This is a genomic window from Collinsella aerofaciens (assembly GCF_015552075.1).
In the GTDB taxonomy this organism is placed as follows: domain Bacteria; phylum Actinomycetota; class Coriobacteriia; order Coriobacteriales; family Coriobacteriaceae; genus Collinsella; species Collinsella aerofaciens_Y.
The window spans coordinates 1-57671 of record NZ_JADNDZ010000097.1; the positions used below are offsets into that span (position 1 = coordinate 1).

Here is a 57671-nt window from a genome sequence, read left to right on the forward strand (position 1 = left end):
TTCCCGCCACTCATCTTCGCAGGAGAAAAAACAACGAGAAGCTACTGTATCGGAATAAGCGGTTCAGCGCATTGCTGTCACCATTGTGGAGGTGTTCGTTCTTCTGATTACCGTCTGCGAAGCTTATTGCTACGTTCGCCGAAACCATTCTAGAAATATGGTGAACTAGACATCTTGGTTTGTTATACACAATATTGAGGTTTTTCTGCACTCAAAGGGAGGTAGTCGTGAAGCATATTCATCCGATTAATCCAGGAAGTGGCGACGAGGCAGGCGTGAAGCCGATGTCTTTTGACTGCCTCTTGGGCATTACTGACATCTGTACTGTTTATGATAAAGCAGATGGCTGTGGTGCATACGATTACTGCGACTATGACATGGATGGCGGCAGCATCTGCGTTGTAGATCACTGTGGCATTGATCAAACGTAGTCTCTAATTGGATTAAGGTGAGGAGCTGTTATGAAGCATATCCATCCTGTTGGTTCAAATGAACATCCTCCCGTTGAGCCTTGTTGTCTTGGAGTTGATATATGCAATTTTTACGACATCGCCGAGTGCCCTGTTGCGGATTGGTGCTATGTCGATAAAGAATCAAGCTGTGTTTTGCCAGCAGATTGGTGCGATCCAGTTGACGAGTAGTTTTGTGGCTAGGAACTATTTGGTCCAATTCAGAATAAGATGGGAACAAATACCAAAATCTCGTGTCTGGGAGGAGGAGTTATGCCATTATTGCAAGGTCTCGTTGGATTAGCCTTTATACTTGCGTTATATCTGGCACCTTTTTTAATTCTATTCTTCATTATCCGACTCTTTCTTCGGAGAAAATAGGAGTGTCACGCAAACATTAGCGTAGCTTTCTTCCAATATGAGCCGAGCATTGGCAAGTGGAATAAGAAGCCCGACCGTTCGCCACATGAAAGTGATCGGACGGGCTTCTCTATTTAACCCGGGCCGCCACCCATAGCGGCTTTCCAAGCGTATTCTCAGTGCAAAGCAATCGTCAGTTTAATCCTATGCGCTGATACCGCATTTCATTTGTTCGGCTCGAATTCTACGGCCTGGCAACCCTCGCACTCTCCGGCAAATGGATTGAACGCGAAGGCAGAGATGATGTGTGCGTGGACATCGAGGCTGCTGTAGGCAACATACTGGGACATGGACCCCCGCTGCGCGTGGTATGCGGCCCGGCATATTCATTGCCGTCCAACCCCGTGTAGTTGCAGCAAAGGGTGGAACCTCAATGCTCAGCTCATGTTGTCCGTGGGACACGAGAATCGTAAGTACACTTTGGTGCGATTCTCACGCTGATACTGAGCCACCTGGAATAAGATACGTCGCGACAACACTTCGCTTCACCTCTGTCTCGACAAGATGACGTAGACTAAAGTTTCCTTTAGTAAGAGAACGAGAACTATATCTGAAAGCGTTGCGATGGCGTGAAGGCACCGAGTCCGAACCGCCTGAATGCTACGTGCATCTGCATCGCCTTTTTGTTATCTCTGCCAGTTGGGTAGCACTACACTTGTCATCATTTACCCTGGTACATGCTGCCTAAATCCACTACCCCTTCTACCGCGCCGACCATCTCGTCATCGTGAGAGACAACGATGATCAGCTGGCTTTGCTTGTTGCGCTTAACATAGGCCGCAAGCTCGGCGCGGCTTACAGCGTCTAACCCAGTCGTGGGCTCGTCGAGTACCAAAACTGACGACTTGCGTGAAATCGCCGACCATAAGTACACTCGGCGCAGCTCACCGCCCGAAAGCGCGGAGCAACGTTTCCCGAGCAACTCCTTCACGCTGTTTTCCAGCGAAAGTAGGCCATCTACACCCCGGTGATAGGAAGAAAAGGGCGTGTCGAAATACTCTAACAGCTCTTTCACCGTTTCGTCCGGCGCGAAGCACGACTGTGGGCAGCACGATATCTCTCTCGCACGTATGTAATCCAAGTCGCATTCTTCGATTGGCACGCCGTTGTATTTTACTTTGCCTTTCGATGAGTATAGTCCGAGCATCAAGTAAAGAAGTGACGTCTTGCCTCTTCCGTTTTCCCCAACTATGCAATATGTACCAGGACCGGAAAACTTGAAAGAAAACCCGCCGAGGACCTCTCGGACAGATCCGTCTGGAAGGGCAACCGAGAATTCCAAATCAGATACCGAAATGTCATTTATTTCATCGAGTTTAGCTAAATCGGTCCGATTCCACCCCGATCTCTCCTTTTCTCTCGTCGCGATAGCCGTCCTATCCCATGATGCTTTGGCATCTTGATAGGATTTGAACAATGACATCATACTTTTCAAAGTCTTAAAGAGAACCGCGAAGTATGTACCGATGATAGTGTACTCGCCTATTGACATAGTTCCGTTAATGATTCGTACTCCGGAAACAACAAGTATCACCGCTTGAAACAACGCTGCGAAAAGACCATCGAGCGATGTCAGAGAATATGATAGCTTTCCGGAGCGCAAAACTTTGGGAAAATAGCTCTTAAACCCAGCGTCGAGCGCTTGTTCGCTCTTGCCGTACGAAGATGTCAGTTGAATGTTGAGAATCTGATTAAGCTGCGATGCAATTGCGGCGTAAAAGGCGCTGTCCGCCTCTTTCTTCTCATACGTGACCCTATACAAAAGTTTCCTCAACCCAGTAATTACACAGAAATACACGATGAGGAGAATGATGGAAAACACCGCGAGAGTTGAATCAATTGACCATATGATAAGCAATACGATGGGAATGGCTACAACGGACAGCGGCGCACTGATAAAATTCGCCAAAACGAAAGATGAGACCACGCTGGAGTCGGAAATAATCCGTTGCGTTGTATAGGCTGGATCGATGGTCCGACTCACCAAGTAATCGTCTCTTTCAAAACGCAAGACGGCCTCCCTGAGAAGATCAAAGGAAAGTCTCGTGGTTATGCGAATGGAAAGTGTTCCTGCAAAATAAGTAAAGAGGGTGGAGAAAACTCCTATTGACGCAACCAGGAGCGCGAAGAGTACGGCGTCTCTTTCGCTGCGGTTACCGAGAAGAAAATCTAAGAATTTCCCGTTCACGTATGGCATGGCATAGGAGAGAGCGGTTCCAATCACCGTGATAGCAATGAAGACGAAAGCCCCTTTTGCTCTGATGAACCTCGAGAGAACGCATCGAATCAAGGAAGGCCCCAATCTACCCGCCACAAAACATCAATCACTGATACCTTACACCTCAACACAACAGGAGCGAAGATTTGCCAATGAGACTGCTTTAAGATTGCCTTGGGCCAATACGATCTCAAGCTCTTCCTACAAGAGAGTCGGAATCGGACATCTCCTCCGACGAACCTGGCAATCGGGCGGTTGAAATATCTTTTTCAACCGCCCGATTGCCACAATAGATTTGAGCATCCGCCCACAAACGTCCGCGTTTTATACCCATCAAATCCTTTGCCTTTTGTCGTCTAGACTAGAAAAATCGCTCGAAATAACGCAACCGGCCTGCTCGCTTGAAGAAACCTAAGCCCGTAACGTAGATGTGCAAACTTCCGAAACGCCTTGCGCGGCATAGTGCGTATAAACTTCGTCAACCGCCTCAGAAATATCTGAGTATCGCGCCGGGTCAAAAGCATACGATGTCGCAGCTATACCCTGCACCCATTCGGAACGCGGATTAATTGAATAGCCACACAGCATCATCATACATGCATCTAGACCTGATTTCCCAAGTATCCGACGTATTGATGAGAGCATCGCGGGTCGCCCCTGCACCATCGTCGTCACCCCTATTAGCAGTATTTACCGTTTTTCTCTAAATGCGTATCGCCACCCTTAAGAATACGAAGTGTTTTATCCAGACCCGATTGTCCTCCATCTCAAACGAAGGGATAAGGAATCTCATCCGGAATCGGCAGTAACGGAGGATTCACAACGACAAGCGAAAAACATGAGTCATCTCTCAGAGGGGAGTAAAGGCTCCCCTCAAGCACCCTAGTTTCGTCATCCAAAGAGTTGATGGCAGTGTTTTTCTTACAAAGGTCGACAACAAAAGGGTTGATTTCTACAGATGTTACATCCATGCCACAGTTGGTAAGTATCAGGCCCTGTATTCTGGGGCCAGAACACAAATCGAGAGCCTTCCGTGCGCTCTGCGGTGTAAGGCGCCAATCTCAGCAAATCTGTCCCACAATACTGCGCTGAAGAACAAGACGGAACCCCTGAGCCAAACTCCCCTATACCTTATTAAGGCTAAGACAGGCAAGTTCACGCACCCGGCATATTCCAGAATAACATCCTATTGTTTTAGATGCTCTACAAGCATGAACAGCCGCGAATCGGAAAGATCTTCTAGTTTCGCCCCGACTGACCGCCAAGGGCCAAAATGGCCCCTCCATCCCCGGGCGACTGGCTCTGGCGCGCCAAGGAGTGTCCCCAAGTGCCGGCAGAAAAGGAACGTCCCTAACTGCCGGCTAGAGGGCACCGAAGAGGATGGCGTAGGTAGTGGATTCGCCGAGCTTGAGCTCGTCGCCGGGATTGAGTTGGGCGGAACGGCCGGGCTCGACCTGAATGCAGACGCGCGTGGCCCCGTTTACCACCACGGTTCCGTTGGTGGACGACAAGTCCTCGACGTGCCAGATATTTTGAGCATCGCACCAGATATGGGCATGGCGGGCCGAGACATCGTCGCCGACGTCGGTAATATCGCCCTCACCAGTGGCCAGCGCGCCGATCTCAACACCCTGCTCACTCGGCTGAATCCAGCGCGGGGCGCTCACGACAAAACTGTTTTGTACGCGCAGCAAGCCCAAGGGGTGCGCCGGGGCGGGTTCGCGTTCGCCCGCGGTCATCGACATGCCAAGCGAACGCGGCGTGGAGGTGCCTCCGCCACAGGTCGCGTGCGCGTAGTCGATGGCATAGTTCACCGAGGACCGCACATCCGCCGAACAACCGACGGCGACAAACAGCACCAGCACGGCCTCGGCGCGCTCGGCGGGCATGAGTTCCGCCGCCTGGGACAGGCGATCGAGCGCGTTGCGATAGAGATTCGTGTCCTGGTGGCACTCTTCGAGCGCGCGTACCATCGGTTCACCTGCAGGACCGCACACCATATTGATCACAGCCGTGGAGTCCATGGGATTGCGCTGGCGCAGGGCCAGTTGCGACATAATACGCGCAGCCGAGGTACCGTATTCGGCAAAGTAGCGCTGCTGAAGCGTGCCGACCGGCGCGCGAACGATAAAGCGGGAAACCCAAGAGCGATCGGCGGCTCGGCTCTGCGGGCTGCGGCCGTCGGCGAGCGGACGGGACGAAAGCACCAAGCCGCACAGCTCGATATGGCTCAGATGCACTGCGCGCTTAAAGATGTCAAACATGGCCCCGCATGGGGTGAGCTCAACTTGAGATGCCATGACCTAGGCCTCCTTGGTCGTAGAAATAGAATCGGACGATACTTCGACAGGTCCGCCAAAAGTACGGGCAGCTGCGGCTCCACCGGCAAGCGGAGTCGCCATCTGGGCTTTTGTGCGTCGCGGTGCCGAAACGGGAAGTTCAAAGGCAAAGCCCATCGCAAGCAAAAACCACGTAAGCGTATAGGTTGCAACCAGAGCGGCAACAAGGCCGCCCATCACGGCACGTTGGGAAAATACGCTACATGCAGCCACAACCAGCACCGGAACCTCGCAGGCAGAAAGCGCAAGCACACCCTGCAGGAAGCCCGAGCGCCGATCACGCGCAAGTGCCCCCGCGGCAACGCCGGCTATGCCGGGCAGCGCCAACGCCAGTGCGGCAATAATACCCGGTAGCGACCCAGACCACACGAGCGATCCCAAAGTCGCCGTCACGCGAGCGCCCGACGCCAGCAGCGCGGCCGAAACCACGACCACAGCCCAAACCACGCCACAGACGACCGTCGCGCCGACCATCAGCGCGCGACGAACCGCGCGGCCGGACGCATCCATGGGGCACGGCGTGAGCGGCTCGCCGCGGAGCGAACGACCGACATTTTGCGCATAGTGGTCACAAAACGCCGAGAGCGCCGCCTCGACCGCCGCCGGCTCGGGACGATCTTTTTGATGGCTGGACAGACAGGCTGTCACCACGTCGAACAGCTGGGCATCGACAAACGCCAGCGCATCGCGTAGCTCCTCGGAATCCGGCTCAAGCCCCAGCTGCTGGGCCTGCTCGGCCGCGGCGAGCGCCACATCGGGCTCACGACGAAGCAGCTGAGTCAAATCGCAACCGGGCGCATGGGCACCAATGGGATAGCCGGGCCGCGTGTCCATCTTGAGACGGTAGGGGCTCGCGATGTCGCGCGTCTTTTTGCGCGAACCCGAGGCACCCGAAGTGCTCGGCGCGGCTTCGTATGGCGCGACGCCGGCAATGAGCTCGTAAACCGTGCTTGCCGCGGCATAGACGTCAATCGCCGGCGACATACGCAAAGCGCGCAGGTCGGGAATATCGTCGGTGAGCATCTCGGGCGGAGCGTAGGCCACCGTCGCGCGACGCAGCGTGGCATAGCGCTCCGTAAACGACGCCTTGCCGCCGGTACCGGCCACGGCCGACGCAGGCTCAAGCGCCAGCGACGAGCCAAAGTCGATCAGGCACAGGTCAAAGGTGCCCTCGGCAAGCTGCCGGTCAAGCGGTAGACGCGCCGTACGCACCATAATATTAGCGGGCGAGATATCGCGATGGACAAAGCCCTCGCCCACCAGACTCATACGGCAGAGCAGATCGAACAGGTCGCGACCCAGACGCGCCGCCACAAGCGGCGACAGGCGTCCGGCATCGTCCACGGCAAGTCGCGAACGCAAGCGGGCAAGCGTCTCGCCCTCGACCCATTCCATGACAATTGCAGGCACACCGTCGACCTCGCCCCAGCCATAGAGGCGGGGAAAGCCCTTAAGGCCCGAAAGGGCACGATGACATTCGTATTCCTCGCGAAACGCTGCCTTGAACTTGGCGACCAGCGCCTCGTGAGCGGCATCGTCGTCGAACTCATCGCGCGCCGGCAAGATGAGCTGCTTGAGCGCCACGGCCTCGCCTTGGGCGTTGACGGCACGCGTCACGCGGCCGATACCGCCACGGCGCATGGTGGCATCGTCGGCAAACAGCATCGTAAAACGACGCAGATAGGCAGGCAGTTCGTCCTGACCGAGCGCAATGGCTGGCTCAAACCCGTCGACACGCGCCAGGCGCAGGCCGACCATGGGATCGCGACCGAGTGATTGTGGTGTGGTGGATACAAGATCGGTCATCATAGGACAAGCGCCGCCACGTTATTGTTGAAGTTACCGAGCGCGACGTCATCATCGCCGTAATGACCGACCCATTGACATAGGTTGGTGTAACAGCCCCACAGATTGGCATACTGCTGATACCACTTTGACCGGGGCGAGAATGTCTGACGACCGAACTCGGCTCGAATGACAAACATCTCCCCGACCAGGCTGTCGCACGGCCTGGGATCTCCCGTAGAGTTATAGGTCGAGACCACGTCATTGGCACGAGAAACGTAACTGTCGAGCATGTTGTACTTGGTCACAAGCCAACTGTGAATGCTCTCTTCCTCAGCAGCGGAAACGCCACCGGAGTTTGCATCGTTGTCAGTGTTGCCGCCCGTCGAGCCGCCGTTTCCAGACCCTCCGGTAGAGGAACCCGACCCAGAGCCGCCGCCCGAACTCGATGAATCCGAGCCAGAGCCAGAAGTATCCGAGCTACCGGGCTTTCCGGACTGCTGGGCGTCCTGCTCCTTCTGCTGCTCGACCTTATTCACCGTTGCCGCCACGCTATTGTTGGACAACCGATCGATGATCTTGGTGTTGGTGAGCACGATGGTTTTGCCATTGGCAAGCGTGACTTCGTTGTCCGGGGCCTCGGCGCCGTCCGCATCGTCGGTGCCAAACACAATATGCCCGACCACACTTGCCCAAGCATATCCAGTCGTGGTGCCCAGATCGCTTTTGACCTCATGCCCCACGCGCGGTTCGCGTGCGGCATGCGCCTGCATCATGGACGGCACGGTCATGCCATAGGCAGAAACGCCAGCTATGACCAGCACCAGCGAGCACGATAGCAGTGCGTACGCCCGCGGCGCCAAGCCCAGTCGGCGTCGTATGCGCACCGCGGCGCCGCGCTTTGTCTGAGTGCCACCGGGCCGCATGCGTTCTCCTCCAACAAAAACACGCCGCTCGGGAGCGGCGCATTCATTCGAATCCATATTTGAGTGTATCAGCGAACCAAAAAGGTTGCGCAACGAATGGACAAATTAAGGATGCGAGCGGAAGCATCCATGCGATAAGCGGATACGAAGCATCTTTGTTGCACAACAAACTCACAGTCGCACGGGGAAATTATGACTACCCCGTGCGTCGCGAGGAAAACATACGGCAGGAGCAGGCTCGCCACCTAAATCGCGCGGCGGGCCTCGATGGCGCGGCCAAGCGTAAGCTCGTCGGCATACTCCAAGTCGCCGCCCACGGGAAGGCCGCTTGCCAGACGCGACACCTCGACGCCCAACGGCTTGATGGTACGGGCCAGATAGCTCGCCGTGGTCTCGCCCTCAATATTGGGGTTGGTGGCGATGATGACCTCGTGGATGTCCTCGTGGCCCAAGCGTGCCAGCAGCTCTCGAATGTGCAGCTGCTCGGGGCCAATCTTGTCCATGGGACTGATCACGCCGCCCAATACGTGGTAGAGGCCGTGGTAGCTGCCCGTGCGCTCAATCGCCTGGACATCGCGCGGCTCGCCCACCACGCAAATGCGAGTGGTATCGCGCATCGGGTCCTGGCAGATGGAGCACTCGTCGGCCGTGGCGTAGTTAAAGCAGCGGCTGCAAAAGTGGATCTCCTGCTTGACCTCCAGGATGGCCTCGGCCAGGCGGCGCGCCTCCTCGGCATCGGCCTCGAGCAGGTAATAGGCGATACGCTGGGCCGACTTGGGACCAATGCCCGGCAGACGGCCCAGCTCATCGAGCAGTTTTTGCAGACTGTGATTCGCACTCATGTATATGCGTGTCTTAGAACGGCATGCCCGGGATGTTGAGGCCGCCGGTGATGGCGCCCATCTGCTTGTTGGCGAGCTCGTTGACGCCGCGGACGGCCTCGTTGACGGCAGCCATGATCATGTCCTGCAGCATGTCGACGTCCTCGGGATCGAGCGCATCGGGGTCAATAGTGAGGTTGACGAGCTCCATCTCGCCGTTAACGGTCACCTTGACCATGCCGCCGCCGGCAGAGGCGTCGACGGTCTGGGACTTGAGGTTCTCCTGCGCGGCGGCAAGCTGCTCCTGCATCTTGCGAGCCTGCTTCATCATCTGCTGCATGTTCATACCGGCCATGATGGCTCCTTTACGTGCGGCCGCGCGACAAGCTGCAAGGGCAGCCGAGACGCGGCGGGACTTTCAAACTCAAAAATCGTACCACGGCGCGGGGCAAGCAAGCGGGGCGGACGTGTTCCCTCAGTCGATATACATGTCCTGGAGTGCAAGCCGCGCCCAAAGATTATGCAAAGTTGAATAATTCGCATCTGCATGATATTGAAAGCTAAATCTTGTAGAGCCGGAATCCGGCATTTTCTGCATCCAGCTAGATAACAAAATGCCGAACCGCTGCTCGAGGCGGCGCTCATGATGGCAGGGTATAATTTGATTGTCACAGACAGCAATTTGGAGGTGCCCCATGAATGCCCCCGACGTGCTCCAAAACATCCGCTCAAAATACCCCGTTGCATATGTGGTTCTCTATCTCTTTGTCGGCTGGGCATTGCTGGTTGTCATCACCCATGCCATAGCCTTTGGAGCAGAACTGCTGATAGCCAGCTCGGACCAGCCCGTCGTCAAATGGGAGACGACCGATGAGTGCACCGACGGAACTCGAACCATTTACTACAACAGCCCGTCCCTCTACCAAGAGTTCAAGGTCAAGATAAAGGACTCCAAGATTGTCGATGCCGAACTAGGCGCTTTCTTGACAATCGGAGCAACCGTCAACGCCGAGCAAGTCGAGCACACAGACAGCCATGCGACGTATCGTATCGACCTCAGCATCCTAGGCCGACCGTCACGTACCTGTCTGCTCGAATGCGAGATACGCGGCACCGCGTTGCACATGTCCGAAATACAGATGCGCCCGGGCAAAGAGATCTCTTCTTGAGCAGTATACCCGCCTGCGCAGCTACTCCACCGGCTTGAAGATGGTGGCCTGGCCAAAGACGCTGCGGATGAGGGCCTTGGCCTCGTCCTCGGTCTGCGGGATGCTCGGGGCTGCGCCCTGATGGCCGAAGGGGCTGCCCGCACCGGGGTTGGACTCCCAGGGAGCTGCAGGAGCGCCCTCCTCTTTGGGGGCAGTTGCAGCGGACTTGGGCGCGGACGCCGCACCCGGCACGTCGAACGGAGGCAGATCGTCCCCGCTCGCATCGACAGCGAAGCCGCCGACCATAGCGTCGTCGTAGGGCACCTGCTCGGATTCCCACGGCGCGGACTGCGCGACAGGCTGAGCCTTGGGGGCAGCCGAGCGCTCGGGCGCACGAGGTGCGGGCTCGGTCGGGAGCTTACCCGTGGCAGGAGCGCCGGCGGGGTTGTCGGAGCGTAGCCAGGGGGCTTTGCCCAGGTCAGACGACTTGGGCGCGGGCGAGACGGGCTTGGGCGCGGGTGTCGGAGCAGCCGGTTTGGGCGCCGCGGGCTTAGGCGCCGACGGGGTCGATGCCGCTACCGGTGCCGTTTGCTGCTGCGACGCGCTGGCGCTCGAGGATGCAGGGGGCACCGAGGACACGGGTTGCGGGTCCGCAGATACCGCAGCCCGTGCAGATGGAGAATGCTCCTCATGTTGAGGAGCCGGCGTGCCACCCCCATCCAGGACATAGTCGACGGTGCGACGACCGAAAACCGCGCAGACCGTCGGCAGGACCACCGACTGCGTATCGGCGCGACCGAGCATCTTAATGGCAAAAGTCGAACCCGCGGGGAACGAGACCGTGAGCTTGGAGCCGTCGTCGGCCGTGGCGCGGGCGTTGAGCAAAAGCCCTGCGTAGGAAGCCTGACGCGCCTTGACGCGCTCGACAACCTCGGCCCATTTGCGCTGCAGCTCTCCGGCATCCTCGACCGCGGGCGTCTCGGCAGCACCGGCGGCGGCAACCTGGGCGGCATTGTTGGACTGGGGCTTAGGTGCCGGAGCGGTGGCAGGCGCGGGGGCCGCAACGGGCTGAGGCGCAGGCGCTGCAGGCTTGGAGGCTGACACGGACGCAGAACGGGGCGCAGGCTGGGCAGTCGGAACAGCAGCTCCGCGGTCCCAAGGCATGCCACCCTGGCGCGCGGACGTAGCAGCAGGGGCAGCGGATGCCGCCGGAGCGGCAGCACGGGCGCCCGAAATGAGCGTCGGCTGTTGGGCAGCAGCGGGTACGGATGCTGCAGGCGCGGCGGCCTGAGCAGCAGCCACGCTCGCCGGCACGGCGCCGTTGGCAACCATGGCCTCCAGACGTGCCACGCGCTCGGCCAATGCCTCAATCGTTAAATCAGCCTCGGGACGCGCCAGACGCGTGCAGGCAATCTCGAGCACCAGGCGCACGTCGCTCGCGCCCCTCATCTCCAGTGCGGCATCGTCGAGCACCGTCAGCACGCGGGCCAGGCGGTCGGCAGGATGCTCGCCAAAGGCAGCAGCCTCGGCAGCAAGCGCCTCGGCCTGCTCCGAGCCGCCCTCAAACAGCTCGGCACGGGCACCGGCAACGCAGGCAACGTACACGTCACGCACATGCGCCACCAGGTCGCGCGTCAGCTCAAGCAGGTCATTGCCCTCCTCGACCTGCACACGAATCAGTCCATAGAGCTCGGCAACATCGCGATCGGCAATGGCGCGGGAAAACTCGCCCAGGATCTGGTCCGAAACCTCGCCCAAAAGCGAGCGGGCGTCGTCCGCATGCACAGAACCGTTGCCAAAGACGCTCAGCTGCTCCAGCGTGGACAGCGCGTCGCGCATGCCGCCCTTGGCATGGCGCGCCACGATAGCCAGCGCCTCGTCGTCGTAATCGAAGCCCTCCTGCTCGCACACGTATGCCAAGCGATACTCGATATCCTCGTTGCCGATGCGATGGAAATCGAAACGCTGGCAGCGCGAGAGGATGGTCTCCAGAATCTTTTGCGGGTCGGTGGTGCACAGCACAAAGATCACGTGTGCCGGCGGCTCCTCAAGCGTCTTGAGCAGCGCGTTGAACGCCGCCGTCGTGAGCATGTGGACCTCGTCGATGATATAGATCTTGTACTTGCCGCGCACCGGGGCAAAGTTGACGGAGTTGATGATCTCCTCGCGCACGTTGTCCACGCCGGTACGGCTTGCGGCATCGAGCTCGTAGACATCCGGGTGGTTGCCCTCGGCGATGAGCTCGCACTCCTCGCAAGTACCGTCGGGCAAGCAGCCGCTTGCACCCTCGGCGCGCGCCGCCTCGGCATTGCGACACAGCAGCGCCTTGGCCAGAATGCGCGCCATGGTGGTCTTGCCCGTGCCGCGCGGTCCGCAGAATAGGTACGCGTGGGACAGGCGCCCCTCGGTGATGGCGTGCTCGAGCGTCGAGACGATATGCTGCTGGCCCACCACGGAGTCGAAGGTGAGCGGGCGATACTTTCGGTACAACGATTCCATGGGTGCTCCCCCGGGTATACTGAGTCTTGTTGCCGCGACGGCCATGCGGTCGCACGGCATACTGCATTCATAATAACCCGTACGGCGAGCCCGCCGCGATAGGAGTCCAAAGAGCATGGCAGACGCAGAGAGCAACCTCGTTCCCTCCGAAGCAGCCGACCAGGTCGAGGTCGCGCTCGAGGAGCAGGCCGCAGCCGACGACGGCATCCTGTACCTCAACGAGTACCAGTACGAAAACGACCTGGTCACCGACTTTGCGCGCCTGGTCGCCTCGCCCAGGCGCCGTGGCTCGCTGTATGTCGCCGCCGCGATTGCCGCGCTCATCGGCATCGGCATGCTGGTGGCCGGCGGCAACTGGATCAAGTTTGGCGTCGTGCTGATCGTATTCGGCGCCTTTTTGGCCTGGTGGAGCAAAAACCTGCACCACACCCTCGCCCGCGACTTTATCGACGCCGTCGAGGCCGACGAGTCCATGGGTGGCCGCTATCGCCGCGTCGCCGCCAACGAAGACGGCCTGATGGTTTGGGGCAAGAGCGGCAAGTCGCAGTTCTTCCCGTTTGACAAGCTCGACCACGTGCTCGACGGCGAGCGCATCTTTGTGGCCATGTTCGCCGACCAGGGCGTGACGATCCCCAAGGACACCTTCGTCCGTGGCGATGCCGAACAGTTCGGCCCCTTCCTTAAGGCGCGCATCAACAAAAAACTCCGCATCGAGACCAAGAAGAAGAAAATGAAGGCCGAGAAGGCCGCCGCCGAGGCCAAGCAGAGCGACAAGCCCCAGGAGGCCAAGGGCAGGCAGCGCAAGCAGAAGAAGAACAAGAAGAAGCGCTAGGCCGGACGCAGGGTCCAGATCCCAGACGGAGCTTAAATTGAATGTCGCCCGCCCGAGCGTGCTACACTAGCAGCATCTATGCCACCGCGAACGGCTCGGCCCCGCGCCCGCCGCTCGCAAACGAACTTTAAACGCACGAGGGTTGGCCATGCCGCTTTTCTCGCAACATACCGCCCGGTTCTCGCCGGACGTTCCTTTGGAGGGCACCAGCTCTCGCGAGCTGCTCAAGCGGTACCAGCCGCTCGAGACACTTGCGACCGGCGGTTTTGGCTCCATCGAGATCTGCCGCGACACGCACCTGCGCCGCCGCGTCGCCATTAAACGCATCCCCCTTATCAACGGTGCCGGCATGCCCGCCAGCGACATCATGGATGTCCTGCGCGAGGCGCACACTGCCGCCATGCTTCAACATCCCAACATCGTGCAGGTCATCGACTTTACGCACGACACAGCCTATGCCTACCTGGTCATGGAATATGTCGATGGCATGTCGCTGGCCGAGTTTTTGCATCGCGTAGACGGCCACTCCCTTACCTTTGACGAGGCCGCGGCCATTGCCGATGCCTTGGGCCAGGCGCTCACCTTCGCCCATAGTAATGGCGTACTCCACCTGGACATTAAGCCCGCCAACGTGCTCATCGACCACTCGGGCAATGTAAAGCTCACCGACTTTGGCATGGCGCGACTGTCGTCTGCCGGTGGCTTTGGCGGCTCACGCGGCGGCACCATCGGCTACATGCCGCCCGAGCAGCTCGATATCGAGACCGGCACGGTCGACGAGCGCGCCGATGTCTTTGCCCTCGCCTGTGTGATCTACGAGGGCCTGTGCGGCAGCGCTCCCTTTATGGCGGCCACGCCCGCCGACTCGCTCGGCCGCATCGTCGGCGGCGCCACCTATCCCAGCGAGCTGATACCACACTTTCCCCCGGGAGCCGAGGCCGCGCTCATGAGCGCGCTCTCCCCCATGCCGCAGGACCGCCCCAACAGCATCGAGGCATTTTGCGACCAGCTCCTTGCCGGTCTGGGCAGCGTGCGCGAGGGCCGTCGCAGCCTAGAGCAAATGGTTGGCGAACTTTCGGATGACGAGCAGGAGCTCGACGGTATCGAGCCGTCGCACTACGAGGACGACGCCATCGAGGTCGACCCCGCACTCGGCTGGGCGGGCACGCGCTGGAGCCATGCGCGCGACTACACCATGCACGCTATCTCGGCGCTAACGTGTGGCACCTTTAGCTTTTTGCTGATGCAAACGGCCGGAGTCGCGGCGCTTCCCGGCCTGGTCATTGCGGCTATCGCGATCGGAGCGGCGGCTGGCCTGGCCCCCCAGATTGGCTCGGCCATCTCGGCTGTGGGCTTTTTGGTGCTCATGGCCAACGCCACCATGCAGGCACAGGGCATCCTGTCGATGTTGCCCGTCGCGGTGATCTTTGCCGCCGCCATGTCCGGTTGGTGGATCGCCTGGGGTCGCACCGAGGCTGCCGCGAGCGCCGCGCTCACCTGTGCACTCGCGCTTGGCTGTCTGACCGGCAATACCTTCCTGGCAGCTGGGGTCACCGCCGGCGTCGCGTCATTTTGGCTCGGCCCGGCAAGCGCCGCAGCGGCAACGGGCATGGGCGCGCTTTTTGCCCGTCTGGCCACGGTCGCGCTTTCAGCCGGAGGCGTACTGGGGCTCGGTAACGTTGCCGCAGCGCTGGGAGACCCACTCCTTTGGGCTGCCTTTGTGCTGGTCGCGGCAACTGCCGCAGCGTCATCTGCGCTGCTCAATGCCCATGCCAAGCGTGCCGATCAGGGCTCAAACCTTGCCGCAATCGCCGCCATCGCTGTCACCGGCATCGGCTGCGCAGCGGCGTCCTGTCTTGCACACCATATGGAAATTGCCGGCCTTGCAGCCGCGGTCGTCGCCAAGGCGGCGGTTGCGGGAACCCTATCCTCTATAATCGTTGGGATATGCCTATATTTGCTCGGATACCAAAGAACCTATACGGAGAGTGATCTTTCGTGAACTTCCTGAACATCTTCGAGGACCACGTGGCCGGCATCTTCGGTGCCACCCGTGCCCCGTTCTCCTTTAAGAAGCTTGCCAAGCAGGCCGCTCGCGACATGGAGGATCAGACTCTGGTGATCAACGGCGTCAACACGGCGCCGGCACTCTATACCATCCTTATCGCCGCCGACGACGATCCCATGCTCGCCCCGTTCTACCCCGAGCTTTCGCGCGAGGTCCGCGAGTTTGTGAAGGCGCAGGCCGAAAAGCGCCGCTATGTCTTTGTCGGCGAGCCCCTCGTGCGCTTTATGATCGATCCGCAGCTGCGCGCCGGCAAGTTCTCGGTCTTTGCCGAGAACGTCGATGCCCCCACGCTCGGCCGCCTGTACGAAGAAGAGCGCGCCTATCAAAACGGCCTGGGCCAGAACAACTCCGCGGCAAGCCGTGCCGCCAGCGCCCCGCGCGCCGGCCAGCAGCAGTTTGCTGCCCCGCAGCAGCAGCGCCCCGCCGCCATGCCCCAGCAGCAGCCGACGCCTCGCGCCGCCGCTCCCGACCCGCTTGCCGTGGCAGACCCCTTCGCGCCTAGCGTCCCCGACCCCGCCGCCGCACCCATCCCGGTGCCTCAGACCGTCTCGCGCGACGCGCTTGCCGGCATGGGCGGAGCCGCCGCGACCGGTGCCGCCGTGGGCCTAGGCGCCGCAGCCGGCATCGCCTCCAACATGGCGAGCACTCGCGCCCCGCAGCGCCCGCTCGCCCAGCTCGTCGACGTCGTGAGCGGCGAGAGCCATAGCATCACCTCCGCACAGGTGACCATCGGTCGCGAGCGCTCAGTTTCCGACATTGCCCTGCGCGACCCCAACGTGTCGCGCCGCCACGCCCAGCTCACCTTTACGGGCTCGGATTGGTCGATCGAGGACCTCAATTCCACCAACGGCACGCTCGTCAACAACCGCCGCATTACGCGCTGCCCGCTGCGCAACGGCGATCTGCTGACGTTTGGCCTGAGTACCTTTGAATTTAGGGGATAGTCGCTTATGAACATCGATATCGTCCTTTTTGCAGGCCGCATCGTCCTGGTCGCCCTGCTCTATATCTTCCTGTTCGCCGTCATGAAGACCGGCGTGGGACTGGTGCGCGGGCAGCGCCGCGACTCGGCTATCTGGACGATTGATGTGGACAAGGGTCCGCGCGGTATCCGCGGCATCCACGTAGACATGCTCGGCCCCGTCATCGTCGGTCGCTCGCCATCTTCGGACATCTGCATCAACGAACCGTTCGTCTCGGCCTCGCATGCGCGCTTTTCGCTGCAGGGCCCGGCACTCATCATCGAGGACCTCAACTCGCTTAACGGCACGCTCGTCAACGGCCGCCAGCTCGTGGAGCCCGCGACGCTGCGCGAGGGCGACGAAGTCCAGATTGGCGACGTGGTCATGAAGGTGAACCGTCGATGATCGACGAGGAGAACAAGTCCGCAACTATGACCGAGGCGCCGGCTGCCGCCGCAGCTGCGCCGGCCCACGCCGCTCCGGCGGACTCCACACCCGTGGAGCCCGAGGACACCGTGTTCTCCCTGCCTCTTTCGCATGTAACGCATGATATTTCGGATCTCGCCGATAACGAGGACGAAGAGGATGCCGCAGCGGCGCCCATCGGCGCACATGCTGCGGAACAGCCCACAGCGCCCGAAGCAGCCCCGGCGCCGGCCCACTTTGCAGAGCCCGTCGCCGCGGCAATCAACGAGAGCGCTGCGGTGTTTGCGGCACCCGAGCCCGCCGCGCCGGCGTTTCCCATAGCCCCGGCATCCGAGGTTGCGCCCGCGTCTACGCCGGCGTCCGAGGCGGGGACATCCCCCGAGGACGGCCCTGCACCCGCAAGCGAGTCCGATGCCGTGGCCGAGCCCGCCGCCCAGTCGCAAAGCACGCCCGCGCCGTCGCACTTTTCGACGCCCGAGCCTATAGACGTCAGCCCGCAAGACGACGAGTCGACCGCCCGCATGTCCGAGGAGCCCGACTCCCCGGACACCGGTGATTCCGAATCAAACGCCGAGACCGACACCGTCTCTCCCGGTGACACCGCCGAGATCGACGTTGCTGCCGTTGAGGCCAAGCTCAAAGACCCCGGCTCGACCATGAGCTTTGAGCCCCTGACCGAGGAGCGCGTCGAGACCGACTCGACCTATGATGCCGGTACCACCACGCAACTCATGTGGGGCGCCCGCTCCGACGTTGGCTGCGTGCGCCCGCACAATGAGGATTCCTACCTGGTGCAGTCGCCGCTCTTTTGCGTATGCGACGGCATGGGCGGTCACGCCGCCGGCGAGGTAGCCTCTTCCATCGCCGTCGAGACTATTGCCAAGACGGCCCCGCAGTCCGCCGACGCAGCGCGCCTGGCCGCAGCCGTCGAGGCAGCCAACGCCGCCGTAATCGAGGCGGCCCTGAACGGCCTGGGCAAGCCCGGCATGGGCTGCACAGCCACCTGCGCCTATATCGAAAACGACACGCTCGCCATCGCCCACGTGGGCGACTCGCGCGCCTACCTGCTCCACGAGGGCACGCTCATCCGCGTGACCCGCGACCACTCCTATGTGGAAGAACTCGTGGACGCCGGCGAGATTACGGCAGACGAGGCTCGCGTCCACCCCAACCGTTCGGTCATCACCCGTGCGCTGGGCTCGGACCCCGCCATGTATGCCGACCACTTCACTCTGCATATCGAGGAAGGCGACCGCCTGATCCTGTGCTCCGACGGCCTTTCGAGCATGATTCCCGATAGCGATATCGAGAACATCGCCACGCAGTCCTCAACCGCGCAAATCTGCGTCGACAACCTAGTGGACGCGGCGCTTGCCGCCGGCGGCCACGACAACGTGACCGTAGTAGTCGTTGACCTGGTTGACGATGGCGTTATGCGCGAGGCGCAACGCGTGCGTCGCCGCAACATTACTATCGCCGCCATCCTGGCCCTCGTCTTTGTGCTGGCAGCTGGCATCTGGGCCTACACGGGTGTCACCGGCTCATACTACCTGGGTACCTACCAGGGCAATGTCGCCGTCTGGCGCGGCCTGCCCGGCAAGCCGCTCGGACTCAAGCTCCACTGGCTCGAGAGCGAAACCAGCATTAAGCTGTCCGACCTGCCCGAAGACACGCAAAACCGCCTCAAGGCGGGCATTCCGCAAACAAGTGTCGACGATGCGCAGGACACGATATCCAAGTACCGCCACCAGATCGACGAGGAGCAGACCCGCCAGGTGATCGACGCGCAAACGATTCGCGACAACACCAATCAGGGATCGACCTCCGAATCAGATTCCGAGAAAACCGCCGAACAGTCCGCCGAGGCCGAAGCCTCCGATAAGAACTAGAAAGGGAGTGCCGCTTATGAGTCGCCGCAACACCGAGCTGCTCTTGCTCATCGCCTCGGCGTTCCCCGTCATCCTGCTATATGCGATGTACGTGCTCACCGCGGGCGCCGCCATCTCCTTTGAGACGCTCGCCGTGCCGATCGGCCTCTTTGCCGCCTTTGCCGCGGCCCACATTGCCGTGCGCATCTTGGCGCCCGGTGCCGACCCCGCCATCCTGCCCATTGTCTTTGTGCTTTCGGGCATCGGCATCACGTTCGTGACGCGTCTCGCCCCCGCTCTCGCCATCTCACAGCTCATCATCCTGTTTGTCTCGGTGGCCCTGATGGTGGGAACGCTCGCACTGGTCAAAAACCTCGACGTGGTCATGCGCTACAAGTACACCTTTGGCATTATCGGCATCATCCTGCTGATGCTGCCCATCTTTATCGGCACCACGATCTCGGGCTCCAAACTGTGGATTCGCATCGCGGGCTTTACCATCCAGCCTGGCGAGTTCGCCAAGGTCTTTATCGTGCTGTTCCTGGCCGGGTACCTGGCCGAGAACCGCGAGCTGCTCTCCATCTCCAACCGCAAGATCCTGGGCTTTAAGATCCCTCGCCTGCGACTGCTGCTGCCGCTGTTTGCCGTGTGGGGTGTGTGCCTGCTCGTCGTCGTCTTCGAACGCGATCTGGGTTCGGCCGTGCTGTTCTACACCATCTTCTTGCTGATGCTCTACGTTGCCACGGGGCGCTTTTCGTATGTCGTTATCGGCCTTGCGCTCTTAGCCGTCGGAGCCGTGGGCGCCTACAAGTTCCTGTCTCACGTTCAGGTGCGCTTCCAAGTTTGGGTCGATCCGTTTAAGGACGCCCAGGGGCAGGGCTACCAGATCGTCCAGTCGCTCTTCTCGCTTGCCGATGGCGGCCTGGTCGGTGTTGGCATCGGCAACGGCATGGCCAACAACATCCCTGTCGTCGAGTCCGACTTTATCTTCTCGGCTATCGGCGAAGAGATGGGCCTTTTGGGCGGCGGCGCCGTGCTCATCCTTTTTATGCTCTTTGCCGTTCGCGGCCTGACCACGGCTGCCCGCGCTAAATCCGACCTCGCTGCCTTTAGCGCCACGGGCCTTACGGCCGCCATCAGCTTCCAGGCCTTCTTGATCGTTGGCGGCGTAACCCGCCTGATCCCGCTGACCGGCGTCACCCTGCCCTTTATGAGCCAGGGCGGCTCCTCTCTGCTGGCGAGCTTTATCATCGTCGCGCTCCTGCTGCGCGCCGGTGACGAGGCGACCGGACGCGAGGCCGAGCTTACCGGCACCGGCACCATGGCCGCCATCACCGATGATCAGGTCGCATCTGCCGCCGCCCCGACGGGCACGCGCTTTGCCACCTCGTCTTCCTACGGCAGCGGCAGCCATTCCGTCGGCTCGCGCATGCGCCGTCGCCTGCTCGACACACCTGAATCCGGTGTGCTCGGCCGCGTGGCGCTCGCCAACCGTCTAACCCGCGCGGTGCTCGCCTTTACGGCGCTGTTCGCCATCCTTATCGGCAACCTCACCTATGTCCAGGTCATCAAGGCCAAGGACTATCAGGACATGCCGACCAACAACCACACCATCGCCCGCTCCAAGTACATCCAGCGCGGTTCCATCATCACGTCCGACGGCGTGACGCTGGCCGAGTCGCTGCAGCAGGAGGACGGCACCTACGTACGCTCCTACCCCAACGGCAACCTGGCAGCGCACGTGGTTGGCTACGTGAGCCAGCAGTATGGCACCACCGCCATCGAGAGCGTCATGAACGACACGCTCACCGGTTCTAAGGACTACTCCAGCTGGAACAACGCCATCGCGTCGCTCGCGGGCCAGACCCAGCCGGGCAACACCGCCAAGCTCACCATCGACTCGCGCATCCAGACGGCTGCCGAGCAGGCGCTCAAGGGCTTTAAGGGCGCTGTAGTGGTCATCGACCCGCGTACCGGCGCGGTGCTCGCATGTGCCAGCTCGCCCACCTACGACAACACCAACATCGATGCCCTGCTGCAGACGGGCGGCGGCGAGGACGGCTCCATGTACAATCGCGCCATGGACGCGCTGTACACGCCGGGCTCAACGTTTAAGGTCGTTACGCTTTCCGCGGCACTCGAGACCGGTACCGCCAGCCTTACCAGCACCTACCAGGCGCCCGGCTCCATGGACATCGGCAACGCACCGGTCACCAACTCTGCCAACGAGAGCTACGGCACCATCAGCCTGCAGCAGGCCTTTGCCGTGTCCTCCAACGTCGTCTTTGGCCAGGTGGCAAACGAAGTTGGCGCAAACACGCTCGTGCAGTTTGCCAACGCCTTTGGCTACGGCCAAAAGCTCGGCCAGGACCTGACCTCCGCGGCCTCCATCATGGCCGACCCGTCGCTCATGACCGAGTGGGAGACCGCCTGGGCCGGCGCCGGCCAGCCTGTCGGCATGGACCACACGCCCGGCCCGCAGACCACCGTCATGCAAAACGCCGTGATTGCCGCCGCCATCGCTAACAGCGGCGTGGTCATGGACCCGTACTTTGTAGCCCAGGTACTCGCCCCGGACGGAACCGTGGTCAAGACCACGCAGTCCCGCTCGCTTGGTCAGGCCGTCAGCTCCGCCACGGCCGACCAGGTCAAGCAGGCTATGCTCGCGGTTGTCCAGTCCGGTACCGGTACCGATGCCCAGATTCCGGGCGTCAAGGTCGCCGGCAAAACCGGTTCGGCCGAGACCGGCGGCACCAACGTCAACTCGATGTTCGTTGGCTTTGCACCTTACGATTCACCCACGGTCGCCATCTCGGTGGCCTTGGAGGATTTCGACAAGCATGACGTCGAGGCCGCCAAGATCGCCGGCATCGTCCTGACCGCGGCGCTTGCCGCACAGGGAGCGTGATGCCCATGATCGAATCGGACACCCGAGGCGCGCCGCGGCCGAAGAGTTAGCGGCAACGCGCCACACGGCCCCAGCGGCCACATCGTAGGTACTACACACATCGTTGAGCGAATAGTTATGTTAGGAGCAGGAATGGAACAGAGGGTCCTCGGGGGAAGATACCTCCTCAAGGATAAGGTGGGAACAGGCGGCATGGCGACCGTCTACCGTGCACAGGACCAGGTTCTCGACCGCACGGTAGCCGTCAAGATCATGCTGCCGCAGTATGCTGGCGACGCGACCTTCGCCGCACGCTTTAAGCAGGAGGCCCAGGCAGCAGCCGGTCTCTCCTCCCCCTATATCGTGGGCGTCTACGATTGGGGCAAGGACGGCGACACCTATTACATCGTCATGGAGTACCTGCGCGGCACCGACCTTAAGAGCGGCATCAAGAGCCACGGCGCCCTCGACCCCAAGAAGGTCGCCCAGATCGGCTCGCAGATCAGCTCCGCGCTTTCGGTCGCCCACAAGCACGAGATCATCCACCGCGACATTAAGCCGCAGAACATCATGGTGCTGCCCGACGGCAACATCAAGGTGATGGACTTTGGCATTGCGCGCGCCAAGAACAGCCACCTCACGCAAGACAACAACGTGCTGGGAACCGCCCACTACGTCAGCCCCGAGCAGACCCGTGGTCAGGACCTCGGCCCCACCTCGGATATCTACTCGCTGGGCGTCGTAATGTATGAATGCGCCACCGGCCGCGTTCCCTTTGACGGTGACGACGCTATCTCGGTCGCACTCAAGCAGGTCAACGAGTTGCCTATTCCGCCGAGCCAGATCAACTCCGGTGTCGACGCCGACCTTGAGCGCATCATCCTCAAGTGCATGGAGAAGGACCCCGCAAACCGCTTCCAGACCGCCGACGAGCTGCGTCAGGTGCTCAACAGCTACCTGTCGGGCCGTGCCGTCAACGTCTCGGAGCCCACGCGCATCATCGGTGCCCCCGGTGAGTTGGGCGCCACCAAGACTCGTGAGCTTTCCGATCAGACGCGCGCCATGGTGCGTCCTGTCTCGGGCGTGAGCGGCCAGAATACCGCCCGTAGCTCGGTTTCGGGCTCCACCGGCTCCTACGAGGTCGAAGAGCCCAAATCCAACAAGAACAAGATCATCGCCGCCGTGGTGGCAGCGGTTGCCGTCATCGGCATCGTGGTGGCCTTTGCCACAGGACTCTTTGGCGGCGAGCAGGTCGCCGTGCCCGACGTACTGGGCAAGGACCAGCAGACTGCCGTCGAGCTGATCAAGGAAGCCGGCCTCGAGGTCGGCACCATCGACCAAAGCTACAACGACGATGTCGACGAGGGCAAGGTCGCCGAGCAGACGCCCAACGGCAACACCAAGAAGACCAAGGGCACCAAGGTGAACCTGGTAATCTCCAAGGGCCCCAAGCCCTCCGAAAAGGTTGAGGTTCCCAAACTTGTCGGCCTGACCAAGGACCAAGCAGAAGCCGCACTGGCAAGCGTTGGCCTGAAGGGCAACGCCTCCGAGGAGGCCAACGAGGCTGATGAGGGCCAGGTCTTTGAGCAGGGCACCGAAGCCGGTAAGGAAGTCGCGAAGGGCACGACCATCTCGTACAAGGTCTCGAGCGGCCCGGATACCACGTCCGTCCCCGACCTGACCGACATGACCGAGGCCCAGGCGCGCAACGCCCTCGATATGGCAGGCTTTGGCGTCGACGTGAGCTACCAGGAGAACGACTCGGTTACCGAGGGCACCGTGATCAGCTGGAACCCCAGCGGCAAGCAGAAGCCCGGCGCCACGATTACCGTCGTCATTGCCAAGAAGTCCGGCAAGGCCTCCGTCCCGGGCAACCTGTACGGCAAGAGCATCTCCGCCGCCGTTACCGCGCTCAACAACGCCGGTTTCTATAACATTGGCTTCTGTGACCAGAACGGCAATCCCGTAAGCGGTAACGAGGATGCCACCGTTACGGGCGTCTCCCCCACTGGCAAGCAGTCCACCGACAGCACGATTACGCTGACGGTCGCACTTTCTGGTTCGGGATCGGGCTCGGGCACGAGCACGGGCGACGATTCCGGTACGACCAACTAGTCGCCACCCCACCGCTCATCGCGGCTTTCGCCGCAAACATATTCGCTCACAGGCGCCCGCTTGCTCCCCCAGCAAGCGGGCGCTTTCTTTATCTAAGCAGCGAATACTACGGCATGCCTTAAACCAAAAGAGTCCGGCACCGTAACGGTACCGGGCTCGATATTCCTCTAGTGCCCCCGGGCGGATTCGAAAACTCCCCCCGCGGGGAAATGAGTGACGCGGGTGTCGACGGTTCGAATCCGCCGGCAGCTCCCACAAACCAGAAACGGCGCCGCTCTCGCGACGCCGTCATAATCTTCTGGTGCCCCCGGGCGGATTCGAACCGTCGACACCCGCTTTAGGAGAGCGGTGCTCTATCCCCTGAGCTACGGAGGCATGTTGTACTAGTGTAGCAGATTTACTGCATCGCAATACGTCGCATGACTAGACTTCGAAGTTGCGGTGGAATAGTTCCTGTCTGAAGCATCTAAAGCCGTATTTAGGAACTATTTCACCGCAACTTATGAGGAGCTAGTTACCTTTGTGGAAGAGGTTTTTGATAACGGAGGGGATGCTCTTGGCGCCCTTGGCCGTCACATCGATAAAGTCGGGCGAACGCACAAGCTTATCCTCGTCGACGTACTTGCGGACCGCGCGCAACGTCTCTTTGTCGTCGCGCGTCGAAAACGTAAAGTGACCGTTGTCCTTGGTGAAGATGGCAAAACGCGTGATCTTCTTGGTGCCGCGTAAAACCTCGGCGGCAATATAGTCGACCTCGTCCCACGGGATTTGAATATAATCCTCGGGATTGCGCTCGTTGTAATACTCGAACGCCTTATTGCCCACCATCACGTTACCGTGGCTGGTAAGCCCCATCAGGCAGGTTGCCGGCGTTGCCAGATCGACCGTGCTGTTCTGAGATTGCGCCATGCGCACCTCGCCCTCCAAATAAAACAATCGGACCGCATCCAGTGTACCCACCGGGTGCGGTCCGTTTCAATGGCTCAAAAGCCCTTGCCTAGCAATTCTCGGTCTTAAGCCGAAACGTGCTTACATGAAGCCGCAGACGCGACCGATGATGCCGATGGCGAAGAGAGCCAGGATGATGACGATCGGGCTGACCTTCTTCTTGAGGAGCTTGCAGACCAGCAGGGTCAGGCACACGGCGGCAAGGCCGGGGATGAGCTGATCGAGGTTGGCCTGAAGCGTGGTGACCTTCACCTGATCAAGGGCGTTAGCACCGATGGAGTTATACATCGTCAGTGCTTCCTTGACACCCTCAGAACCAGAGGGCAGGTTAGCCCAGTCGATAAAGGCGCCAGCAGACTGCGTGACCTTGGAGACGACCGGGGTGAAGGAGATGGACACCCAGCGCTCGACCAGGGCGCCGATGATGAACATACCCAGGATGGAAGCACCCTCGGTGACCTTGCCCATCAGACCGCCGGAGAGGTCCTTGGCGATGGAGGAGCCGACCTTGTAGCCAAACTCCTGCGTGTACCACAGGAAGGCGTAACGGATGATGTTCCACGCGAAGAAGAACAGCAGCGGACCGGCGATGCTGCCGGACAGGGCCAGGGAAGCGCCCAGAGCGCCCAGAATCGGGCGAAGGGTGAACCAGAAGGCGGGGTCGCCGACGCCGGCGAGCGGGCCCATCATACCGACCTTGACGCCCTGAATGGCGACGTCGTCGATCGGAGCACCGTTGGCGCGCTCCTCCTCGAGAGCGAGGGTGACGCCAATGACGGGGGCGGAAACATAGGGATGGGTGTTATAGAACTCCAGGTGGCGCTTAAGAGCGGCAATCTGGTCATCCTTGTTGGTGTAGAGCTTCTTGATCGCAGGGATCATTGCGAAGCACCAGCCGCCGTTCTGCATACGCTCGTAGTTCCACGAGCCCTGAAGGAACTGATGACGGAAGCAAACCTTCTTGCGGTCAGCCTTGGTGAGCTGAATCTTGTTCTCTGCCATATGTATCACTCCCCTCCTACTCGTAATCGTTCAGAATGTCGCCGAGCGGGTCACCGGAGCCGCCGCCCATGCCGCCACCCTGCTTGGCCAGATCCTTAAGGCCAAGGTAGATGAGGGCAAGGGAGATGCCGATGAGGCCAAGGGCGATCAGCGTGAGCTGAGGGATGGCAGCAAGGACAAAGCCGAGGATGAAGAACGGCCAGGTCTCCTTGGTGGCCATCATGTTGATGACCATGGCGTAACCGACGGAAGCGACCATGCCGCCGCCGACAGCCATGCCGCCGGACAGCCAGTCGGGCATAGCGTTAAGCGCGTTGGTAACAGCCTCAGCCGGGATGATGCACAGAAGTACTGCCGGGATGGCGATACGAAGGCCCTGCATGAGGATGGCAGCGTACTGCCAGCGCTCGATGCCGGAGAAGTCGCCCTTCTCGGCGCAACCGTCCATGGCGTGAGCGATAGCGGTGGCCAGGGTACGGCAGATCATGGTCAGGAACAGACCAGCGACCGACAGCGGGACGGCGACGGCGATGGCGGCGGTAACGGCCTTGGCCGAATCAGTGGCGCCACCGTTGAGGGCGAGCACCATGATGATCGAAGAAGCGACCGAGGCCAGAGCGGCGTCAGGCGCAACGGCGGCGCCGACGTTAGCCCAGCCAAGGGCCATCATCTGGAGCGAACCGCCCAGGAGGATGCCCTCCTGAAGGTGACCGGTTACGAGACCGATAAGCGTGCATGCCACGAGCGGTTGATGGAACTGGAACTCATCCAGAATGCCTTCCATACCGGCAAGCAACGCGACAATCGCAACAAGCAGAATAGTGATTGCAGACATGTATCGGACCCTCCTTTACTATGCTTGAGCGGCCAGTTCGGCCTTAGCTTTCTTCAACATGGCGTCGAGATCCTCGGAGGAATCCGAAGGAACCTTGCGGACCTCGAACTTGACGCCCTTGGCCTTGAGGGCCTCGAGAGTCTTAACGTCATCATCGCCCATAGCGACGGCGTTGGTGACGACGACCTTGCCCTTGGAGTGAGCCATGGAACCGATGTTGACTTCCTTGATGTCGACACCGGCCTCGATGGCCTTGAGCAGATCCTGCGGATTCTCAAAGAGCAGCATGGCCTTGGTGTCACCAAAGCGCGTGTCCTTGACGACCTCGGCCATCTTCTTGATGGGCACGACGTTGGCATGGACTCCCGGAGGGGCAGCCTGCTCGATCATGGTCTTGCGGAGCTCGTCGTGAGCAACGCCGTCGGAAACCACGATGATGCGGTTGGGGTTGATCTGCTTGGTCCACGTGGTGGCCACCTGACCATGAAGCAGACGGGTGTCGATACGGACGTGGGCGATCTTGATGTGCCCATCGCCGATGACCGTTCCCGGAGGGATGGCGCCTGCAGGAGCAGCGGCGGCCGCAGCCGGCTTCTTCTCCTCGGGCTCCAGAGACTCGGGCTTGACACGCACGCCAGCCTTAGCCTCAGTCACGAGATGTTTTGCGATCGCATGTGCAGTGTTCTTTGCGTCAAAGCGCTGCGAATATGCCTCGATGAGCATAGGCAGGTTGACACCGGTGACGATAGCCCAGGAATCGTGGCCCTCGATGAGCCCGCTGATCTGGTTGAACGGCGTGCCGCCCCACAGATCAACGAGGAAGAGCACCTGCTCCTGGTCTTCGAAGGAAGCGATTGCTTCCTCGACCTTGGCACGGAAATCGTCGGGGCCCATGCTCGGCTCGAGCGAGACCACGGCAACAGACGGCTGATCGCCAAAGACCATCGAGCCCGTCTGCTTGATTCCAGCTGCCAAGTCCCCGTGGCTAGCAAGAACAATACTTACCATCACATAACCTCCTTTTTGTCTACGTATTTCCTACACGACATGAAAGGAGTATACCTGTTTGGATTGTGGAATTATAGCTAAATTCGCAAAAGGTTGCATTATTTGTTTAAACGTTTAAGTTTGTTACAAGTTGATTACGTTGCTGGCTTATAGCTCATTGCCTGCTAAAACGTGATTTGCTGATTGTTTTCAAAGACATATAAAGGTGCACCGTTCGTTAAGACCGCTTTTAGGTGAATCCCAATGCGTCTGCGTGCCACCATTTTGTTTAAACAGACATGACTTGACTAACCGAAGCAAATATGTTTAGAACTCTAGCCCATGTAGACATTAGATGTTAGGCGATGTGGAGAGGGTTGGCGGCGTCGACGGCATCGGGGGCGTCGGAGAGGCCGTCAGGAGCAGCGTCTGCCGGGTCCTCGTCGGGGGTCTCGATCTGTTTGATCATGACCTCCTGGCCCTGCAGCAGGTATGTTTCACCGCTGCCGCAATGGGGGCAAGTCTTGCCGTGCTCGACCGTCGCGTAGTCGCGGCCGCACGCCTCGCAATGCGTCACGGCCTCGACAGGCTCCACGATAAGCTCCGCGCCCTGCGTGATAGGCTTTTTATCCGCCGCCCAGCGCCAAGCGTCGAGTAGTAGATCGGGGACGACGCCCGAGACCTCGCCCAGCAGCAGCGTGACGCTCGAAACGCGACGCACGCCATGAGCGCGCGCCACATTCTCAACATCGCGAATGATGTGATAGACGATTCCGAGCTCGTGCACTTTTAATTCCTTCCGCCGTTCTACCGAACGGCGGTCGGCTTGACGCTGCGCGAGCCCCAGACGGGCGATCTGCCTTTCAATCGTCGGGCATGGGCAAAAGCCCTATGCCCTCCTCTTTCAAGGCACCTCGCCACGCCTGGGACCCGCTCGCTGTCCAACCGCCCTCTGCGCCGTTCACTTACTTGTTAGGTCTCTTACTTCTTCCCAAATTTGATCTTAATTGCACGCTTCAATGCGTACTTGCCCAGGCTTGGGAGCTTTTGCTCGTATTTGACCATCGTGGAGCACTCGGGGCGATCGCGATCAAGATGGATGGCGTCAAACGCGCACTTGGTGGTGCACAGGCCGCAGCCGATGCACTTGTTAGGGTCGACGATCGAGGCGCCGCAGCCCAGGCAGCGGGCGGTCTCGGCGCGCACCTGCTCCTCGGTAAAGGTCTCAACATACTCGCTAAACGGCGCAGCCTTCTCGCGTTCGCGGTCCACATGCGCAACCTCGCGGCTCGCGTTGTCGTAGCTCTCGAGCACAACGTCGTTGCGGTCGAGCGCGGTGTAGCGGCGCTGGTTGCGGCCGATGGTGAGCGTGGAGCCCGGCTGCACGAAGCGATGGATGGACACGGCGGCCTCGTGACCGGCGGCGATGGCATCGATGGCAAAGCTCGGACCGGTATAGACGTCGCCGCCCACAAAGATGTCTGGCTCGGCGGTCTGATAGGTCTGGGGATCGGCAAGGGCACCCTGGCCGCGGCCAAGCTCCACCTTGGAGCCAGCCAGCAGGTCGCCCCACACAATGGACTGGCCAATCGACATGACTACGCGGTCGGCATCGACACGACGCAGGTCGTTCTCGTCGTACTCGGGCGCAAAACGGCCCTCGTCGTCAAAGACACGCGTGCAGCGCTTGAAGGTGATACCGCACACACGACCGGCCTCGTCCAGGTGAATCTCCTTGGGGCCCCAGCCGCAGCTGATGTGAGCGCCGTCCTCAACGGCCTCGCGACGCTCCTCCTCGCTGGCGGGCATCTGGGCCTCGCTCTCCAAGCAGAACATCTCAACGTACTCGGAACCCAGACGGCAGGCGTTGCGCGCGACATCGATAGCCACGTTGCCACCGCCCACCACGATGGTGCGGCCGGGCAGCGCGTCAATCTTGCCACTGTTGACCTCGCGCAAAAAGTCGACGGCCACGGTCACGTCCTCGGCATCCTCACCCGGAATACCGGCAAGGCGGCCACCCTGGCAGCCGATGGCCACATAAAAGGCCTTAAAGCCCTGCGCGCGCAGCTCGTCGAGCGTCACATCGCGACCGACCTCCACGCCATAGCGGAACTCGGCGCCCATCAGGCGAATGATCTCGACCTCTGCCTCGATAACGTCCTTCTCCAGCTTAAAGCTGGGAATGCCGTAGGTGAGCATGCCGCCCGGGCGCTCGTTCTTCTCGAACACGACGGGCTTGTAGCCCTTCTCGGCCAGATAGAAGGCGCAGGACAGACCGGCCGGGCCGGCACCGATGATGGCGATCTTCTGATCGAAGCCGCCGGCACGCGTCGGCGTCACCACGGGCGGGACATAGCGGGTCGCGGCATCAAGATCGCGCTGGGCGATAAACTTCTTGACCTCGTCGATAGCCACGGCGGCGTCCACACGGCCGCGGGTGCAGGCATCCTCGCAGCGGCGGTTGCACACGCGGCCGCAGATAGCGGGCAGCGGGTTCTCGCGCTTGATGAGCGCCAGCGCCTCGTCATAGCGCCCCTGTGCCGCAAGCTTCAGATAGCCCTGAACGGCAACGTGCGCGGGGCAAGCCGTCTTGCAGGGCGCGGTGCCGGACTCGTGCGTCTCGATGCGGTTATCGTTGCGGTAGTTGGGCGACCACTTGGTGTGGTCCCACTTGGTGGCATCGGGCAGCTCCTGGCGCGGATACTCGGGCACCTGTCCGCCGGCCTTTTTGCTGCAGAGCTTCTGGCCGAGCTTGGCGGCACCGGCGGGGCACACCTCAACGCAGCGACCGCAGGCCACGCACTTGTCCTTCTCGACCTTGGCGACATAGGCCGAGCGCGACAGGTTGGGCGTGTTGAACAGCTGCGAGGTGCGCAGGGCGTAGCACACGTTGACGTTGCAGTTGCAGATGGCGAAGATCTTGTTCTCGCCGTCGATATTGGTGATCTGGTGCACAAAGCCGTTGTCCTCGGCCTGGCGCAGGATGTCGTAGACCTCGTCGCGGGTCACGTAATGGCCACGATCGGTCTCGACCACGTAGTCGGCCATATCGCCCACGGCGATGCACCAATCGGCCGGGTCGTCGGCGCAGCCCTCACCCATCACGCGACGGCTCGCGCGGCAGCTGCAGGTGCTGGCGGCATACTTACCCTCGTATTTGTCGAGCCAGTGCTCTATATGCTCAATAGGCACCGACGTGCTCGCGGCATCGATAGCCTTCTCGACCGGAATGACATGCATGCCGATGCCGGCACCACCGGGCGGCACCATCGGCGTGGCCTTGGACAGCGGTCCCTTGGACGCCTGCTCAAAGAACTTGGCATAGACCGGGTGCTCCTCGAGCTGGCTCACGCGCATGTTGAGGAACTCGGCGGAACCCGGCACCAGCATGGGCAGCACCCACTGCTTGGCGTGCTCGGGGTTTTCCCAGTTGTACTCGAGCAGACCCGTGTAGCTCATGTCGTCGAGCATCTTCTCGATATCGGCTTCGGGCATGCCGGTGAGCTTGACCATCTCGGGCAGCGTATAGGGACGGCGCATCTTCATCTTGCAGAGCACTTCGGCCTGCTCGTCGGTTGCGGCCTCGGCAAACGACCAGTACTCGTAGCCCAGCAGCTCATCGCGATGCAGCAGACGGTTGGTGCAGTGCTCGCACAGCTTGACGATGGCCTCGCGCGGATGCTCCGGCAGCGGCGGCACGAACTCCGAACCGATATCGGGCTCGGTGTAGCTAATTCCCGGTCCGTTGAGAATCATGGTTGTCCCTTCTCTTGCCACAGCCCGGCGAGACCGCGGCGCCCCTCTTTTTTGCAGGCCGGGCATGCCCCCATGCCGTTCACCCGCCATTAGTTGACATTGTGTCAAAAATAGTATTGACGAACCGTCAACAATATTCAAGACTGTTAGGTGAACGGTCAGGCAAAAGAGGATGAAAGGCGGCAAAACATGGGCGACAACACAGCAGATACCTCTGTGGTCGATGCCGTCCCCGCATCCGATAGCGCGGCAAAGCGTCTGACGGGCGACGAGCGCCGTCGCGAGATCCTCGCCGCCGTGCGCACTGTGAGTTCTGAGCTGGGCGTGTCGCATCTTTCGGTATCGGCCGTGACCAAGCGAGCCGGCTGCACGCGCTCGCTGTTCTACCACTACTTTGCCGATATGGACGCCGCCGTCACCGCCGTCATGGACGAGGCGATCGACGGCTTTATCTCCGAGCTCGAGCAATGGAACGCCGAGCGCACCGTCGGCGATATCGAAGGCGCGCTCGACACCGTCGCCCCGCTCTTTAAGCGCCTGGTCGCCAGCGGTCACGAGCTGCCGAGCACTTTGACCAGCAGCAGCGGCGCTCTCTACGGCGGCTTTCTGCACAACGTGGTCCAGCGCGTGGCGCAATACATCTGCGACACCACCGTGGTGGACTTTGTCGCCCATCACGACCTGCGCATCGACCATGTCTACGAAACGTTCTACACCCTCATCATGGGTCTTTTGATGTATATCCGCACGCACCCCGATGTGCCCGACGAGACAGTCAAGGAGATCATCGCCTCGACGCTCCACATCGAGGGCTACACCGCCAAGTATCCCGAGCGCAGGCCCGGGAACTGACGACATTTGGCCAAACTGCCCGCGATCGGAAGAGGGGCCGCGGGCGTGTGAAAGGAGAGCAGCATGCTGTTCGATGTTTGGGGTAGCGATACCCTTATCCACTGGGCCGGCTGGGCCATGGTCTTTATCGGCCTGATCGTGCTCAACGAGGTCGGCCGCCGCACCAAGCTGGGCGCGGCCATCATCTTTGGCGTGGCTCCGCTTGCCATGACCATCTACTGCATCGCCATCGCCGTCGGCGTTTCGCAGGGCGCCGAGTGGGCACTCACCAACCCCACCCACGTGTACCAGAACAGCTGGTTCCACTACGCCAAGGTGTACGCGGCGCTGGCCGGTTGCTGGGGCTTCATCGCCATTAAGTATCAGTGGGGCAAGATTGGCAAGGCGCACTGGTTCCGCGCATGGCCGTTTGTGATCGTCGCCATCAACATCATGATCGCCGTAGTGTCCGACTTCGAGAGCGCCTATCACTTCTTTGTCCTGGGCCAGTCCACTTGGGTCACCTCCGAGGGCGCCACGCAGCTGGCCGGCTGGAACAACGTGTTCAACGGCATCGCCGGTATCATCAACATCTTCTGCATGACCGGTTGGTGGAGCGTCTATGCCTCCGAGGACAAGACCGACATGCTGTGGCCCGATATGACCTGGGTCTACATCATCGCCTACGACATCTGGAACTTCTGCTACACCTACAACTGCCTGCCCACTCACTCCTGGTTCTGCGGCTTTGCGCTGCTGCTGGCGCCCACTGTGGCCGCCTTTATCTGGAACAAGGGCGGCTGGATCCAGAACCGCGCCTTCACGCTGGCCATTTGGTGCATGTTTGCCCAGGTGTTCCCGTACTTCCAGGAAGAGTCCATCTTTGTGACCCACTCCACGCTCGACCCCACCGCGGCCACCGCGGTCTCGATCGCCGCGCTGATCGCCAACGTCGCCGCGATCATCTACATCGTCTACCGCGCCAAGAAGCTCGGCCGCAATCCCTACAAGCAGGATGTCTTTGAGGGCACCAGCGATTGGGAGAAGGCTACCGCCCGCCGTGCCAAGGTGGATTACGCTCACGCCGAGTAACATGCCCGGCGCGCATGCCGCTTGAATGTGAAGTCGCCCGGCCGATTCCGCGCAATGCAACGTATTGCATGCCCCCGGAAAGCGATTCGCCCGCTTTCCGGGGCTTTTTGTTGTTGCGCGCATTCACGCGCATATTCCATTCGCGCACACATTCAAAACCTCTCGCACAGATAAAATCAGATTTCCAACCGCCTGACAGCCCTATGTGACCCCAATTTTGGGTACATTGTTGTCCCGATATTGAGCTTGGGGGATATATGAATGATGAGACGATGGGCCAAGAGGATGCGGCCCAAGATGCAGAAGCATGCGCCGAGGCCCTGGAGAGCCTAGACCAGATCGCGCTGGCCGAGATTGCGTTTGACGATTCGAGCGTTGATGTGCAGGATGAGCCGGAAATCGAGGCGCAGCCCGATGATCAGGATGCAAAAGACGATGGCGCCGCGCCCACCGAAGACGAGGCGAGGCACGAGGAATCCGAATGCGAGGCCGACGACCAGCCCAAATCCGACACGAGCGAGGAAACCATCTTGCTCGACAGCTTGCCGGCCGAAGATTCGCTGACCCGCGAGCTCCCTGGCTTAGGCTCCGCGCCTGCCGTGGACGAGACCATCGCCATGGGCGATATTCCCCTGCCGTCCGTTCCCTCGGCACGCGAGGCCGAGGTTCGTCATCGCAAGATGTCGCCCAAGCGCCGCAATCTGATGGTCGCTGGCGTTGTGGCCGTCGCGCTCGTCGCCGGCGGCGCAGGCTATGCTGCCTGGAACGGATATCAGCAAGAGCAGGCTGCCGCTGTCGCCGCCAGTGCACACACGATGATGTCGGTGCAGATTGGCGTGCATGCCACGGGCCTCGACTGCTCAACTGGCTCCAAGATTCCCGTACAGGTGAGCGGGCAGGATTCCGACGGTTCTTCTGTGAGCGAAACGCTCTATGTTGACGAGCACGGCCGTGGCATCAAACTGCTACCCGGCGATTACACGCTCTCCATTGCCGCCTCCCCCATCGCGTCCGACGGCACCGTCTATACCGTGCCGACCACCAAGGCGCAGGTCACGATCAAGAGCGACGGACAGGATCTGAGTGCCCAGGCCACCTTTAAGCTCAAGGTGCCTTCGGCCGACACGGTGACTGACGACCAGATCGATGCCGCCGCCAAGTATGCCGAGGAGGGAGGCACGAGCTCCGCCGCGGCTGCCAAAGTGCTCCAGCAGGCGGCAACCGCACGGCGCGACGCCGCCGTCAATGCCGTGAGCGCGCAAAAGGCACAGGCAGCCCGCGATGCTGACGCTCGCCACAAGGCAACCGACCTCTACCAGCTCGATATCCCCGTCGAGTGGTACGGCAAGGTCGAGACTTGGCAAAATGGCAGCACGCTATGCATCTATCTTGCCGGCGACAGCGATACGCCGATTGTGACGCTCGTCGCGGTGCGCGAGGGCGAGAGCTTTACGCCCGATGAGGGCGATACGGTTTTTGGTGCGGCCAATCTAGGCAACGGTTATACCGTCTACGCCAGCGGCCCCGTCTATCCGTACGTGGTGCCCCAGACCATCAACGGACGGACGCAGAATCCCGTGTCAACCTACCCCATGGACACGGCCATTGAGCTTGTCGAGCTCACGACCGGTAACCGCTACACCTATAGCCAGATCAAGAACGTACTGGTCGGCAAAGACGGCAAGGCAGACGCCGCGACCAAACTTGAGACCGACTACCTCGCGCAAATCCTGCTGCCGAGTATCAAAGCCCAGGACTAGCCTGGCGCAGCAAGGTGCTCCCCAACCGTGATGAAGGAGCCAGGAAGTCCTGACCCCACAGGTCCATAGATGATTAGGCAAGGAGCCACTTCCATGCGGGCGTAACGTGTACCACACCGTGCTCGCATGGAATATCGGTCTGTTCATCCATGGTAACGATTGCCGACTCGCCAAGATCAAACTGGGCCATCGCGGCATCGAGCGCGGCAATTTCGCGCTCGCGCGTTTTCTCGCTTGTCATATCCACACTTACCTGAATCAGGCCGTAAGCCTGCATGAGCAGTGCATCCCCAGTCACAAAGTCCACCTCATGGCTTTTATTCTTATCTTTAATCAGCAGGCGGCAAACCGAACCGGGCCGCACGGCGGGGGTCCTTCTTCTGAGCGCATTGAACACCGCGGTCTCGAGCCTCTGACCATGATCCAATGCCGATGCGGGGGAGAACGCTCCGAACATCGCAGGATCGACGGCGTAGACCTTAGACGCAGACCGCGTATTATTTGCAAGCGAACGCGTGAACTCCGGCACCGAAAACAGCAGGTAGGCGTCCTCGTAATACTCAAGTAAGTCGCTGAGCGTATTTCGACTGACGGATATCTGTCTGCTCTTGAACTCGTTGTACACTTTGTTCACTGACAGCTCTCGTCCCGAAGATGCCATGCACCGCGCCAGAAACAGCGAGGCCAAACGGGGGTTCTTGACGTCGTAACGTTCAACGACGTCCATGGCGACCGTTCGCGACGCATATTCCTGTAGCAGCTGAATCGCGTCTGCGGGCGTCTGCTCAAGTGTCGCGATGAATCCCCCTCGCTCGAGATATCCGACCAGATGGTGTCGGAGCAACGCTGCATCGCTCGAGGAGAAGGGTGCGTTCGACTCAGGAACGCTCCCCGTCTTATATCGGACGTATTCCGAAAAACTCAACGGAAAAAGCTCTCGCACAAGAGAACGGCCCCTGAACTCGCTCTTAAGTTCTGAGGACAGCATCTTAGAAGAAGATCCCGTCACGTAAACGGTCGCTTTCTCCGTATCGACTACACGCCGCAGAAACGCACCCCATTCGGGAATTTCCTGGATCTCGTCAAAGAAAATGTAAGCGCCCTCGGTTCGAGCAACAGGATACAGTGCATAGAACGTGTCGAGCACGTCCGCCAGCAGCGATGGCTCATACGGGCGCAAGCGCTCATCCTCAAAATTGAAGTAAAGCATCCGGTCAAGCTCGACGCCCCGGCTCTGAAGCCGCCGCATCTCCTGATACAGGCGATACGTCTTTCCACAACGGCGGGCCCCCACAATCACATTTACGATGTTGTCGCGCTTTGGCTCCTGTGGGTTTCCTAGATCAAGGTCTCGCTCAAAGACCTGCGGAACCCCCTGCTGTTCAAAGTCCTTTATTTTCTGGGCGATCAAGTCGTTGAATGCCATGATTCTCCAATCTTGCTCTCTGGCTAATCAAGATTATACTGTTTCTTGATTAGCTGGAAAACAAGATTTCGTTTGACTTGATTAATGATTAAGCAAGTTTTCTGCTACCGCCCCGAAGGATGTCGAACGGCTGAGGGGCCAAACACAAACGCCTCTAGCCAACAGAAACGCGCGGTTCAGTCAGCTAGAGGACGTTTCCTAGTTCCACGGGTCGGCTTCGAACATCGGCTCGTGCTCGGGGCGGCGATCGCTGTAGGGATCGTAGCCGTCGTCGTCCTCGTTCTCGGCACGAATGAAAGGGTCGCGCGGCTTGGGTGCCGGCTTAGGCGCAGGCTTGGGTGCGGCGGGCGCCGCCTCGGTCGCCGGTGCGTTCGTCTTGTTCTCGTCTTTCATCTGCATAGCTCCTTGCATCGCATCCGCTCAACATCATCGATTGTCGCACGAAAAAGGGCGGCGGACCCAATTGGATCCGCCGCCCTTGGCGTTTAGAGATGGCTGGCAGATTTTAAGGCATGTCCCAAAAATCTACTCGGCGTCGGGAACCTCGTAGGTGGCCGCCGGCGTGCTGTCGCACACGACGGTAAAGCCGCCGTCCTTGTCGACGTCGACCGTCACCTGATCGCCCTCGCGCACCGTGCCGTCGATGATGGCGGCGGCGATGGCATCCACGACCTCGCGCTGGACCAGACGCTTGAGCGGACGGGCGCCAAAGACCGGGTCCAGGCCGCCCACGGCGAGCATCTGCTTGGCCGCCGGGGTGATGGCAAGCGTCATGCGCTCCTTGGCCAGACGTGCGCGGACGTCGGCGAGCTGGATGTCGACGATCTTCTCGATCTGCGCCATGCCGAGCGGATGGAACACCACGATATCGTCGATACGGTTGAGGAACTCGGGACGGAAGGTCTGGGCCATGGCCGCGTCGACCTGATGGCGCATCTCCTCCTCGTCCTTGCCGGACAGGTCGGCGATGGCCTTGGAGCCCACGTTGGACGTCATGATGATGATCGTGTTCTTGAAGGACACCTGGCGACCCTGGCCATCGGTCAGACGGCCGTCGTCAAGCACCTGCAGCAGCACGTTGAAGACATCCGGGTGAGCCTTCTCCATCTCGTCGAGCAAGATCACGGAGTACGGACGACGGCGCACGGCCTCGGTGAGCTGGCCGCCCTCGTCGTAACCCACGTATCCCGGGGGCGCACCGATCAGACGCTGGACGCTGAACTTCTCCATGTACTCGGACATGTCGATACGCACGAGCGCGCGCTCATCGTCGAACAGGCACTCGGCCAGTGCCTTGGCGAGCTCGGTCTTGCCCACGCCGGTGGGGCCCAGGAAGAAGAAGCTGCCGATGGGCTTGTCCGGGTCGGAGAGGCCCGCACGGCTGCGGCGCACGGCCGCGGCAACGGCGGAGACGGCCTCGTCCTGGCCGATGACGCGCTTGTGCAGCTCGCCCTCCAAGCCCTTGAGCTTGTCGAGCTCGCCCTGCATCATCTTGGAGACGGGCACGCCGGTCCAGGCGCTTACGACCTCGGCAATCTCATCGGAGGTCACCTGCTCGTTCAGGCCTTCGCCGTCCTGCTCCTTCTGCGCCTCGAGCGCGGCCTCGGACTCCTGAATCTGCTGCTGCAGACCCGGGATCACAGCGTAGCGCAGCTCGGACGCACGGCCCAGATCGCCATTGCGCGTCGCGCGCTCCTCCTCGCTCTTGGCCTCGTCGAGCTGGCCCTTGAGCTCCTGCACGTGGTCGATGGCGTTCTTTTGGTTGAGCCAACCGGCCTTTTGCACGTTGAGCTTTTCCTGGACCTCGGCAATCTCCTGACGCAGGGCCTCCAGACGCTCCTTGGAGGCGTCATCGGTCTCCTTCATGAGTGCCTGCTCCTCGATCTGCAGCTGGGTGAGCTGACGCGTGGTGGCGTCAATCTCGACCGGCATGCTGTCGAGCTCCATGCGCAGGCGGCTTGCCGCCTCATCGACCAGGTCGATGGCCTTGTCGGGCAGGAAACGGTCGGCGATGTAGCGATCGGAGAGGTCGGCAGCCGCCACGAGCGCGCCATCGGTGATATGCACGCCGTGGAAGATCTCGTACTTCTCCTTGAGGCCACGCAGGATCGAGATGGTGTCCTCGACGGTAGGCTCGCTGACCATCACGGTCTGGAAACGACGGGCGAGCGCCGCGTCCTTCTCGATGTACTTGCGGTATTCGTCGAGCGTGGTCGCGCCGATCGCATGCAGGTCGCCACGGGCAAGCGCCGGCTTGAGGATGTTGCCGGCGTCCATAGAGCCCTCGGTGGCACCCGCGCCCACGATGGTGTGGAGCTCATCGATGAACAGGATGACCTTGCCCTCGGACTTTTGCACTTCCTTGAGCACGGCCTTCAAGCGGTCCTCGAACTCGCCGCGGTACTTGGCACCGGCGACCAGCGCGCTCATGTCGAGCTCGATGAGGTCGCGGTCGCGCAGGGTGCTCGGCACGTCGCCGGCCACGATACGCTGGGCGATGCCCTCGACGATGGCCGTCTTGCCGACGCCCGGCTCGCCGATGAGCACAGGGTTGTTCTTGGTGCGACGGGACAGGACCTGGATGGTACGACGGATCTCGTCGGTACGGCCGATGACAGGGTCGAGCTTGCCGGCGCGGGCAAGGTCGCAGATGTTGCGTCCGTACTGCTCCAGCGCCTCAAACTGGGTCTTGTCCTCGGCAGACGTCACGCGGTCATCGCCACGCAACTCCTCGTAGACCTGCTCGATGCGCTCCTTGGTCACGCCGGCGTCGCGCAGCACGCGGCCCGCCTCGCCCTTGTCCTCGGCAAGCGCCATCAGCAAATGCTCGGTCACCACAAAGCTGTCGCCCATCTTGGTGGCCTTCTTCTCGGCCTTCTCGATGACGCGGACGAGCTCATTGGAAAGGCCCATCTGCTGACCCTCGCCCGAAACCTTGGGCGCGTGGTCGATGGCGTCTTGCGTGGAACGCGCAAGCTGTGCCGGGTCGGCACCGATGCGCTCGATGATCACGGAGATATTGCGCTCGCCGGCACCGAGCAGGGCAGACAGCAGGTGAATCGGCTCCACCGCGCCGGCCTGCGCGTCAGCGGCCGTGCTCATGGCGGTCTGCAGCGCCTCGCGCGACGTCATTGCTAGCTTATCGATTCTCATGGAATCACCTCTCTTGGGGCGGCCGCCCTACGGGGCGGCTTCACGTTGTTCGAGAAGTATTGTTGCCAGCTTTGTACGATCTTATACACAAATCTAAGTCTCTATATATAAGATTTTCTGAGTGCTCTCATGACATGGAAAATCACCACAAAGGGGACAGGCGCGCTCACCCGCTGCGGCCTCATCCCCTTACTATCTCAATCTGTAACATCTAGCGACTGTTTATGGCTCCAGATGTTACAAATCAAGATGAAATGACCAGCGGCGCCCGTTCGTCTCAATCTGTAACACCTACTCGGCAAATTAGGGTCTAACTGTTACAGATCGAGACAAACCAAGAACCACCACAAAGGTGCCCGTCCCCTTTGTGGTGGTCCAGAGAAGAATCAGCCCCGATTAAAAGAGGCGACATCAAGCCCAGTCTACGTTTGGCGATCCCAAGATCCAACGAGAACACAGCGACAAAATCGAGAGCCACCGATAGCCCGTTCGCGCAGATATAGATGGAGATTCAAGACAAGGGTGCCGGCTTAAACGGCTTGGTTATCGTACGCCACAATACTCTCGTCATCGTCCCTGTCGTTTTTATAGTGCTTATAGTGAAAATAGCGGGTTTAGTGAGAATAGTATTGCGCAAAACTCGTGAACTCAATTTTGACCCCTCGCCCAGAATGAGGGGAGGCAAATATTCCTATTAGAGATCAAATCGAAGCCCAATAGGGCCTTTTAGCCCTCTCATTCCGGGCGGTCGCTTTCTTTTGAATATTGTCGTAAGCTTGTATCATTTATCTTAATGATTGCATATTGCATGAGAGGTGCCCCACCGTGAAACGCTCCACCTATATCGGCCTGCTCGTCTTAGCGTTTGCAATTACCGCAGTCGGCGTGGGCATTATCTATCTCGCATTTCTCCCTGCCTCGGCAACGCAGGCGGCGGTTGAAACCGTAAGCTACCCCATCGAAATCCTCACCGATATCGTCAAACCCGATTCAATCACCGTCGATTTCGACGGTACGCCCGCAGCGCTTGGGGTCAGTAACTATCCCCGAATCGAACTTGGAGCCACGCGCTATACCCAAGATGAGCAGCTTATCGGCAAGGCAACCAGTTTACTCAAAGGCAAGACGTTTAAGCGATGGTACGGCGCCGCAATATATCGAGCCAAGAAAGGCCAAATGAATGGCGGGTATTATTCGACCCTTGAACTCGATGCGGCAAACGGGAGCAGACTGTGCAACGTTTCATACGACCCCGGCTACGTGGACAACGAAGGGCCGGGAGTCTATATCTCGGATGGCAACGTGATCTACGTCATGGAAGGCGACCAGACGGCAGTCGTCGATTTTATGGATCGGTGTACCGAGGATGCCTACGAACAAACTTGCGAGCCCGATCCACAGACAGCGCGCGACAGTGGCTCAGCACGCACTTGGCTATTTGACGATGAAATAACCTGGGCCCCATCGAAATAAGGACCCGCCAGGCAGGCACCTTTGTGGTGGTTTCGGTTCCGATGTTCCACTGTCTCGATCTGTAACATCTAGCGGCCCTTTTCAATCCTAGATGTTACAGATTGAGATGAAATGATCGGCTGCGGACGTTTGTCTCAATCTGTAACAACTAATCGGCAAATTGGGGTCCAGATGTTACAGATCGAGATTAACCGCGAAGCCTCATCCGATAATCTCAATCTGTAACACCAGGCCCACATCTAACAGCCAAGGCGTTACAGATCGAGACAAAAGAAACCACCACAAAGGTGCCTGTCCCCAATGTGGTAGTTTTCGAAAAAAGAAGCCGCCCCGATAACAGGGGCGGCATCAAGCAAGTCTATTTATTAGCGTCCCTCAAGACCCAACGAGAACGCAGAAATGTAGCCCGGAGCCACCCTTTGCCGAACGCGACCCTCGCGAAGCGCGTGAGCGGGCGGGAAAGGGTAAGCCCCGGGCGGACAATTAAGTGCGTTACTCGGCAGCGGCTTTGAACTTGTTGTAGTTGATCAGGCAGCCGGCCTTGACGATGGCACGCTCCTCTGCCGTCATATCGGCAATGTAGAGCTCAATCTGCTCGACCGCACCATCGGCGCGAACCACGTAAGCGGCGATGTCCTTCAGGTCGCCGTCGAGCGCGGCGCGGATACCCGGCACAAAGACGTAGTCGCCCACCTCAAAGCTGGGCTCGGCCTCCATCTGGAAGGGCACCATGCCCCAGTTCATCACGTTGGAGCGATAGCGCTTGGTGGCGTACTCGTGGACGATGTTGGCCAGGCCGCCAATTACGCGCTGGCAGCTCGCGGCCTGCTCGCGGGCAGAACCGTCACCGGGCTTCTTGGCATAGAGCATGGAGCCGTACTCAGTCGCCTTGGCATCGGCCGCGACACCCGCGCCGGTCAGCGCCTCAAACACGCTGGCAAGCTCGGCATCGAGTGCCACCAGGTCGCCCGCTGCCTCGCCGGCAATGCGGCGCTTTTCCACCGCGTCGACCTCCTTGGAGCGGCCCACGTAGGCAGGGTCGCGACGGCTGAGCGTAAACTCGGCCAGACCCAGCGGGTTGGAGCGGAAGGAGCTCGTCTCGCCCGAGGGAATGAGCTCGTCGGTCGTAGTGACCGGGTCCATGATCTTGGAGCACACCTTGAGCAGGATGTCGTCGCCGAGAGGCTCCATCGCGGGCCACGGCTTGATGTTGGGGCCCTCGACCAGCTCGTCGGCCGGCTCAGCCTTGCCAAAGCCCCAGTACACGCGCTTCTTGTACGGCGCGTCGTCAAAGGTGTACTCGCAGGCCTCGTCCCAAGTCTCCTCGGGCAGGTCGGTCGCCGGCGTCAGGACGCCGCCGTTGGCAGCCGTCGCCGCAATGGAGCGGGCGTCCATCAGGGCCACGGCGCTCAGCTGACCGTTGCCCGGCTTGGAACCCTCGCGATTGGGGAAGTTGCGCGTGGTGTGGCGGATCGAAAGGCCGTTGTTGGCAGGCGTGTCGCCGGCGCCGAAGCACGGGCCGCAGAATGCCGTGCGCACAATCGCGCCGGCCTCCATAAGGTCGTAGATGTAGCCGCGGCGTGTAAGCTCGAGTGCCACGGGCTGGCTCGTGGGATAGACCGACAGCGAAAACTCGCCGCAGCCAGTGTTAGCGCCCTTGAGCACGCGAGCAGCCTGGACCACGGAGTCGTAGTTGCCGCCCGAGCAGCCGGCGATAACGCCCTGCTGCACGTGCAGCTTGCCGTCGACGATCTTGTCGAGCAGGCTAAAGTGCGTCTTGCCCTCGCCGATCTTGGCGGCCTCGAGCTCCACCTCATGCAGGATGTCCTCGAGGTTCTCGTTGAGCTCGTCGATCTCAAAGCCGTTAGAAGGATGGAACGGCAACGCGATCATGGGCTTGATACTCGACAGATCGACTTCGACGCAGCCGTCGTAGTAGGCAACATCGGCGGGCTTGAGCTCGCGGTAGTCCTCGCCGCGACCGTGCATGGTCAAAAACGCGTGCGTGTCCTCGTCGGTAGCCCAAATGGAGGAGAGGCAGGTGGTCTCGGTGGTCATGACATCGACGCCGTTGCGGTAGTCGGTCGTCATGCTCGCGATGCCGGGGCCTACGAACTCCATGACCCTGTTCTTAACGTAACCCTTGGCAAAGACGGCGCGGATGATGGCGAGCGCCACATCGTGTGGGCCAACGCCGGGGCGCGGGGCGCCCGTGAGGTAGATGGCAACGACGCCGGGATAGGCAACGTCGTAGGTGTCGCGCAGCAGCTGCTTTGCCAGCTCGCCACCGCCCTCGCCCACGGCCATGGTGCCCAGAGCGCCGTAGCGGGTGTGCGAGTCGGAGCCCAGGATCATCTTGCCACAGCCGGCGAAGTTCTCACGCATAAAGGAGTGGATGACGGCGATGTGCGGCGGGACGAAGATGCCGCCGTACTTCTTGGCCGCGGAAAGGCCAAAGACGTGGTCGTCCTCATTGATGGTGCCTCCCACGGCGCACAGCGAGTTATGGCAGTTGGTGAGCACGTAGGGCAGCGGGAACTGCTCCATGCCCGAGGCGCGCGCCGTCTGGATGATGCCAACGAAGGTGATGTCGTGGCTCGCCATGGCGTCAAAGCGAATCTTGAGTGCCTCGGGGTCACCCGACGTGTTATGTGCCTGGAGGATCGAATACGCGATGGTGCCGCGCTTGGCATCCTCGGGCGTCTGCGTAATACCGCGCTCGGCAGCCTCGGCCGCAGGCACAACCTCGCTGCCGCCGCGCAGGTAGATGCCGTCCTCGTACAGCTTGACCATACTGTCTCCCACTCTGCCCAAAAGATTTGGGCGCATAGCATACATTCGTTCAATATCGTGCCATAGAACGGTTGCGAGTGGGTTATGAATCTGCACGTTCACTTTATCTCGGTAAAGTAAAGAACGAACCCGGTGTGAGCCGACAGACTTGGCGCAAGAGCATCCCTTTCGACTAGTCATTTTAGAACGTCCCCAATGACTACCCATAACAACGTCGATGTTTTGGCGCGGACAGCGAAAGCCCGCCAGAGCGAGCAAGGTGCCTTGAAACAAGGCGGCATTGATCTTCTGATCATGCCGCCGAAGTTGAAAGGCAGATTGCCGCTCTGGCGGGCTTGCAGCGTCAACTGGTTACGCGGTTTGGAAAAACCGCGTAACTACAAATCCCCGCCGGCACCCAGCAGCTTGCGCATGACCTGTTCGGGGTTAACCGAGCCGTCGCGCGGGGCCAGGGCGGTGATCTTCTTCTGCATCTTGTACTCGTGCAGCTCGTCCTCGAGCTGGCGCACGCGGGCGCGGAGCTTTTCGTTCTCGCGCTCGCGCTCCTCAGCACGCTCCTTCATATCGAGGATGCGCACCACGCCGGCAAGGTTGATGCCCTCGTCGGTCAGCTGGTTGATGAGCTCCAGGCGCTCGATATCGGCACGCGAATACAGACGCGTGTTGCCGCCCGAGCGCTGGGGATTCACCAAGCCTTTGGACTCGTAGACGCGCAGAGTCTGCGGGTGCATGCCGGTCAGCTCGGCCGCCACGCTGATCATGTACAGCGGTTTGTTCCTATTGTCCTCGGCCATGCTACCTGACCCCTTTCCGTCTCGTTATCGTCCATCATAAGCCCGCGGGCGCGGGCGTGCGCCACGACCGCCCTAGTACGTCGCCTTGTAACGGTTGACCTTCTCGCGATAGTCGCGCGCGTCGGCCTCGCGCAGCTTGGTCATGGCATCGCGCTCGTCATCAGACAGGTTCGTGGGAACCTGCACCTTGATCTCGACAAGCAGTGCACCGGTGCGCCCGCGATGCTTAACGTCGGGCGCACCCATCTCCTTAAAGCGGAACTTCTTGCCCGTCTGGGTGCCAGCGGGCACCTTCAGACGAACCGTCGCGCCGCCGGGCGTCGGCACGTCCACCGTGCAGCCGAGCGCCGCCTCATAGACCGAGACCGGTACCTCCATGGTCACGTCGGCACCTTTACGCTTAAACAGCGGATGCCCCTCCACGTGCGTGGTCACGACCAGGTCGCCGCGCTCGCCGCCGGCAACGCCATACTCGCCGCGACGTTTGTAGCGCAGCTTGCCGCCGTCGACCGCGCCCGCGGGGACCGAGACCGTAATGGTCTGCTGCTCGCCCGTCGAGGGAATGCGGTAGGTGACCTTGTGCGTCACGCCGCGAAACGCGTCCTCGGCCGAAACATCGACGGTCAACGACAGGTCGCCGCCCTTGCGAGCACGGCTGTGGCCCGCGCCGGCACCGGCAGCGCCCGCAGCCCCGGCAAAGCCCGAGCCCCAATCGCTGCCCCAGGCGCCGTTGCCGCTAAAGATGCTGTCGAAGATATCGCCCCAGCCGCTGGCGCCTGCGCCGGCACCGTAGCCGCCGCCATACGCGCCGCCCGCGCCCGGCATGCCGCCAAACATGAGCATCTGGTCGTACTCTTTGCGCTTCTTCTCGTCCGAAAGCGTCTCGTAGGCCTCGCTGATCTCCTTGAACTTGGCCTCGTCGCCGCCGGCATCGGGGTGATATTTTTGCGCGAGCTTGCGAAACGCGCTCTTGATCTCTTTGTCGGAGGCGCTCTTGGATACGCCCAGGATGTCATAGAAGGTTTTGCCTGCAGCCATCGTAGCTCCTCTCCTGTTACGTCCGCCGCCCATGCAGACGACGGCTCATGCTTTCATATGGCACTAGGCCAGAAAGGGCCCCGGGTGTTGCCCCGGGGCCCTTCTCAATTACTCCTCGGTGCTCTCGGCCGTATCGGCCGTAGCATCCTCGGGCGCCGCTTCGGGCTCCGGTGCGGGGCGCTTCTCGCCACCGTAGGTCACCGTCACCATCGCGGAGCGCAGGATGCGATCCGCCATGCGGTAGCCCTTCTGGTACACATCGTTGACGGTCTCGTCATACTGCGATGCGTCCTCGACGCGACCCACGGCCTGATGCTCGAGCGGATCGAACGCCTCGCCCTTGGGATCGATGGGCTCAACGCCCTCGTGCGCAAACACATCAAGCAGCTTGGCATGAACCGCATCGACGCCGTCGACGAACTGCTTAAAGTCGTCGGAAAGCTCTTGGCTGCGGGCATGGTCGATCGCGCGCTCGATATCGTCGATCACCGGCAACAGCGCGGTGACAAGCTTCTCGGTCGCGCGCTCGCGCTCGGCGATACGCTCGTTTGCGGTGCGGCGACGAAAGTTCTCCCAGTCGGCCTGCAGACGGGCGGTGCGCTCGGTGGCGTCCTTTGCCTTGTCCTCGGCGGCCTTCTGAGCCTCTGCCGCAGCATCAAGCTCGTTGCGCACGTCGGTAAGCTCCTTCTGAGCCTGCTCGAACTTAAGCTTAAAGTCGTTGTCGGCGGCTTCCTCACCGGCGCGGATAGCGGCTTCCACCATCTCGTCCTCGGTCATCGTCGCCTCCTTGTTGGAATCCTCTACCTGGTTCTCGGCAGCCTCGGCGGCCTCGGCCTCGTTGGCCTCGGTATCGTCGACGGCCTCTACGGGAATCTTCACGTCCTTCTCCTCAGAGTCAACGGGGGCGGCGCCAGCGGCAGCCGCCTCCGTGCGAGCTTTACGGGCGGACATGATTACTTGTCCTCGTCGTCCACAACCTCGTAGTCGGCGTCGACGACGTCATCGTCGGCAGGCTGGGCACCGGCGGCACCGTCGGTCTGCTGCTGAGCGTCGGCGTAGACAACCTGAGCCAGCTCGTAGGCCACAGACTGCAGGGACTCGCCGGCGGCCTTGATGGCCTCGACGTCAGAGCCCTCGAGCGCCTTCTTGGCGTCGGCGATAGCGGCCTCGGCCTTGGACTTCACGTCGGCGGAAACCTTGTCGCCCAGCTCGTTGAGGGTCTGCTCGGTGGAGTAGCACAGGCTGTCGGTCTGGTTGCGGACCTCGACCTCTTCCTTCTGCTTCTTGTCCTCCTCGGCATGAGCCTCGGCGTCCTTGACCATACGATCGACTTCGTCGTCGGACAGAGCAGTGGAGCCGGAGATGGTGATCTGCTGCTCCTTGCCGGTGCCCTTGTCCTTAGCGGAGACCTTGACGATACCGTTGGCGTCGATGTCGAAGGTGACCTCGATCTGCGGCACGCCGCGGCGGGCAGCCGGGATACCGGTCAGCTGGAACTTACCGAGCGACTTGTTGTCGCGGGCAAGCTCGCGCTCGCCCTGGAGCACGTTGATCTCGACGCTGGTCTGGTTGTCGGCAGCGGTGGAGTAGACCTCGGTCTTGGAGGTCGGGATCGTGGTGTTGCGGTCGATCATCTTGGTCATGATGCCGCCCATGGTCTCGACGCCCAGCGACAGCGGGGTAACGTCGAGCAGCAGGATGCCCTCGACGTCGCCGGTGAGCACGCCGCCCTGGACGGCAGCGCCGTCGGCAACGACCTCGTCGGGGTTCACGGACATGTTGGGCTGCTTGCCGGTCATGGTCTTGACGAGCTCCTGGACGGCGGGCATACGGGTGGAGCCGCCGACGAGGATGACCTCGGTCAGATCGGAGAGCTTAAGCTTGGCGTCGCGCAGGGCGTTGGTGACAGGCTGCTTGCAGCGCTCGAGCAGGTCGCGGGTGATCTTCTCGAACTCGGCGCGGGTCAGCGTGTAGTTGAGGTGCAGCGGGCCGGACTGGTTCATGGTAATGAACGGCAGGTTGATGGTGGTCTGCTGGGCGGCAGAGAGCTCCTTCTTGGCGTTCTCGGCGGCCTCCTTCAGACGCTGCAGGGCCATGGGGTCCTGACGCAGATCGACACCGTTCTCCTGCTGGAACTTATCGGCCATCCAGTCGATGACGCGCTGATCCCAGTCGTCGCCGCCCAGGTGGTTATCGCCCGAGGTGGACAGAACCTCAAACACGCCGTCGGCGAGGTCGAGGATGGAGACGTCGAAGGTGCCGCCGCCCAGGTCAAAGACCAGGATGCGCTGGTCGGTGCCCTGCTTGTCCAGGCCATAGGCAAGAGCAGCAGCGGTCGGCTCGTTGACGATACGCTTGACGTTGAGGCCGGCGATCTTACCGGCGTCCTTGGTGGCCTGACGCTGGGCGTCGTTGAAGTAAGCCGGGACGGTGATGACGGCGTCGGTGACGGTCTCGCCCAGATACTTCTCGGCGTCGGCCTTCATCTTAGCGAGCGTCATGGCGCTCACCTGCTCGGCGGTGTAATCCTTGCCCTCGATGTCGACGACGGCACGGCCACCCTGGCCCTCCTTGACCTCATACGGCACGGTCTTGATCTCGGAGGTGCACTCGGAGTACTTGCGGCCCATGAAGCGCTTGATGGAGAACACGGTGTTCTTGGGGTTGGTGACAGCCTGGTTCTTAGCGGCCTTACCCACGACGCGGTCGCCGTCGGCACGGAAGCCCACGACAGACGGCGTGGTGCGGTCGCCCTCGGCGTTCACGATAATGGTCGGAGAACCGCCCTCGAGAACGGCCATTGCGGAGTTAGTAGTACCAAGGTCGATACCAAGAATCTTGCCCATTAGAAATTCCCTCTCTCTTGTGCGTTTGCACCGACTCGGCGGTCTGCCGAGCGGTGTTTCGGCTTGTCTTTCAGGATGTAGTGTATCCCCTTATGGGCCGGAATATACAAAATCTAAGTCAATTCATATAAGATTTCTTATTGTCAAGAGTTTAGGTTCGCAAATACGCAGGTAGACGCACTGTTTGAGTTCTCGGCAAATCTATCGAGATCTATGTAGAGATGGCTGAGGTTTGGGTCCGAAGGTGCCTGGGGCTGCCTTGCGGAAAGCTCATCCCGGTTTGAGCGTGGATTCCGGGTCGCAGTTTCCGTCTGAAGGCTCAACCGGAAACCGTATCCCGTTTTGAGAGCTGATACCGGCTCGCATTTTCCGCTAGCGGGCCTAACCGGAAACTGCAACCCGTTTTTCGACAAAATAATGGGATGCGGTTTCCGCAAGCACGCTCAATCGCCCTATATTTCAAGTCACCTTTAGCTAACATTTACGCAGCTCAACGGCCCCACCTGCGCGTTTTTTAGTAAACCTTGGCATACTCGGCGAACGGTATGAAGATGCCGGCCAGAGGGTATTGCAAACGGTCGCTCCCGTGGTATGTTTTTGCCCGAATCAAACCGGCGCGCATCGCCTGTAGCGTCGGTCAACAGAGAGGAAACTACCATGGCTCATCCCGTAATTGATGCCGACGAGTGCATCGCTTGTGGCGTTTGCGTCGACTCCTGCCCCGCTGGCGTTCTGGAGCTCCAGGACGTCGCTACCGTCGCTGACGAGGACTCCTGCGTCGCCTGTGGCGCTTGCCAGGACGCTTGCCCCGCTGGCGCGATCACCGAGATCGTCGAGGAGTAACAACTCCCCCACTGCACACTCAAAAGTACACCGTGCACAAAAAAGGAGGCCTCCGCATCGCCGCGGAGGCCTCCTTTTGCATATGTGGGCAGCTAATTTGGAGCGGGACCCTTGGCAGTTGCGGTGGAATAGTTCCTGTTTTATGTCTTGGATGCCGATTTTAGGAACTATTTCACCGCAACTTATAGATGCGGCGTCGACTAGGACAAATCGTCTTCGTAGGGCATCAGATCTGCCAAGTAGCCCTTTTCCTTGAGCATGGCCTCGATCTCGTCGAGGGTTTGTTCGTCTTCTGCCGCGATGCGGTGGAAGTGATAGCCGCTCGTAACCGTCAGCAGCGGAAAGCTCTTGCCGCTGGCGATGTCGTGCAGGTAGCGCTCGATATCGCGGCGGTTGCGAATGTCCAGGTCGGCCGTGATCTTGCCGTACACGCGGTGGTTGACGATCACGTTGAGTACGGCACCGCCGGCATCAACGATGCTCGTGAGCTCATCGCCCGCCTGCTCCACGCTGTGGCGCACCTTGACCAAGCGCGTGGGCACAGCCGGGCTGCTCTCGGCTTCCTGCAGCACGTAGCCGCGGTTGGTGGCGACGATATCGTGCCCGTCGGCGCGCAGCAGGGCGATGTCCTGCACCACGACCTGACGGCTCACGCCCACCTCGCGGGCAAGCGCGCTACCCGAAACGGGATCTTTGGCCCCCTCGAGCACGGCCATGATGGCACGGCGACGCTCGCGGGCGTTCATTATTTACCGTCCAGCAGACGCAGGTGCTTAAGCGAGAGGTCGAGGATCGGCGCGGAGTGCGTCAGGGCGCCCGAACTAATAAAGTCGACGCCCAGGTCGGCCAGAGCGCGAATGTTGCCGGCGTCCACATTACCCGAGCACTCGGTCTTGGCGCGGCCAGCGATAAGCTCGATGGCGGCCGCCATATCGTCGTGCGTCATGTTGTCGAGCATGATGATGTCGGCACCGGCCTCAACGGCCTCGCGCACCATATCCAGATTCTCGCACTCAATCTCGACCGTCGTGGTAAACGACGCATGGGCGCGCGCCATCTCGATTGCGCGTGCCACGCCACCGGCGGCGTCGATGTGGTTGTCCTTGAGCATGACGGCCGTCGACAGGTTGTAGCGGTGGTTGCTGCCGCCGCCGATCTCGACTGCCGCCTTCTCGAAGACGCGCATGCCCGGCGTGGTCTTGCGCGTGTCGACGAGCACGGTCTTGGTGCCCTCGAGCGCCGCGGCCATCTGGTGCGTATAGGTGGCGATGCCGCTCATGCGCTGCAGGTAGTTGAGTGCCACGCGCTCGCCCGAAAGCAGCACGCGCGCGTCGCCGCGCACCTGGCCCACATGGTCGCCGGCGTGCACCTCGTCGCCATCCGCGACATCAAACAGCACGGAGCTTTGCAGATCCAGCAGCTCAAAGGTGCGGGCGAACACGTCCAGACCGGCGATGATGCCGTCGGCCTTGGCGATAAGCTCCACCGTGGCGGGGCGCGCCGTGGGGCACACGCTCGCCGTGCTCACGTCCTCAAACGTAATGTCCTCGCGCAGAGCCTGCAGGATCAGATCATCGACGACGAGTTTCATGGTAATGGGATTCATGGTCTACTCCTCCACGGCCTGCGTGCCGGCGGCACAGGCCAAATCATCGATTGCAAGGGTATCGGAACTCAGGGCGCGATGGCGTCCATCAAGCGCGGGCTCGCCCGCCTGCTCCACGGCCAGCGACTCGCCGGTGCGCATACGCCAAGCAGCGCGGCGACCCCAGACTAGGGACTCGAGCAGGCTGTTGGAAGCTAGGCGATTCTTGCCGTGCACGCCGTTGCAGGCCGTCTCACCGGCTGCGTAGAGCTCGGGCATCGAGGTGCGGCCGTCCTTGTCGACCCACACGCCGCCCATAAAGTAGTGCTGCGTAGGCGTAACGGGGATGGGCTCGTCCAAGATGTCGCGGCCGTCCTCCAAGCAGCGTGCGCGAATGTTGGCAAAGTGCCCGGTCACTACATCGCGCTCAACGGGGGCAAAGCTCAGCCACTCGTGCTCGGTACCGTCCTGCTTCATCTGCTCGCGAATAGCGGCAGCGACCACATCGCGCGGCTGAAGCTCGTCGGTAAAGCGCTCACCGGCGGCATTGAGCAGAATCGCGCCCTCGCCGCGGCAGCTCTCGCTGATCAGGAACGTGCGGCCTGGCTGCGGCGAGAACAGACCCGTGGGGTGAATCTGCACGTAGTCCAGGTGCTCCATCTTAATGCCATGCTCCTGAGCAATGTAGCAGGCATCGCCCGTGAGCTGCGGGTAGTTGGTCGAATGGTCGTATACGCCGCCGATACCGCCCGTCGCCCACAGCGTGTGGCGGGCATGGATCTTAAACGGCTCGCCGGCATGCACGCCCTCGGCGGTATTTGCCAGCTCGTCGGCGGGACGAACCGAGTTGTCCTCGTCCACGGGAACGGCGACGACGCCGGTGCACACTGTGGCGCCGTCACGCTCGCCCGTCAGGATGTCGGTCATGGCCACGTGCTCCAAAATCTGCACGTTATCAAGCTTGCGAACGGCCTGGAGCAGCTTGGTCGTGATCTCCTTGCCCGTAATGTCGGCATGGAAGGCAATGCGGGGGCGGCTGTGCGCACCCTCGCGGGTAAAGTCGAGGCTGCCGTCGGCCTTGCGCTCAAAGTCCACGCCCATCGCCAGCAGGTCGTTGATGACCGAGCGGCTCGAGCGAATCATGATGTCGACGCTCTCGCGGCGGTTCTCGTAGTGGCCGGCGTGCATGGTGTCCTCAAAGAAGGCATCGTAGTCCGAGCCCTCGGGCAGCACGCAAATGCCGCCCTGCGCGAGCATCGAATCGCACTCATCGACAGCGCCCTTGGAGAGCATGATCACGCGCATGCTCGTCGGCAGGTTGAGAGCCGCATACAGGCCCGCTACGCCGCAGCCGGCAATAACGACGTCGCACTCCATATCGGGGTATTGCTTGGTTTCCACAGGAATCCTCTCCCTTGAATGTGACATAAGGGACCGTCCCTCATGCCGCATTGTTCTAGCGCGCTGCGTACTCGAGCATGCGGTCGAGCGTGAGCTTGGCCTGATCGGCGGCCTCGTCCGACACGCCAATCTGCACCTCGCCCTCGCCCGTCTCCAGGCAGCGCACGAGCTTTTCGAGCGTGATGAAATCCATGTTGACGCAGGTGGGCTGCACCGCGGGGAAGTAGAACTTCTTGTCGGTGCCCTGGCAGCGGCGCTCGAGCTCGTAGAGCACGCCACGGACCGTCACAATAATGAACTCGCTCGCGTCGGACTCCTCGGCGTACTTGATGATGCCGGCGGTGGAGCCGATGTAGTCGGCCTCGGCAAGGACGTCGGCCTTGCACTCAGGATGCGCCAGCACGAGCGCGTCGGGGTGGGCCTCCGTCGCGTCGACGATCTGCTCGACGGTGATGATGTGATGGCGCGGGCAGTAACCGTTGTTGAGGATGACGTGCTTTTGCGGCACCTGCTCGGCTACGAAGCGGCCCAGGTTTTGGTCGGGAATGAACAGGACGTGCTGCTGCGGCAGCTCGGACACGATCTTGACGGCGTTGGAGCTGGTAACGCACACGTCACTCCAGCTCTTGATCTCGACCGTCGAGTTGACGTAGCACACCACGGCCAGGTCGTCGCCATACTCGGCGCGCGCCGCGTCGACCGTCTCGCGCTTGACCATATGGGCCATGGGGCAATCCGCGCCCGGCTCGGGCAGCAGCACGGTCTTGGTGGGGTTGAGCAGCTTGGCGCTCTCGCCCATAAACTCCACGCCGCACAGCACGATGGTCTGCTGCGGCAGGCTCTTGGCGAGCTTTGCCAGGTAGAAGCTGTCGCCGACGTAATCGGCCACAGCCTGGACCTCGGGCGCCACGTAATAGTGTGCCAGGATCACCGCGTCGCGTTGGGTTTTAAGTTGCTGAATGGCCTCGACGAGCTCTGCGGGCACCAATGCCGCGCGCTCCGTTGCCGTCGTTGCCGATGCCAGGCCGGCCGCAATGTCGCGTGCAAGCTCCGATGCATCCATGTTCGCGCTCTGTGCCATCAAGGCCCCTCTCTTTTGGCGAATCTTGGGGCTTTAGTATGACACCTAGGTTTACAGCTGACAAGACAGCTGTAAACCTAGGTGTAAAGTTGGAATAAAGATTCAATCATGTGGCAGGTCCATTTTCGAACTGACAAGCTGAGGATAGCCGAGCTCTCGATAGCGCAGGAGGCATCTTTCGCCACCGCAATACCGCTCGGCGCGAGTTGCGCGACGTGGGGCGCAAATGGGACACGCCTCCGCGAGCGGTCCGCACCCAATGTGGCAAAATCGAACTACTAAGGGGGCTCAGAATGCTCAAAATCATTGCCTGCGACGACGACGTCGCTTTTCTAGATAGACTGCACCGGATAATCGACCGTTGGTCGAGCGAGACGGGCACGGCGGTCGATGTTGCGCTCGTCACGCGCGGCGAGGACCTGCTGGCCCGCCATGCCGCATCGCGCGCCGACATCATTCTGCTCGACATGATCATGCCGCTCGTCAACGGCATGGACACCGCGCGCGAATTGCGCCAGGCCGATACCGCCGTGTGCCTGGCGTTCCTCACCTCGTCGCCCGAGTTCGCACTGGAGTCCTACGAGGTCCGTGCCTTCGACTATCTGCTCAAGCCCGTGGCATACGAACGCCTGGCGCAGCTGCTCGACGAGCTTTCGAGCATGCGCCCGGCGGCAACCGACGAGCTCGTGATCAAAACTTCCTTTGGCTACCACGCCCTGCGCCTGTCCGACATCGAATATGCCGAGGCGCGCAACAAGCACGTGGTCTTCCACCTGCGCGACGGACGCGATATCGAGGCACTCGAGTCGTTCCGCAGCGTCGAGGACCGCTTGGAGCAAAACGCAGTCTTCTTTAAATGCCACCGCAGCTACCAGGTCAACCTGCGCAATATCGATCACTTTGACCGCACGGAGATCTTCATGAGATCGGGCGCCTGTATCCCGTTGGCACGCAGTTGCAAGCAGGGGTTCCAAGATGCCTACTTTGCGGCGCGCTTTGAGGGCGGGAGGCACTGATGCTCCCCACGGCCGAAATGCTGCTTTGGGCAATCCACCACGCAACGACCCTGCTCTTTGGCGTTTTCGCCTCGGCAGCGCTGTGCGGGGTCGAGATCAACCGCCGTCATGCGCTTGAGCTGATCGCGGTTGACGTGCTCACCGGTACCGCCTTTGCGCTCGCCAATGTCTTTGGCGGCGAACTTTTCGCTCGACAGGTGTATCCGCTCGTCGTGCATCTGCCGCTCGTCATCTATCTGTGCGCGCGCTATCGGCTGAGCCCTTTGCTCGTTATGCTCGGCGTCACCAGCGCATACCTGAGCTGCCAATTTAGCAACTGGATGGGCATCGCCGCGCTCGCCGCCTGCGGCTCGCAAATCGCGTACTACGCGACACGCATTATCACCACGGTCGCCGTCTTTACGCTCCTGCTGCACTGGGCCGGCGACATCGGTCCGCGCTTGGCAGTCAAAAGCCCTACCGAGCTCGAGATTCTGCTCATCCTGCCGCTCGTCTATTACATCTTTGACTACGCCACCAACGTCTACACCACGTTGTTCCACTCGGGCTCGGTTGTGACCGTTGAGTTTTTGGCGTTTGCGCTTTGCGCTTTCTACCTTATGTTTCTTGCTGTGTATCTGCGCGAATACGAGGCTAAAGAGGCCGCCGAGCGCGAGCGTTGGATGCTCGAGACCCGCGATAGCGCAGCTATCAAAGAGCTCGAAGCCTGGCGTCAATCTGGACGCGAGCTTTCGGTTCTGCGCCATGACATGCGGCACTTCCTGCGCGGCCTTGCGGTTTTAATCGAAGAGGGTCACGTCGACGAGGCGCTCGGGCGCATCAACGAACTCTGTGAGACAAACGACCGCACCGCCGTGCGCCGCTACTGTGCCAACGAAACGGTCAACATCGTGCTTTCGTCATTTAGCTCCGATATCAACCGAAACGGTATCACCGCCGACCTGCGCGCCGCCGTGCCAGAGAACGTCCATGTGGCCGATGTCGACCTGTTTAGCGTGCTCTCGAATGCCCTGGACAACGCCATCGTCGCCGCGAGCGCCGCTCCCCAGGGCAAACGATTCGTCGATCTGGACCTGCGCTACGAAGACGGGCAGCTGCTGCTTTTGGTCTCTAACACGTTTGACCGCCCGCCGCGTATGGTTGACGGCATGCCCGTGGCCCAGCACGCCGGCCACGGCTTTGGCACCAAGAGCATTAAGCTCGCCGTCGAGCGCATGAACGGCAACTGCCAGTTCCGCATTCACGGCGACCGATTTGAGCTGCGTGCCGTGATGTAGGGACGCGACAAGCTGCCGGCATGCTCGGCCCGCCGGGGCCACCTTGCCAGCGCCGGTCCGCTACAGCGGCGCGGCGGCCGGAGTCAGCTGTTTAATGTAGGCCCACATGCGCTGCTTGGCGGCCTTGTCGGTGAGCGCCGCCTCAAAGCCGTCGAGCGCGAGCACGCGGCGCCCTTGCACATGGGCGACCAGGCCGGGCTTGAGCATGGCGGTGTCGAAGTCGTCGATCGCCACGAGCATATCGGCATAGGTCTCGCGCATGGTATCGGCCGCACGATCATCCAGCAACAGCACCGCCTCGGGGTCCAGCGCCTCGAGCGCCTCGCGGAACAGCTCGCACGGCAGGGCATGGCCCACCGCCACCGTTCCGTCGCCCGCACCGGCGACGCTTGCCAGCACGCAAAAATCCTCGGGCGCATAACCGATGGCCCCGAGCGCCTTACGCAGCGCCGCGCCATCCGCGCCTGCGGCAAGCTCGCCGCCCGAGCGCTCGGCCTCATCCAAATCGCCTTTTACCAGCACAATCGGCGAGCACGCGTTGCCTGCGATGCGCACGCCACGACCCGCAAGCGATGCGAGCTCCTGCTCGGCCGCCTGGGCGATGGCTTCTTTTTTCTGGCTTTGTGACATAGGTATGCGCTCTCCAATCGTTTGCGTGCCCACCATTATTTGACACTCCCCATGGCTAAAGCCAGGGGATTCTTGCTTCACCGAGAATTGCCTAGACTGCGCATGCAGCCGTAGGTCTTACGCCCTCTCCACAAGCGTTTGCGGCGTCTGCCGCGGTTCCCGCATGCCCTGCGGTACCTTCCAGGATTCTCCTTCCCTCGCGGGCGATGTTGACGGCGGCGTTCAGGTCGCGGTCGTGACGCATGCCGCACGCGGGGCAGTCCCATACCCGTTCGGCCAGCGTCAGTCCCCTGTAGACGTAACCGCATGCGGAACACGTCTTGCTGGACGGATAGAACCTGCCCACCCTTACGAAGCCGCGCCCCGACCATGCGCATTTGTACTCGAGCTGGCGCGCCAGCTCCGACATGGCGGCATCGCCCACGGCCTTGGCGAGGCGGCGGTTCCTCTGCATGCCCCTGACGTTCAGGTCCTCGACCGCGATGTTTTGGCTTTCTCCCACCGCATGCGTCGTGAACTTGTGCAGGGCGTCCTTCCGCCGGTTGGCAACCTTCTCGTGCGCCCGCGCGACCCTGACACGCTGCCTGGCGCGATTTGCGGAGCCCTTCCGCTTGCGCGAGAGCCGCCGCTGCTCCCGCGCCAGCCTCCTCTCGCTCCTTTGCAGGTTTTTGGGGTTGGGCAGGCGCTCCCCCGTGGAGCAGGTGGCTATGTCGTGTATTCCCGCATCGACTCCCAGGAACCCGACGGTCGGGGCCGGCGCGTCCGTGGCGGGGACGTCCGCGCAGCATATCGCCACGTAGTACTTGCCGCTCGGCACCTGCTTGACCGTCGCGGACAGGACGCGCCCCTCCACGGGACGGCTCACCCGCGCCCTGACGGTCCCCAGCTTTGGCAGCCTCACGTGCCTGGCGTCGATTATCCCGACGCCGTTCGTGCGGTAGCTCTTCCTCCCCGCGCGTTTGGACTTGAACTTCGGAAAGCCCACCTTGCCTGGTGCGCGGAAGAAGTTCTTAAATGCCTTGTCCAGGTCGCGCAGGGACTGCTGCAGTGCCATGGAGTCCACCTCGGAGAGCCACGGCGCGTCCGCCCTCTTCCAGGCGGGGATCTGGGTGATGTAGGAGTTGATGTGCCTCGATTTGCCCGTCCACGCGTACTCGTCCCGCCTCATCGCCAGCACCCTGTTGTAGACCCAGCGGCAGCAGCCGAAGGTCTTCTGCAGGAGGGCCTCCTGCTCGGCGCTCGGGTATATGCGGTACTCGAAGGTCTTGTCCATGGCCCTCACGCGTTCCTCTGGTCCTCGATATACTGCCTGACGGCCTCGGGCGTCGCCCCGCCGAC

General features: G+C 61.0%; 45 protein-coding genes, 1 tRNA gene and 1 pseudogene (1 of these 47 running past the window's edge). 17 read left to right on the plus strand and 30 right to left on the minus strand.

Going from position 1 to position 57671, the window contains the following annotated elements:
• The first annotated feature begins 227 nt into the window (after positions 1 to 227).
• Both I2D41_RS07440 and I2D41_RS07445 read left to right on the plus strand, forming a co-directional pair.
• Entirely contained in the window at positions 228 to 431 is a 204-nt protein-coding gene (locus I2D41_RS07440) for a hypothetical protein (RefSeq protein ID WP_124785779.1), read from the plus strand.
• 30 nt (positions 432 to 461) lie between these two features.
• A complete protein-coding gene (locus I2D41_RS07445; protein ID WP_147324165.1) occupies positions 462 to 641 on the plus strand; it encodes a hypothetical protein in 180 nt (59 codons plus the stop codon).
• Between the two features lie 889 nt (positions 642 to 1530).
• Here I2D41_RS07445 and I2D41_RS07450 read toward each other — a convergent pair.
• From I2D41_RS07450 to I2D41_RS07480, 7 genes and pseudogenes are all read right to left on the minus strand, one after another.
• Positions 1531 to 3159: an ATP-binding cassette domain-containing protein gene (locus tag I2D41_RS07450; RefSeq protein ID WP_195364093.1), complete on the minus strand. Its 1629-nt coding sequence runs from the start codon at positions 3157 to 3159 to the stop codon at positions 1531 to 1533.
• Positions 3160 to 3854: 695 nt separating this feature from the next.
• Positions 3855 to 4121: pseudogene (locus I2D41_RS10235) on the minus strand (methyltransferase); the annotation flags it as partial.
• 327 nt (positions 4122 to 4448) lie between these two features.
• Positions 4449 to 5387, minus strand: coding sequence for an FHA domain-containing protein (locus I2D41_RS07460; RefSeq protein ID WP_195364094.1), 939 nt, complete (start codon positions 5385 to 5387; stop codon positions 4449 to 4451).
• Positions 5388 to 5390: 3 nt separating this feature from the next.
• Complete coding sequence (locus tag I2D41_RS07465; protein ID WP_195364095.1) at positions 5391 to 7235, minus strand: serine/threonine protein kinase; 1845 nt, start codon at positions 7233 to 7235, stop codon at positions 5391 to 5393.
• A complete protein-coding gene (locus I2D41_RS07470) occupies positions 7232 to 8137 on the minus strand; it encodes a hypothetical protein (protein WP_195364096.1) in 906 nt (301 codons plus the stop codon). The genes I2D41_RS07465 and I2D41_RS07470 overlap by 4 nt, the downstream gene beginning before the upstream one ends.
• Before the next feature lie 245 nt (positions 8138 to 8382).
• Positions 8383 to 8979, minus strand: a complete 597-nt coding sequence (recR, locus tag I2D41_RS07475; protein WP_195364097.1) for a recombination mediator RecR — start codon at positions 8977 to 8979, stop codon at positions 8383 to 8385.
• A 13-nt stretch (positions 8980 to 8992) separates the two neighbouring features.
• Complete coding sequence (locus tag I2D41_RS07480; RefSeq protein ID WP_006235174.1) at positions 8993 to 9313, minus strand: YbaB/EbfC family nucleoid-associated protein; 321 nt, start codon at positions 9311 to 9313, stop codon at positions 8993 to 8995.
• 340 nt (positions 9314 to 9653) lie between these two features.
• Here I2D41_RS07480 and I2D41_RS07485 point away from each other — a divergent pair, with 340 nt between their 5' ends.
• A complete protein-coding gene (locus I2D41_RS07485) occupies positions 9654 to 10127 on the plus strand; it encodes a hypothetical protein (RefSeq protein ID WP_195364098.1) in 474 nt (157 codons plus the stop codon).
• Positions 10128 to 10148: 21 nt separating this feature from the next.
• On the opposite strand, the gene dnaX is transcribed toward I2D41_RS07485, so the two are convergent.
• Entirely contained in the window at positions 10149 to 12605 is a 2457-nt protein-coding gene (dnaX, locus tag I2D41_RS07490) for a DNA polymerase III subunit gamma/tau (protein WP_195364099.1), read from the minus strand.
• Positions 12606 to 12720: 115 nt separating this feature from the next.
• Between dnaX and I2D41_RS07495 the strand changes: the two genes are divergently transcribed.
• The 7 genes from I2D41_RS07495 to pknB all read left to right on the plus strand — a co-directional run bounded on the left by I2D41_RS07495 (position 12721) and on the right by pknB (position 23763).
• On the plus strand, positions 12721 to 13437 hold the full coding sequence (locus I2D41_RS07495) for a hypothetical protein (protein WP_055285297.1): 717 nt from the start codon (positions 12721 to 12723) through the stop codon (positions 13435 to 13437).
• 148 nt (positions 13438 to 13585) lie between these two features.
• Positions 13586 to 15439: a serine/threonine-protein kinase gene (locus I2D41_RS07500; protein WP_195364100.1), complete on the plus strand. Its 1854-nt coding sequence runs from the start codon at positions 13586 to 13588 to the stop codon at positions 15437 to 15439.
• A complete protein-coding gene (locus tag I2D41_RS07505) occupies positions 15436 to 16449 on the plus strand; it encodes an FhaA domain-containing protein (RefSeq protein WP_035136732.1) in 1014 nt (337 codons plus the stop codon). The genes I2D41_RS07500 and I2D41_RS07505 overlap by 4 nt, the downstream gene beginning before the upstream one ends.
• A 6-nt stretch (positions 16450 to 16455) precedes the next feature.
• A complete protein-coding gene (locus I2D41_RS07510; protein ID WP_006235180.1) occupies positions 16456 to 16872 on the plus strand; it encodes an FHA domain-containing protein in 417 nt (138 codons plus the stop codon).
• Entirely contained in the window at positions 16869 to 18782 is a 1914-nt protein-coding gene (locus tag I2D41_RS07515) for a Stp1/IreP family PP2C-type Ser/Thr phosphatase (RefSeq protein ID WP_195364101.1), read from the plus strand. Before I2D41_RS07510 ends, I2D41_RS07515 begins: the two co-directional genes overlap by 4 nt.
• A 16-nt stretch (positions 18783 to 18798) precedes the next feature.
• A complete protein-coding gene (locus I2D41_RS07520; protein WP_195364102.1) occupies positions 18799 to 21669 on the plus strand; it encodes an FtsW/RodA/SpoVE family cell cycle protein in 2871 nt (956 codons plus the stop codon).
• A gap of 132 nt (positions 21670 to 21801) precedes the next feature.
• Positions 21802 to 23763 carry a Stk1 family PASTA domain-containing Ser/Thr kinase gene (gene pknB, locus I2D41_RS07525; protein WP_195364103.1) on the plus strand — a complete coding sequence of 654 codons (1962 nt, stop codon included), beginning with the start codon at positions 21802 to 21804 and terminating at the stop codon, positions 23761 to 23763.
• Between the two features lie 299 nt (positions 23764 to 24062).
• Here pknB and I2D41_RS07530 read toward each other — a convergent pair.
• The 7 genes from I2D41_RS07530 to I2D41_RS07560 form a co-directional block, all read right to left on the minus strand.
• Positions 24063 to 24138: transfer RNA gene (locus I2D41_RS07530), tRNA-Arg, on the minus strand.
• Between the two features lie 135 nt (positions 24139 to 24273).
• The gene (locus I2D41_RS07535) at positions 24274 to 24672 is read right to left on the minus strand and encodes a DUF956 family protein (protein ID WP_006235193.1); all 399 of its coding nucleotides are present in this window, start codon (positions 24670 to 24672) and stop codon (positions 24274 to 24276) included.
• Between the two features lie 120 nt (positions 24673 to 24792).
• Positions 24793 to 25713, minus strand: coding sequence for a PTS system mannose/fructose/sorbose family transporter subunit IID (locus I2D41_RS07540; RefSeq protein ID WP_195364104.1), 921 nt, complete (start codon positions 25711 to 25713; stop codon positions 24793 to 24795).
• A gap of 16 nt (positions 25714 to 25729) precedes the next feature.
• Entirely contained in the window at positions 25730 to 26548 is an 819-nt protein-coding gene (locus I2D41_RS07545) for a PTS mannose/fructose/sorbose transporter subunit IIC (protein WP_055285302.1), read from the minus strand.
• Positions 26549 to 26566: 18 nt separating this feature from the next.
• A complete protein-coding gene (locus I2D41_RS07550; RefSeq protein ID WP_006235196.1) occupies positions 26567 to 27556 on the minus strand; it encodes a PTS sugar transporter subunit IIB in 990 nt (329 codons plus the stop codon).
• A 337-nt stretch (positions 27557 to 27893) separates the two neighbouring features.
• Positions 27894 to 28322, minus strand: a complete 429-nt coding sequence (locus tag I2D41_RS07555) for a hydrogenase maturation nickel metallochaperone HypA/HybF (protein ID WP_161145395.1) — start codon at positions 28320 to 28322, stop codon at positions 27894 to 27896.
• A gap of 194 nt (positions 28323 to 28516) precedes the next feature.
• On the minus strand, positions 28517 to 31294 hold the full coding sequence (locus I2D41_RS07560) for an FAD-dependent oxidoreductase (protein ID WP_195364105.1): 2778 nt from the start codon (positions 31292 to 31294) through the stop codon (positions 28517 to 28519).
• Positions 31295 to 31483: 189 nt separating this feature from the next.
• On the opposite strand from I2D41_RS07560, the gene I2D41_RS07565 reads away from it, so the two are divergent.
• The 3 genes from I2D41_RS07565 to I2D41_RS07575 all read left to right on the plus strand — a co-directional run bounded on the left by I2D41_RS07565 (position 31484) and on the right by I2D41_RS07575 (position 34977).
• The gene (locus tag I2D41_RS07565) at positions 31484 to 32146 is read left to right on the plus strand and encodes a TetR/AcrR family transcriptional regulator (protein WP_195364106.1); all 663 of its coding nucleotides are present in this window, start codon (positions 31484 to 31486) and stop codon (positions 32144 to 32146) included.
• Positions 32147 to 32209: 63 nt separating this feature from the next.
• Positions 32210 to 33217 (plus strand): DUF5692 family protein, encoded by a 1008-nt coding sequence (locus I2D41_RS07570; RefSeq protein WP_195364107.1) that lies wholly within the window; start codon positions 32210 to 32212, stop codon positions 33215 to 33217.
• A gap of 257 nt (positions 33218 to 33474) precedes the next feature.
• The gene (locus I2D41_RS07575; RefSeq protein WP_195364108.1) at positions 33475 to 34977 is read left to right on the plus strand and encodes a hypothetical protein; all 1503 of its coding nucleotides are present in this window, start codon (positions 33475 to 33477) and stop codon (positions 34975 to 34977) included.
• A gap of 73 nt (positions 34978 to 35050) precedes the next feature.
• On the opposite strand, the gene I2D41_RS07580 is transcribed toward I2D41_RS07575, so the two are convergent.
• The 3 genes from I2D41_RS07580 to clpB all read right to left on the minus strand — a co-directional run bounded on the left by I2D41_RS07580 (position 35051) and on the right by clpB (position 39556).
• Complete coding sequence (locus I2D41_RS07580) at positions 35051 to 36403, minus strand: ATP-binding protein (RefSeq protein ID WP_195364109.1); 1353 nt, start codon at positions 36401 to 36403, stop codon at positions 35051 to 35053.
• A gap of 198 nt (positions 36404 to 36601) precedes the next feature.
• On the minus strand, positions 36602 to 36796 hold the full coding sequence (locus I2D41_RS07585; protein WP_229042260.1) for a hypothetical protein: 195 nt from the start codon (positions 36794 to 36796) through the stop codon (positions 36602 to 36604).
• A gap of 132 nt (positions 36797 to 36928) precedes the next feature.
• Positions 36929 to 39556: an ATP-dependent chaperone ClpB gene (gene clpB / locus I2D41_RS07590; protein WP_195364111.1), complete on the minus strand. Its 2628-nt coding sequence runs from the start codon at positions 39554 to 39556 to the stop codon at positions 36929 to 36931.
• An 825-nt stretch (positions 39557 to 40381) separates the two neighbouring features.
• On the opposite strand from clpB, the gene I2D41_RS07595 reads away from it, so the two are divergent.
• Positions 40382 to 41029: a hypothetical protein gene (locus tag I2D41_RS07595; RefSeq protein ID WP_195192659.1), complete on the plus strand. Its 648-nt coding sequence runs from the start codon at positions 40382 to 40384 to the stop codon at positions 41027 to 41029.
• A 492-nt stretch (positions 41030 to 41521) separates the two neighbouring features.
• Here the strand turns inward: I2D41_RS07595 and I2D41_RS07600 are convergent, their stop codons facing one another.
• The 5 genes from I2D41_RS07600 to dnaK all read right to left on the minus strand — a co-directional run bounded on the left by I2D41_RS07600 (position 41522) and on the right by dnaK (position 48500).
• A complete protein-coding gene (locus tag I2D41_RS07600) occupies positions 41522 to 43822 on the minus strand; it encodes a hydratase (RefSeq protein ID WP_138375312.1) in 2301 nt (766 codons plus the stop codon).
• 377 nt (positions 43823 to 44199) lie between these two features.
• Positions 44200 to 44616, minus strand: coding sequence for a heat shock protein transcriptional repressor HspR (locus tag I2D41_RS07605; RefSeq protein WP_006235210.1), 417 nt, complete (start codon positions 44614 to 44616; stop codon positions 44200 to 44202).
• Positions 44617 to 44688: 72 nt separating this feature from the next.
• On the minus strand, positions 44689 to 45654 hold the full coding sequence (locus tag I2D41_RS07610) for a DnaJ C-terminal domain-containing protein (protein ID WP_195364112.1): 966 nt from the start codon (positions 45652 to 45654) through the stop codon (positions 44689 to 44691).
• A gap of 108 nt (positions 45655 to 45762) precedes the next feature.
• On the minus strand, positions 45763 to 46605 hold the full coding sequence (locus I2D41_RS07615; RefSeq protein WP_195364113.1) for a nucleotide exchange factor GrpE: 843 nt from the start codon (positions 46603 to 46605) through the stop codon (positions 45763 to 45765).
• A 2-nt stretch (positions 46606 to 46607) separates the two neighbouring features.
• Complete coding sequence (dnaK, locus tag I2D41_RS07620; RefSeq protein WP_006235214.1) at positions 46608 to 48500, minus strand: molecular chaperone DnaK; 1893 nt, start codon at positions 48498 to 48500, stop codon at positions 46608 to 46610.
• Between the two features lie 591 nt (positions 48501 to 49091).
• Between dnaK and I2D41_RS07625 the strand changes: the two genes are divergently transcribed.
• Positions 49092 to 49343 carry an indolepyruvate ferredoxin oxidoreductase subunit alpha gene (locus I2D41_RS07625; protein WP_158564522.1) on the plus strand — a complete coding sequence of 84 codons (252 nt, stop codon included), beginning with the start codon at positions 49092 to 49094 and terminating at the stop codon, positions 49341 to 49343.
• A 200-nt stretch (positions 49344 to 49543) separates the two neighbouring features.
• Here I2D41_RS07625 and I2D41_RS07630 read toward each other — a convergent pair whose 3' ends face one another.
• Genes I2D41_RS07630 through nadA form a run of 4 tightly spaced genes read right to left on the minus strand, consistent with a single transcriptional unit; the run spans position 49544 to position 53410 of the window.
• The gene (locus tag I2D41_RS07630) at positions 49544 to 50089 is read right to left on the minus strand and encodes a transcription repressor NadR (protein WP_195364114.1); all 546 of its coding nucleotides are present in this window, start codon (positions 50087 to 50089) and stop codon (positions 49544 to 49546) included.
• Positions 50089 to 50949, minus strand: coding sequence for a carboxylating nicotinate-nucleotide diphosphorylase (nadC, locus tag I2D41_RS07635; RefSeq protein ID WP_195364115.1), 861 nt, complete (start codon positions 50947 to 50949; stop codon positions 50089 to 50091). Before nadC ends, I2D41_RS07630 begins: the two co-directional genes overlap by 1 nt.
• 3 nt (positions 50950 to 50952) lie before the next feature.
• Positions 50953 to 52356, minus strand: coding sequence for an L-aspartate oxidase (locus tag I2D41_RS07640; protein ID WP_195364116.1), 1404 nt, complete (start codon positions 52354 to 52356; stop codon positions 50953 to 50955).
• A 28-nt stretch (positions 52357 to 52384) separates the two neighbouring features.
• Complete coding sequence (gene nadA / locus I2D41_RS07645; protein ID WP_195364117.1) at positions 52385 to 53410, minus strand: quinolinate synthase NadA; 1026 nt, start codon at positions 53408 to 53410, stop codon at positions 52385 to 52387.
• Positions 53411 to 53703: 293 nt separating this feature from the next.
• Between nadA and I2D41_RS07650 the strand changes: the two genes are divergently transcribed.
• A complete protein-coding gene (locus I2D41_RS07650; RefSeq protein WP_195364118.1) occupies positions 53704 to 54426 on the plus strand; it encodes a LytR/AlgR family response regulator transcription factor in 723 nt (240 codons plus the stop codon).
• Positions 54426 to 55703 (plus strand): ATP-binding protein, encoded by a 1278-nt coding sequence (locus I2D41_RS07655; protein WP_195364119.1) that lies wholly within the window; start codon positions 54426 to 54428, stop codon positions 55701 to 55703. The genes I2D41_RS07650 and I2D41_RS07655 overlap by 1 nt, the downstream gene beginning before the upstream one ends.
• Before the next feature lie 60 nt (positions 55704 to 55763).
• Here the strand turns inward: I2D41_RS07655 and I2D41_RS07660 are convergent, their stop codons facing one another.
• From I2D41_RS07660 to tnpA, 3 genes are all read right to left on the minus strand, one after another.
• Positions 55764 to 56333, minus strand: coding sequence for a hypothetical protein (locus I2D41_RS07660; protein WP_229042263.1), 570 nt, complete (start codon positions 56331 to 56333; stop codon positions 55764 to 55766).
• A gap of 91 nt (positions 56334 to 56424) precedes the next feature.
• On the minus strand, positions 56425 to 57606 hold the full coding sequence (locus I2D41_RS07665; protein ID WP_229042264.1) for a transposase: 1182 nt from the start codon (positions 57604 to 57606) through the stop codon (positions 56425 to 56427).
• A 5-nt stretch (positions 57607 to 57611) separates the two neighbouring features.
• Positions 57612 to 57671 carry the end of an IS200/IS605 family transposase gene (gene tnpA / locus I2D41_RS07670; RefSeq protein ID WP_195364121.1) on the minus strand. The gene runs 336 nt beyond the window's last position, so the window shows 60 of its 396 coding nt (coding positions 337–396); its start codon lies beyond the right edge, outside the window; it ends in the stop codon at positions 57612 to 57614.

Excerpts from the sequence above, each read along its gene's own strand:
- I2D41_RS07445 (WP_147324165.1), top strand. The coding sequence starts at position 462 with ATGAAGCATATCCATCCTGTTGGTTCAAATGAACATCCTCCCGTTGAG.
- I2D41_RS07460 (WP_195364094.1), bottom strand. The coding sequence starts at position 5,387 with ATGGCATCTCAAGTTGAGCTCACCCCATGCGGGGCCATGTTTGACATC.
- I2D41_RS07465 (WP_195364095.1), bottom strand. The coding sequence starts at position 7,235 with ATGATGACCGATCTTGTATCCACCACACCACAATCACTCGGTCGCGAT.
- I2D41_RS07470 (WP_195364096.1), bottom strand. The coding sequence starts at position 8,137 with ATGCGGCCCGGTGGCACTCAGACAAAGCGCGGCGCCGCGGTGCGCATA.
- recR (WP_195364097.1), bottom strand. The coding sequence starts at position 8,979 with ATGAGTGCGAATCACAGTCTGCAAAAACTGCTCGATGAGCTGGGCCGT.
- I2D41_RS07480 (WP_006235174.1), bottom strand. The coding sequence starts at position 9,313 with ATGGCCGGTATGAACATGCAGCAGATGATGAAGCAGGCTCGCAAGATG.
- I2D41_RS07485 (WP_195364098.1), top strand. The coding sequence starts at position 9,654 with ATGAATGCCCCCGACGTGCTCCAAAACATCCGCTCAAAATACCCCGTT.
- dnaX (WP_195364099.1), bottom strand. The coding sequence starts at position 12,605 with ATGGAATCGTTGTACCGAAAGTATCGCCCGCTCACCTTCGACTCCGTG.
- I2D41_RS07495 (WP_055285297.1), top strand. The coding sequence starts at position 12,721 with ATGGCAGACGCAGAGAGCAACCTCGTTCCCTCCGAAGCAGCCGACCAG.
- I2D41_RS07500 (WP_195364100.1), top strand. The coding sequence starts at position 13,586 with ATGCCGCTTTTCTCGCAACATACCGCCCGGTTCTCGCCGGACGTTCCT.
- I2D41_RS07510 (WP_006235180.1), top strand. The coding sequence starts at position 16,456 with ATGAACATCGATATCGTCCTTTTTGCAGGCCGCATCGTCCTGGTCGCC.
- I2D41_RS07515 (WP_195364101.1), top strand. The coding sequence starts at position 16,869 with ATGATCGACGAGGAGAACAAGTCCGCAACTATGACCGAGGCGCCGGCT.
- I2D41_RS07520 (WP_195364102.1), top strand. The coding sequence starts at position 18,799 with ATGAGTCGCCGCAACACCGAGCTGCTCTTGCTCATCGCCTCGGCGTTC.
- pknB (WP_195364103.1), top strand. The coding sequence starts at position 21,802 with ATGGAACAGAGGGTCCTCGGGGGAAGATACCTCCTCAAGGATAAGGTG.
- I2D41_RS07535 (WP_006235193.1), bottom strand. The coding sequence starts at position 24,672 with ATGGCGCAATCTCAGAACAGCACGGTCGATCTGGCAACGCCGGCAACC.
- I2D41_RS07540 (WP_195364104.1), bottom strand. The coding sequence starts at position 25,713 with ATGGCAGAGAACAAGATTCAGCTCACCAAGGCTGACCGCAAGAAGGTT.
- I2D41_RS07545 (WP_055285302.1), bottom strand. The coding sequence starts at position 26,548 with ATGTCTGCAATCACTATTCTGCTTGTTGCGATTGTCGCGTTGCTTGCC.
- I2D41_RS07550 (WP_006235196.1), bottom strand. The coding sequence starts at position 27,556 with ATGGTAAGTATTGTTCTTGCTAGCCACGGGGACTTGGCAGCTGGAATC.
- I2D41_RS07560 (WP_195364105.1), bottom strand. The coding sequence starts at position 31,294 with ATGATTCTCAACGGACCGGGAATTAGCTACACCGAGCCCGATATCGGT.
- I2D41_RS07565 (WP_195364106.1), top strand. The coding sequence starts at position 31,484 with ATGGGCGACAACACAGCAGATACCTCTGTGGTCGATGCCGTCCCCGCA.
- I2D41_RS07570 (WP_195364107.1), top strand. The coding sequence starts at position 32,210 with ATGCTGTTCGATGTTTGGGGTAGCGATACCCTTATCCACTGGGCCGGC.
- I2D41_RS07575 (WP_195364108.1), top strand. The coding sequence starts at position 33,475 with ATGAATGATGAGACGATGGGCCAAGAGGATGCGGCCCAAGATGCAGAA.
- I2D41_RS07580 (WP_195364109.1), bottom strand. The coding sequence starts at position 36,403 with ATGGCATTCAACGACTTGATCGCCCAGAAAATAAAGGACTTTGAACAG.
- I2D41_RS07585 (WP_229042260.1), bottom strand. The coding sequence starts at position 36,796 with ATGAAAGACGAGAACAAGACGAACGCACCGGCGACCGAGGCGGCGCCC.
- clpB (WP_195364111.1), bottom strand. The coding sequence starts at position 39,556 with ATGAGAATCGATAAGCTAGCAATGACGTCGCGCGAGGCGCTGCAGACC.
- I2D41_RS07600 (WP_138375312.1), bottom strand. The coding sequence starts at position 43,822 with ATGGTCAAGCTGTACGAGGACGGCATCTACCTGCGCGGCGGCAGCGAG.
- I2D41_RS07605 (WP_006235210.1), bottom strand. The coding sequence starts at position 44,616 with ATGGCCGAGGACAATAGGAACAAACCGCTGTACATGATCAGCGTGGCG.
- I2D41_RS07610 (WP_195364112.1), bottom strand. The coding sequence starts at position 45,654 with ATGGCTGCAGGCAAAACCTTCTATGACATCCTGGGCGTATCCAAGAGC.
- I2D41_RS07615 (WP_195364113.1), bottom strand. The coding sequence starts at position 46,605 with ATGTCCGCCCGTAAAGCTCGCACGGAGGCGGCTGCCGCTGGCGCCGCC.
- dnaK (WP_006235214.1), bottom strand. The coding sequence starts at position 48,500 with ATGGGCAAGATTCTTGGTATCGACCTTGGTACTACTAACTCCGCAATG.
- I2D41_RS07625 (WP_158564522.1), top strand. The coding sequence starts at position 49,092 with ATGTTTTTGCCCGAATCAAACCGGCGCGCATCGCCTGTAGCGTCGGTC.
- I2D41_RS07630 (WP_195364114.1), bottom strand. The coding sequence starts at position 50,089 with ATGAACGCCCGCGAGCGTCGCCGTGCCATCATGGCCGTGCTCGAGGGG.
- nadC (WP_195364115.1), bottom strand. The coding sequence starts at position 50,949 with ATGAATCCCATTACCATGAAACTCGTCGTCGATGATCTGATCCTGCAG.
- I2D41_RS07640 (WP_195364116.1), bottom strand. The coding sequence starts at position 52,356 with ATGTCACATTCAAGGGAGAGGATTCCTGTGGAAACCAAGCAATACCCC.
- nadA (WP_195364117.1), bottom strand. The coding sequence starts at position 53,410 with ATGGCACAGAGCGCGAACATGGATGCATCGGAGCTTGCACGCGACATT.
- I2D41_RS07650 (WP_195364118.1), top strand. The coding sequence starts at position 53,704 with ATGCTCAAAATCATTGCCTGCGACGACGACGTCGCTTTTCTAGATAGA.
- I2D41_RS07655 (WP_195364119.1), top strand. The coding sequence starts at position 54,426 with ATGCTCCCCACGGCCGAAATGCTGCTTTGGGCAATCCACCACGCAACG.
- I2D41_RS07660 (WP_229042263.1), bottom strand. The coding sequence starts at position 56,333 with ATGTCACAAAGCCAGAAAAAAGAAGCCATCGCCCAGGCGGCCGAGCAG.
- I2D41_RS07665 (WP_229042264.1), bottom strand. The coding sequence starts at position 57,606 with ATGGACAAGACCTTCGAGTACCGCATATACCCGAGCGCCGAGCAGGAG.